General features: G+C 72.3%; 43 protein-coding genes (1 of these 43 only partly in view). 24 read left to right on the forward strand and 19 right to left on the reverse strand.

Features of this window, described 5'->3' with window-relative positions:
* Positions 1-1,018: the 3' portion of a GMC family oxidoreductase gene (locus IPQ09_12020; GenBank protein MBL0194931.1), read on the forward strand. It extends 1,481 nt beyond the left edge of the window; only the last 1,018 of its 2,499 coding nucleotides appear in the window; the start codon falls outside the window, past its left edge; it ends in the stop codon at positions 1,016-1,018.
* Here IPQ09_12020 and IPQ09_12025 read toward each other — a convergent pair whose 3' ends face one another.
* The gene (locus IPQ09_12025) at positions 1,019-1,381 is read right to left on the reverse strand and encodes a hypothetical protein (protein ID MBL0194932.1); all 363 of its coding nucleotides are present in this window, start codon (positions 1,379-1,381) and stop codon (positions 1,019-1,021) included.
* A 178-nt stretch (positions 1,382-1,559) separates the two neighbouring features.
* On the opposite strand from IPQ09_12025, the gene IPQ09_12030 reads away from it, so the two are divergent.
* Both IPQ09_12030 and IPQ09_12035 read left to right on the forward strand, forming a co-directional pair.
* Positions 1,560-4,325, forward strand: a complete 2,766-nt coding sequence (locus tag IPQ09_12030) for a serine/threonine protein kinase (GenBank protein ID MBL0194933.1) — start codon at positions 1,560-1,562, stop codon at positions 4,323-4,325.
* Between the two features lie 2 nt (positions 4,326-4,327).
* Positions 4,328-7,030, forward strand: a complete 2,703-nt coding sequence (locus IPQ09_12035) for a hypothetical protein (GenBank protein MBL0194934.1) — start codon at positions 4,328-4,330, stop codon at positions 7,028-7,030.
* A 4-nt stretch (positions 7,031-7,034) separates the two neighbouring features.
* Here the strand turns inward: IPQ09_12035 and IPQ09_12040 are convergent, their stop codons facing one another.
* Both IPQ09_12040 and IPQ09_12045 read right to left on the reverse strand, forming a co-directional pair.
* Positions 7,035-8,423 (reverse strand): hypothetical protein, encoded by a 1,389-nt coding sequence (locus IPQ09_12040; protein MBL0194935.1) that lies wholly within the window; start codon positions 8,421-8,423, stop codon positions 7,035-7,037.
* Positions 8,424-8,691: 268 nt separating this feature from the next.
* Positions 8,692-10,143 carry a Crp/Fnr family transcriptional regulator gene (locus IPQ09_12045; protein ID MBL0194936.1) on the reverse strand — a complete coding sequence of 484 codons (1,452 nt, stop codon included), beginning with the start codon at positions 10,141-10,143 and terminating at the stop codon, positions 8,692-8,694.
* Positions 10,144-10,239: 96 nt separating this feature from the next.
* Between IPQ09_12045 and IPQ09_12050 the strand changes: the two genes are divergently transcribed.
* The gene (locus tag IPQ09_12050; GenBank protein MBL0194937.1) at positions 10,240-11,808 is read left to right on the forward strand and encodes an FAD-binding protein; all 1,569 of its coding nucleotides are present in this window, start codon (positions 10,240-10,242) and stop codon (positions 11,806-11,808) included.
* On the opposite strand, the gene IPQ09_12055 is transcribed toward IPQ09_12050, so the two are convergent.
* Positions 11,809-12,579 carry an RNA methyltransferase gene (locus IPQ09_12055; protein MBL0194938.1) on the reverse strand — a complete coding sequence of 257 codons (771 nt, stop codon included), beginning with the start codon at positions 12,577-12,579 and terminating at the stop codon, positions 11,809-11,811. It lies immediately after the preceding gene.
* Entirely contained in the window at positions 12,576-13,070 is a 495-nt protein-coding gene (locus IPQ09_12060; GenBank protein MBL0194939.1) for a macro domain-containing protein, read from the reverse strand. Before IPQ09_12060 ends, IPQ09_12055 begins: the two co-directional genes overlap by 4 nt.
* A 199-nt stretch (positions 13,071-13,269) precedes the next feature.
* Between IPQ09_12060 and IPQ09_12065 the strand changes: the two genes are divergently transcribed.
* Entirely contained in the window at positions 13,270-14,157 is an 888-nt protein-coding gene (locus IPQ09_12065; GenBank protein MBL0194940.1) for a hypothetical protein, read from the forward strand.
* Between the two features lie 51 nt (positions 14,158-14,208).
* On the opposite strand, the gene IPQ09_12070 is transcribed toward IPQ09_12065, so the two are convergent.
* The 4 genes from IPQ09_12070 to IPQ09_12085 form a co-directional block, all read right to left on the reverse strand.
* Positions 14,209-15,327, reverse strand: a complete 1,119-nt coding sequence (locus IPQ09_12070) for a hypothetical protein (protein MBL0194941.1) — start codon at positions 15,325-15,327, stop codon at positions 14,209-14,211.
* A gap of 136 nt (positions 15,328-15,463) precedes the next feature.
* Positions 15,464-17,194, reverse strand: coding sequence for a hypothetical protein (locus tag IPQ09_12075; GenBank protein MBL0194942.1), 1,731 nt, complete (start codon positions 17,192-17,194; stop codon positions 15,464-15,466).
* Positions 17,195-17,208: 14 nt separating this feature from the next.
* The gene (gene cphA / locus IPQ09_12080) at positions 17,209-20,043 is read right to left on the reverse strand and encodes a cyanophycin synthetase (GenBank protein ID MBL0194943.1); all 2,835 of its coding nucleotides are present in this window, start codon (positions 20,041-20,043) and stop codon (positions 17,209-17,211) included.
* A gap of 74 nt (positions 20,044-20,117) precedes the next feature.
* Positions 20,118-20,591: a hypothetical protein gene (locus IPQ09_12085; protein MBL0194944.1), complete on the reverse strand. Its 474-nt coding sequence runs from the start codon at positions 20,589-20,591 to the stop codon at positions 20,118-20,120.
* 66 nt (positions 20,592-20,657) lie between these two features.
* Between IPQ09_12085 and IPQ09_12090 the strand changes: the two genes are divergently transcribed.
* Both IPQ09_12090 and IPQ09_12095 read left to right on the forward strand, forming a co-directional pair.
* Positions 20,658-22,571 carry a fructose-bisphosphatase class III gene (locus IPQ09_12090; GenBank protein MBL0194945.1) on the forward strand — a complete coding sequence of 638 codons (1,914 nt, stop codon included), beginning with the start codon at positions 20,658-20,660 and terminating at the stop codon, positions 22,569-22,571.
* A gap of 130 nt (positions 22,572-22,701) precedes the next feature.
* Positions 22,702-23,340 (forward strand): helix-turn-helix transcriptional regulator, encoded by a 639-nt coding sequence (locus tag IPQ09_12095; protein ID MBL0194946.1) that lies wholly within the window; start codon positions 22,702-22,704, stop codon positions 23,338-23,340.
* Positions 23,341-23,348: 8 nt separating this feature from the next.
* On the opposite strand, the gene IPQ09_12100 is transcribed toward IPQ09_12095, so the two are convergent.
* Complete coding sequence (locus IPQ09_12100; GenBank protein MBL0194947.1) at positions 23,349-24,860, reverse strand: RtcB family protein; 1,512 nt, start codon at positions 24,858-24,860, stop codon at positions 23,349-23,351.
* Positions 24,857-25,609 (reverse strand): hypothetical protein, encoded by a 753-nt coding sequence (locus IPQ09_12105; protein ID MBL0194948.1) that lies wholly within the window; start codon positions 25,607-25,609, stop codon positions 24,857-24,859. The genes IPQ09_12100 and IPQ09_12105 overlap by 4 nt, the downstream gene beginning before the upstream one ends.
* 136 nt (positions 25,610-25,745) lie before the next feature.
* Between IPQ09_12105 and IPQ09_12110 the strand changes: the two genes are divergently transcribed.
* The 5 genes from IPQ09_12110 to IPQ09_12130 are packed head-to-tail and all read left to right on the forward strand — an operon-like array spanning position 25,746 to position 30,012.
* On the forward strand, positions 25,746-26,633 hold the full coding sequence (locus tag IPQ09_12110) for a sulfite exporter TauE/SafE family protein (GenBank protein MBL0194949.1): 888 nt from the start codon (positions 25,746-25,748) through the stop codon (positions 26,631-26,633).
* Entirely contained in the window at positions 26,630-26,974 is a 345-nt protein-coding gene (locus IPQ09_12115; GenBank protein ID MBL0194950.1) for a rhodanese-like domain-containing protein, read from the forward strand. Before IPQ09_12110 ends, IPQ09_12115 begins: the two co-directional genes overlap by 4 nt.
* 10 nt (positions 26,975-26,984) lie before the next feature.
* Positions 26,985-27,587, forward strand: coding sequence for a tRNA-(ms[2]io[6]A)-hydroxylase (locus IPQ09_12120; protein MBL0194951.1), 603 nt, complete (start codon positions 26,985-26,987; stop codon positions 27,585-27,587).
* Positions 27,584-29,134 (forward strand): hypothetical protein, encoded by a 1,551-nt coding sequence (locus IPQ09_12125; GenBank protein MBL0194952.1) that lies wholly within the window; start codon positions 27,584-27,586, stop codon positions 29,132-29,134. Before IPQ09_12120 ends, IPQ09_12125 begins: the two co-directional genes overlap by 4 nt.
* Positions 29,134-30,012 (forward strand): hypothetical protein, encoded by an 879-nt coding sequence (locus IPQ09_12130; GenBank protein MBL0194953.1) that lies wholly within the window; start codon positions 29,134-29,136, stop codon positions 30,010-30,012. The genes IPQ09_12125 and IPQ09_12130 overlap by 1 nt, the downstream gene beginning before the upstream one ends.
* A gap of 57 nt (positions 30,013-30,069) precedes the next feature.
* Here the strand turns inward: IPQ09_12130 and IPQ09_12135 are convergent, their stop codons facing one another.
* Positions 30,070-30,825 carry a hypothetical protein gene (locus tag IPQ09_12135; protein MBL0194954.1) on the reverse strand — a complete coding sequence of 252 codons (756 nt, stop codon included), beginning with the start codon at positions 30,823-30,825 and terminating at the stop codon, positions 30,070-30,072.
* Between the two features lie 81 nt (positions 30,826-30,906).
* Between IPQ09_12135 and IPQ09_12140 the strand changes: the two genes are divergently transcribed.
* From IPQ09_12140 to pap, 4 genes are all read left to right on the forward strand, one after another.
* The gene (locus tag IPQ09_12140) at positions 30,907-31,569 is read left to right on the forward strand and encodes a glutathione S-transferase family protein (GenBank protein MBL0194955.1); all 663 of its coding nucleotides are present in this window, start codon (positions 30,907-30,909) and stop codon (positions 31,567-31,569) included.
* Positions 31,570-31,637: 68 nt separating this feature from the next.
* On the forward strand, positions 31,638-33,626 hold the full coding sequence (locus IPQ09_12145) for an ABC-F family ATP-binding cassette domain-containing protein (protein MBL0194956.1): 1,989 nt from the start codon (positions 31,638-31,640) through the stop codon (positions 33,624-33,626).
* 94 nt (positions 33,627-33,720) lie between these two features.
* Positions 33,721-35,712, forward strand: a complete 1,992-nt coding sequence (locus IPQ09_12150; protein MBL0194957.1) for a protein kinase — start codon at positions 33,721-33,723, stop codon at positions 35,710-35,712.
* 69 nt (positions 35,713-35,781) lie between these two features.
* Positions 35,782-37,272 (forward strand): polyphosphate:AMP phosphotransferase, encoded by a 1,491-nt coding sequence (gene pap / locus IPQ09_12155; protein MBL0194958.1) that lies wholly within the window; start codon positions 35,782-35,784, stop codon positions 37,270-37,272.
* A 46-nt stretch (positions 37,273-37,318) separates the two neighbouring features.
* Here the strand turns inward: pap and IPQ09_12160 are convergent, their stop codons facing one another.
* From IPQ09_12160 to IPQ09_12170, 3 genes are all read right to left on the reverse strand, one after another.
* Complete coding sequence (locus tag IPQ09_12160) at positions 37,319-37,912, reverse strand: hypothetical protein (protein ID MBL0194959.1); 594 nt, start codon at positions 37,910-37,912, stop codon at positions 37,319-37,321.
* Between the two features lie 95 nt (positions 37,913-38,007).
* Complete coding sequence (locus IPQ09_12165) at positions 38,008-38,886, reverse strand: hypothetical protein (GenBank protein ID MBL0194960.1); 879 nt, start codon at positions 38,884-38,886, stop codon at positions 38,008-38,010.
* Between the two features lie 97 nt (positions 38,887-38,983).
* Positions 38,984-39,838: an SDR family oxidoreductase gene (locus tag IPQ09_12170; GenBank protein MBL0194961.1), complete on the reverse strand. Its 855-nt coding sequence runs from the start codon at positions 39,836-39,838 to the stop codon at positions 38,984-38,986.
* A gap of 84 nt (positions 39,839-39,922) precedes the next feature.
* On the opposite strand from IPQ09_12170, the gene IPQ09_12175 reads away from it, so the two are divergent.
* From IPQ09_12175 to IPQ09_12190, 4 genes are all read left to right on the forward strand, one after another.
* A complete protein-coding gene (locus IPQ09_12175) occupies positions 39,923-41,362 on the forward strand; it encodes a trypsin-like peptidase domain-containing protein (protein ID MBL0194962.1) in 1,440 nt (479 codons plus the stop codon).
* A gap of 72 nt (positions 41,363-41,434) precedes the next feature.
* Complete coding sequence (locus tag IPQ09_12180) at positions 41,435-42,430, forward strand: NAD(P)-dependent oxidoreductase (GenBank protein ID MBL0194963.1); 996 nt, start codon at positions 41,435-41,437, stop codon at positions 42,428-42,430.
* Positions 42,427-43,848: a hypothetical protein gene (locus tag IPQ09_12185; protein ID MBL0194964.1), complete on the forward strand. Its 1,422-nt coding sequence runs from the start codon at positions 42,427-42,429 to the stop codon at positions 43,846-43,848. The genes IPQ09_12180 and IPQ09_12185 overlap by 4 nt, the downstream gene beginning before the upstream one ends.
* A 35-nt stretch (positions 43,849-43,883) precedes the next feature.
* Complete coding sequence (locus tag IPQ09_12190; protein MBL0194965.1) at positions 43,884-44,660, forward strand: glutathione S-transferase N-terminal domain-containing protein; 777 nt, start codon at positions 43,884-43,886, stop codon at positions 44,658-44,660.
* A 141-nt stretch (positions 44,661-44,801) separates the two neighbouring features.
* Here IPQ09_12190 and IPQ09_12195 read toward each other — a convergent pair whose 3' ends face one another.
* From IPQ09_12195 to IPQ09_12205, 3 genes are all read right to left on the reverse strand, one after another.
* Positions 44,802-46,901 carry a hypothetical protein gene (locus IPQ09_12195; protein ID MBL0194966.1) on the reverse strand — a complete coding sequence of 700 codons (2,100 nt, stop codon included), beginning with the start codon at positions 46,899-46,901 and terminating at the stop codon, positions 44,802-44,804.
* Entirely contained in the window at positions 46,898-49,474 is a 2,577-nt protein-coding gene (locus IPQ09_12200) for a hypothetical protein (protein ID MBL0194967.1), read from the reverse strand. Before IPQ09_12200 ends, IPQ09_12195 begins: the two co-directional genes overlap by 4 nt.
* A gap of 122 nt (positions 49,475-49,596) precedes the next feature.
* Complete coding sequence (locus tag IPQ09_12205) at positions 49,597-50,517, reverse strand: ArsA family ATPase (GenBank protein ID MBL0194968.1); 921 nt, start codon at positions 50,515-50,517, stop codon at positions 49,597-49,599.
* A 93-nt stretch (positions 50,518-50,610) separates the two neighbouring features.
* On the opposite strand from IPQ09_12205, the gene IPQ09_12210 reads away from it, so the two are divergent.
* From IPQ09_12210 to IPQ09_12225, 4 genes are all read left to right on the forward strand, one after another.
* Positions 50,611-52,281, forward strand: coding sequence for a hypothetical protein (locus IPQ09_12210; protein ID MBL0194969.1), 1,671 nt, complete (start codon positions 50,611-50,613; stop codon positions 52,279-52,281).
* Positions 52,275-53,816, forward strand: coding sequence for a hypothetical protein (locus IPQ09_12215; protein MBL0194970.1), 1,542 nt, complete (start codon positions 52,275-52,277; stop codon positions 53,814-53,816). The genes IPQ09_12210 and IPQ09_12215 overlap by 7 nt, the downstream gene beginning before the upstream one ends.
* 80 nt (positions 53,817-53,896) lie before the next feature.
* Entirely contained in the window at positions 53,897-55,534 is a 1,638-nt protein-coding gene (locus tag IPQ09_12220; GenBank protein ID MBL0194971.1) for a ribonuclease J, read from the forward strand.
* A 66-nt stretch (positions 55,535-55,600) separates the two neighbouring features.
* Positions 55,601-56,167, forward strand: coding sequence for a hypothetical protein (locus IPQ09_12225; GenBank protein MBL0194972.1), 567 nt, complete (start codon positions 55,601-55,603; stop codon positions 56,165-56,167).
* A 225-nt stretch (positions 56,168-56,392) separates the two neighbouring features.
* Here IPQ09_12225 and IPQ09_12230 read toward each other — a convergent pair whose 3' ends face one another.
* The gene (locus IPQ09_12230) at positions 56,393-57,166 is read right to left on the reverse strand and encodes a hypothetical protein (GenBank protein ID MBL0194973.1); all 774 of its coding nucleotides are present in this window, start codon (positions 57,164-57,166) and stop codon (positions 56,393-56,395) included.
* Positions 57,167-57,671: the final 505 nt, after the last annotated feature.

The raw sequence follows: 57,671 nt of genomic DNA on the forward strand, positions 1-57,671 counted from the left end.
CGCGGCCATCGCCATGCCGTGGGTCGGTCGGCGCTTCATGGAGGTGGTCGAGCGCTACGCGAACCTCGCGAGCTTCGGCCTGATGATCCAGGACACGAGCCGCGGGCAGGTGCGGCGTGGGCCGGGAGGCTCTCCGCTCATCACGTACGACCTGAACGAGCATGACCTCCGCCGCATGCAGCGCGGGATCGAAGTGCTGAGCGACGTGTTCCTCCGCGCGGGGGCCGAGCGCGTGCTCCCGATGGCCCATGGCTGCGAGGAGATCCGCAGCCAGGCCGATCTCGACAGGCTGCGCCGCATGCGCCTCCGCGCGGGCGACTTCGAGGTCACCGCGTACCACCCGCTCGGCACTTGCCGCATGGGCACCGATCCGCGCCGCTCGTGCGTGGGACCCGACAACGAGGCGCACGACGTCTCCGGGCTCTTCGTGACCGACGGGAGCGCCGTGCCGTCCAGCCTCGGGCGGAACCCTCAGATGACCATCATGGCGCTCGCCCTCCGCGCGGCCGAGCAGCTGGACGGCCGCCTCGATCGCCTCGGCCCCGTGTCGCCCTCGCGGGCCGCCGGTGAAGCAGGCCGGGTGCTCGCCTTCGAGGAGACCATGGCGGGCACGTTCCAGCGCGTCGGTGAGGCGACGCGCCGACCCATCTCGTTCTCGCTCCGCGCGCGCTCGGGCCCGCTCACGGAGCTCGCGCGCACGACCCGGGTCGCGATCGACGGCGAGGTCCTCGCCGAGGGCTACGGCGCGCGGTGTCCGCTCGAGGGCACGCTCGAGCTCGACCTGCTCGGCGCAGGCGAGCTGCGCTACGACTTCACGTTCGTCGCCAACGACGGGGAGCGCGCGCGTTTCCTGGGGAAGAAGACGGTCCGCGTCGCGGCGCTCGCCCACACGATGACCCACCTGCCCGCCGTGCTGCAGGACGCGCGGGGCGTCACGGTCGCCACGTGCGAGGTCGTGTTCGACCTGCGGCGCGACCTCGCGGCGTTCCTCCGCACGTTCAGGCTCACCGCCGCCTGATCACCCGCACTTCCCGGCGGCGTCGACGCCCGCGCAGTCGGCGGCGGCCTTCACGGCGGTGACGCACGCGTCGACCTTCGCGGGATCGGCGCCGTTGTCCTTGATGCTCTGGGCGCTGTTCTGCTTGCAGGGGTCGAACGAGTTGGTCTCGCACTTGGCGACCTCGCTCGCGGGGAAGCAGGAGAGGTCGGCCTTGCGCTGGCGTTGCGCCGCGAGAAGACGCCGGCAGGTCTCGTCGACCGTGATGGTCGCGGGCGGCGTGCTGGGGGTACCCCCGCCTCCGGTGGTGGTCTCCACGGTGCACCCGATGGAGGCGGTCCCGAGGGCGGCGAAGGCGATGCAGGCGAGCGGGGCGAATCTCATCGCCGCATGGTGCCAGCGCGCGCGTCGTCCCGCAAAGCTCCCGTCCGCTGGCGCTGCGGTCGCGGTGCGGTCGCGCTGGTCGCTCCGTCGACCAGCACTGCGCGCGCGGTCAGCTCCGCGGCGCTCACCGAAGGTCGTCGAAGCCAGGCATAATCGTGTGGTATTCTTCCGCTGTTCCATGTCGGTGGACCCTCCCACGTTCGATCCCGAGGCGGCGGCGCGCGCGCGGGTCGGCTCGGCGCTCAACGCGAAGTGGACCCTCGACCACCTGCTTGGCGTGGGTGGCATGGCGAGCGTCTTCGCGGCCACGCATCGAAACGGCACCCGCGCCGCGGTCAAGATCCTCGCCGCCGATCTGCTGAACGACGTGTCCATTCGCGAGCGCTTCCTCCGCGAGGGGAAGATCGCCAACCGCGTCGAGCACCCGGCGCGCGTGGCGGTCGTCGACGACGACACGAGCGATCGGGGCGAGCCGTTCCTGGTGATGGAGCTGCTCCACGGCGAGACTCTCCACGACGCGCGGGTGGCGGCGGGTGGCACGCTCCCGCCCGAGCGCGCCCTCGAGATCTTCGACACCGTGCTCGACCTGCTCGCGCAGTGCCACGACGTCGGCGTGGTGCACCGTGACATCAAGCCGGCGAACATCTTCCTCTCCACCGACGGCGCCGTGAAGGTGCTCGACTTCGGCGTGGCCCGGCTGCGCGAGGGGCAGGCCAACACCGCCGACGCGACCCGAGCCGGCACCGCGATCGGTACGCCCTCGTACACGGCGCCCGAGCAAGCGCTCGGCCTCGTCGACCAGGTCGACGGGCGCTCCGACACCTGGTCGGTCGGCGCGTGCCTCTACACGGCGCTCACGGGGCACAAGCTGAACGACGCGCGCACCGAGGCGGAGTCTTTCGTGCTGGCCGCCACCCAGGCCGCGCCGTCGATCGCGAACGTCGCGCCCAACCTCCCGGTGGAGCTCGTCGCCTTCGTCGATCGCGCGCTCGCCTACGAGCGTGAGCGGCGCTTCCAAGACGCGCGCTCCATGCTCGGCGAGCTGCGCGGGCTCCTCGCGGCCCTGCGCGCGGGCCTCATGGGCGCCTCCGCCCCCGGCAAGGAAGCCCGGGGCATGAAGGTGCGCAGCAACGTCGTGGGGGCCGACGGAGAGGAGCTCTCCGAAGAGGGCAAGAAGGCCGTACGGGAACGTCTCACCCACATCTGGAAGCTCGTGGGGGTGTGCCTGTCGGACGTGCGCCAGTACGGGTGGAACCACCCGAACTCGGCGCGGAGCCTCCGCACGGGCTTCGAGCAGGCGGTCGACTCGCTGACCGCGTTCCCCAGCGACATCCTCTGGGACGTGGCGGTCGCCGGGTTCTTCTCCCACGGCGCGAGCATCTGGGCGCCAGACCGCATGCCGTTCGATCGCATCCCCTATCAGCTCTTCGGCGACGGCGTTCGACGCATCCAGCTACTCCCAGGCATCACCGAGGACGAGTTTCGCGATCTCGTGGCCATCTTCGTGCGCGAGGTGTCTGCGCTCACCTCCTCCGCGGAGGACGACTCGGTCACCGCGCTGTGGGACCGGCGCTTCGAGCACGTCGCGTACGTCGCGATCGACTCGTTCGCCTCCGGCGAGGGAGACGCGGACTCGATGGCCGACGCGATGGAGGTCACGCGGGAGCTCGCCCGGATGGCGGAGCTCGACCGCGACGAGCAGGACGACTCCCTCGCGAACCGCGCGGCGCAGCTCAACCTCGCCGCCCAGCTGAAGGCGAGCGGGGAGTCGGCGGCGGCGCTCTCGGTGGACCCCCTCACCCGGGCGACGCTCGGCGCTCAGATGAATCTGAGCGAGGACAAGTGGCGCGACCGCTTCGCGGACGCGTTCGCGGACGGCTACCTCCTCGCGAGGAACCGCGGCGACGCGCCAAAGCTCGACGACGCCCTCCGGGAGTGGACGGTAGACCAGCTCGCGCTCCACTCGCACGCCGCGGTGTTCGAGCTCTTCGAGGCACTGACGGGCGCGCTCGGCCAGCGGCGCCCCGATGAGCGCGAGGAGCTCGAGCAGGCGATCGCTCGCGTGATGCTGCCGTTCAGCACGCTCTCCGCGGTGTTCCAGGAGCTCGCCAAGCAATCACGCGACGAGAGCCTCGAGGTCGCGATCGACTCCTCGCTGATCGTCGGCGTCGCCAAGGCGCTCGACCTGCTCGGGAACGACTCGATGCTGCTCCCGTGCTGCTCATGCTATGATGGCGTCCGCTCCGAGCCGCTCCGAGCCGTCCTGCTCAAGTACATGAGGCGCTGGGTCAACGGAAACGAGGCGAAGCTCGGCGACCTCCTCGGGACGTGCGGGCCCGACCTCGGCGTGGCGATCCTCAAGCTCGTCGGCGCGGTGAACAGCGCTGCCGCGCTCGCGGCCCTCGACCGTGGCCTCACGAGCTCCCACCTCGCCGTGCGCCTCGAGGCGCTCATGCACATGGGCGACGAGAAGAAGGAGCAAGTGCGCGTCGAGGTGAAGGGCATGCTCGACAGCGACAAGGCCGAGGTGCGCCGCGAGACGCTGCGGCTCGTCGTGGGGCGTGGACTCGCGCTCGCCGGCCCGACGCTCGTGCTCCGCATCCAGGCTCCTACGTTTCACGACCTTCCGATCGAGGAGCGGCGCCTGTGGATGCGCTCCTTGTGGGAGCTGAACGCCGCTCGAGCAGACGCCGTGTGCTCGGAAGTGTTGATGAAATACCAGTTCGTGCCGACGGAGCGCGCGGAGGCGACCCGCGCCTTGGCGGCCGACATCCTGCGCGAATCGTCGTCCTCGGCGGAGGCCATCGAGGCGGCGACGTCGGCCGCCAAGAAGCGTTGGTGGAACTCCGACGCGGTGCGCGAGGCGGCCGAGCACGCGCTCGCGGCGATCGTGGCGCGTCGCTCGGGTGCCGCCACGGCGAGCGGGTCGCGGGGGGGCCCGTGACCATGGCGTCCGCTCCGAAGCCGGGCACCCCCAAGCGCACGGCTGCGCTCCGCGAGGCCTCGGCCGCGGTCGTCCAAGGCCTCTACCGCCTCGTGAAGGGCTGCCTTCTCCACACGAGCGCCAACAACGAGAGCGTGACGGCGTCGTCGAAGGCGCTCATCGAGTCGGTGCTCGAGTGCTGCCGGCACGCCTCGAGCGAAGACGTGACGGTGCTCTTCATGGGCGACGCCGTCTTCGTCAACGGGGCCATCCTCCGCACATCGCGTGAGGCGCACGCGATCGCGGTCGAGCTTGGCACGCTGCTCGCTTCCTGCAACGTGAAGGAGATCACGCTCGCGCGCGCGCTAGGCTCGGCGGACGTCGTCCTCCTCGGCGGGCGCCTGGCCGATGTCTGGCGCGACCGCTCTCTCGGCGCGCGCTTCCGTGAGGTGGCCATCCCGGGCGTCACCGTCTCGGAGGGCAAGTTCGAGGCGGGGGCCGTCGAAGAGCTGTCGCCGTCCGAGCGCGTGACGCGCACGTACGCGGCCGCCGTGATGACCGTGCGCTCGATGCTCGCCGAGGTCCAGCGCGGCGAGGATCGGCTGCCTCGCCGGGTGAAGCGCCTCGCCCAGAAGATCGTCGCGCACGCCGACGAGGACGGTCGACTCCTGGTCTCGCTCGCGTCGCAGGGCGGCCCGGCGGTCGACCCGTCCACCATCGCCGTCGGCACGGCGATCCTCACGGTGGCGATGGCGCGGCAGCTGACGACCGAGCGCGTGTTGCTCGCGAACGCCGCGATGGCCGCGCTTCTCTTGGACGCCGGCAAGGCCCGCCTCAGCGTCGGCATGGGGGGCGTGGCGCGCAAGCTGAACGACGACGAGCTCGACCTCGTGCCCGCCAGCTCGGTGGTCGTGGGCACCGCGATGGGCAAGCTCCACCCGCCCGCGCGACTGCGCGGCGCGCTCATGTTCGAGGCCTGGTGGCTCCGCCGCGCGCACCGGATGGGGCCGCTGTACGGTGGCCGTCGCACCGCCACCGTGCTGAGCCGAATCCTGTCGATCGCGCGGGCCTTCTGCGAGCTTCGCGCGGCGGGGCCCGAGGGGACGCTCAGCGTGGACGACGCGCTGCAGGTGCTGATGAACCGCGCGACCGAAGCCACCGAGAGCGCATTCGTGCGCCTCTTGGTCGGCGCGCTCGGGGTCTATCCGGCGGGCACCATGGTGGAGCTCAGCACCGGCGAGCTCGCGGTCGTCATGGCGACGCCGGAGCTGCCGATGAACTTCGCGCGGCCGCCCGTGAAGATCATGTACGACCGCGACGCGAAGCTCCTCGCGGAGCCGTTCGACGTCGACCTCGGGGTGCCGGCTGCCGGGGGCACGAAGTTCATCCTGCGCGCCGTGCACGCCGACGACCAACAGCTGCGCGCGATGCGCTCGTTCGTCGTCGCAGCGACCGCGGCGACCCGCCGCGCGGCTGTTCGCGATCCGCTCCGTGAGGCGCCCCCACCCACAGGGCGTCCACAGGAGGCGCAGGCCCCGCGGAGCCGGCCCTCGCCGACGAGCCCGAGCGCGGCCGCTTACGCGCGCCCCGAGGCGAGCGGCGTGCACGCCAGCGGCGTCCGCCGCCCCTCGGTCGAGCTGCCGCGCACCGACGTAAGCGAGCAGCGCCTGAGCGTGCCGCCCGCGAGCACGCCCGCCAGCGCGCCGCCCTCGAGCGCACCGCGTGTGAGCGGACCGCCACCTGTGAGCGGACCGCCCGTGAGCGCGCCACCGGTGAGCGCGCCACGCGTGAGCGCACCGGTGAGCGCGCCCGCGGACTCAGCGCCACGCCGCCTGTCGCGCGATCGGATCCCGCGCATCGAAGACCCTCGCAGCGAGCCGGAGCGCCCGCCCCTTGCGCGCCTCTCCGTAGCCACGGTGACGTCGCCCCGCGATCCCCGCCTCGATCCTCGCCTCGAGCCCGACGAGGCGCCGCCGCGCTCGGTGCCCGCCGTGCGCCGCGAGACCCCACCGCCGCTCTCCCGAAACGAGCCCGCGATCTCCGCGGGCGCCGCCGAGGTGCTCGCTCGTGGGGGCACGCCCGCGCCGCGCAGCGTGAAGCCGTCCCGCATCGACGAAGCGCTGGCCCGCGCGAGCGGCAAGCAGCCCGGCTCGGAGCGCCTACCTCTCCGCGACGAGCCTCGTGGCGAGAGCGTGCGGCTCGACGTTCGCAACGAGCCGACGCCCGCGCCCGCGCCCGCGCCCGCGCCGCGAGCGGCGCCCGCGCCGCGAGCGGCGCCCGTGCAGCAGGACCGCACAAACCAGGTGAGCTGGCAGGAGTACGCCGAGCGACTCACCAAGCCCGCGGCGCCGGAGCCCACGCCGCCGCCGGCCTCTGTGCGTCCGATCGCGGAGCCCACGCCGCCGCCACAGTCGTACGGCATCGCGAAGGCGGCCGTCGCCAAGCGGCCGGTGATCTCGCGCACCGACTCGACCGTGCCGCCGCCACCGTCGGTCGAGATCGTCAACGCGCCGCGCGCACCGTCACCTCCCGCGGCGGCGCCTGTCCCCGCGCAGCCCACCCGCGCCGGTGGGGAGCGCACGAGCCAGGTCAATTGGGAGCAGTACACCGACCGCCTGGCGAAGGCCGCGCGCAGCCCCGAGGACGTGGCCCGCGAGCAGCGTGACGCCCTGCTCGCCGCCTTCCTCGAGGAGTCGCAAGGTCAGGACAAGAAAGACAAAAAGTAGCGATTCAGGCGGTCGACCTGCGCCGCCTTCGTCGCCGTCGGCGCGGCGCCTCGGCCCCGTCGGACTGCGTGGATGCGGGAGAGAGTGAGGGCGAGAGAGAGGGAGCTAGGGCGCGCGTGGGGGCTGCCGTGGGTTCGCTCGTGGGCGCCGCCAACGCGGGGCTCGGGGGGCTCGGTCGGCGCGCGAGCACGATCACCTCCGGCCCTGGGGGACGGCGAGGTCGGCCGTGCCGGACGTCGACGGGGGCGCGCGGCGGAGCGTCGGCCCCGGCCCCTCTCTCCGGGGCGCGCTCGCGGCTCGGGACCGGCGCGGGTCGCCTCCCCTGCTTGGGCGCGTGGCCCCCGCGAGACTGGCCGCCCTGACGGGCCTGGCTGGCCTGGCTGGTCTGGCTGGCCTGGCTGGTCTGGCTGGCCTGGCTGGTCTGGCTGGCCTGGCTGGCCTGGCTGGCCTGGCTGGTCTGGCCATCCCGGTGGTTTGGCTGACTCGCGTAGCCGTCGTGACTCGCGGGGCCGTGACTCGCCTGGCGCGGAGGCGACCTCGAAGGGCCGCCCGCGCCCGGCGCTCGCGGCGCCGGGCGGCCGAGCGCCGAAGTGCGTGGACTCCCCGGCGGCGCCGGTCGCGGCGCAAACGCGGGGCGCTCCGGCCATCGCGCGCCTCGCCCTGTGGGCAAGAAGTCAGGGGTGAGCTCGCGCCGGAGGTAAGCTCGCCAGATCTCGTCGACGTCGCTGTGCCGCGCGCGGAGGCTCGAATCGACGGCGGCGAAGTGGTCGAGGATGTTCCGCGCGTCGCGGCGAAAGAACGCCTCCGAGCGGCTGTTGTGGGACGCCGACACGATCTGGGGGAAGTCGATCACGGTCGGCCCCTGGCCGCTCCACAGCACGTTGTACGGCGAGAGATCGCCATGGATGAGGTCGCAGCAGAGGATCTTCACGAGCTGCGCGAGCATGTCGTGGTAGCCCGCGCGGGCCTGCGCGGCGTCGAGGTCGATGTCGACGAGGCGAGGCGCCGGCGCGCCCGCGCGGTCGAGCACGAGCTCCATCAGCAGCACGCCCTCGATGAACATCACCGGGGTGGGCACGCGCACGCCCGCCGCGTGGAGCTTGTAGAGCGCGTCGACCTCGGCGGTCTTCCAGGCGTCCTCCGCGGCCGCCCTCCCAAACTTCGAGCCACGCTCCATGGCGCGCTGCGAGCGCGTGTTGCGAACGGCGCGCCCTTCTTTGTAGTCCGCGTTGTTCTTGAAGCTGCGGTGCGCCGCGTCCTTGTAGACCTTCGCCGCGACGACCCGGCCGCCGAAGCGCACGAGGTACACGTCGGCCTCTTTGCCGCTCTTGAGTCGCGACAAGACCTCGGCGACGAGGCCCTCCTCTACCAGGTGCTCGAGGCCGTGTGTCATGCAGGTCCAGTGGTTGGCGCCAAGTTCCGCCGTCCCTTCGCGTGAGCGCGCGGCGTCGGCCGAGCATATCAGAGCTGCCGGTGCTCGTGCGGGCGCCCGCGCGCCGTTCGTGTTCGGCGTCGCCGACGCACGACTCGCGGGCCCGCGCCGTGTGTGCGACCAGGGGCGGGCCGAATGTTGTGTTGTTTTAGGTGGTTACGATCGAGGCTGGGTGGTGCGGCGGTCCTCTCGCCGCACCGCCGCGCCGGGCGGCGCGCGTGAAGGACCGCTAGCCGAGGCGCTCGAGGACGGCGATGACGTTCTCGGCGCTCCGCTCGCACAGGCGCTGCAGCCGAGCGCCCTCGAAGAAGGCGATGGTGCTCCCGGGCAGCGCGATCGCCGTCACCGCGGGCGCCATCTGGTGGATGGCGTCGCGGACGCCGTAGAACGAGTCGGCCTCCACGACCGCGAGGGGCGCGGTCTTGCCCTCCTCGAACAGCGCGATGCCGCCTCGCGCGACGAGGCAGGCCACCTTGGGCACCTCGCCCGCGGCGGAGAGCGTGACCTCGCCCTCGAACGACTCGATGCGCTGGAGGCACGAGAGGATGTCGTCGCGCACGAGCACGTCGAGCTGCCCCATGGTCTCGTGCATCGAGAAGAACGAGTCGATGCGGTGCAGCTGCTTGGTCTCCGCGATGCGCTGCGCGAACCCGGGGTCGGCCGCCATGAGCTCGCGCATGACGGGCGCTGGGCACACCCACACCTCGCTCACGCGCTCGGCGCGGAGGGTGGCGGTGCAGCGCGGGTCCACGGCTGCGAGCACGCTCGACTCGCCGAGCAGCCAACCCGGGAAGCAGCACCGCACGAGCCACGAGCCGCCGGAGGGCTTCTCGAGCCACACCCCGACGAGGCCGCTCTTCACGACGAAGACGCTCTCCGAGGGATCGCCCTCGACGACCAGGCTCTCGCCGGGCGCGAGCGTGCGGGACGTCACAGCTTGCGCGAGGCGGTCGCGGAGCGTCGCGCCGAGCTCGCGGAAGCTGCGCGTGTCGAAGATGGCGGCGATGGGCGTGAGCCGCGCGCGGCTCTGCTCGAGCAGCGTGTGCACGGCCGAGCCGGTGAAGGCGTCGGGCCCGTCGAGGGCGAGCGCGAGGGCCGCGGCCTTCTCGAGGGCGTTCAGGTCGAAGCGATCGGCGAACTCGCGCGCCGCCGCCTCGAGGTACCCCCGCGCGAGGCCGAGCTCACCGAGCTTCACCTCGAGCTCCGCCATCGTGAGGAGCGTGCCTCCGCGCTGATCGTGATCCGCGAGCATGCGCGGCAAGAGCTCGCGAGCCTCTTGGAGGGAGGCCGCGTCGCCCCGCCCGAGCGCCGCGGCGACCCGCACCTCGACCGGCTGCTCGAGATCCTCGAGGAGGTCGAGGCCGACGTCCTCCTCGGCCCCCAGCTCCGCGCCGAAGCCCGCCATCGCGTCGGGCTCGCCGGCTCCTTCGGCTGCCGCGTCGGAGCGTCGCACCGCTCCGATGACGTCGTCGCCGTCGAGCGCCGGCGACATGCCTCCCGCGTCGTCGACGGTGAGGTCCGCGACGTGGAGATCACCGGAGGGCGCGGCGAGCACGACGCTGACGGTCCACGCGTCGCCTGCCACGCGCCTCACGCGTCGCACGTCGCGTACGTCGAGCAAGCGGCCGAACTCCGCGCGGAGGGACTCGGCCACCAGCTTCCATACCTGTTCCCGGCGCACCCTCGGAGAGTAGACCCCTCGCCCCGCGCCGCACAGAAAACGGCAGAACGTCGCGCGCGCGCCGCGGGGCGCCCGGTGGTGCTACAGGTCTGACCCATGAGATCGGGTGCTCCTCGCTTGGTCGACATCGTGCTCGCCCCGCGCTCGGCGCACGACGACGCGAGCGTGAAGCTCGCCGCCGAGCGAGCCGCGGGGTGGGCGCCCGGCTCGGCGGTCTCGGCCGTCGTCGTGCGGCGCTCGATCGACGGGCGCGCGAGGCCTCCGCGAGTGAACCTCCGTGTCGAGCTGCGCGGCCCCGACGACCTCGCCGGCCCCAGGGAGGCTGAGCGCGCCCCCTCGGTGGAGCTCCCCGACGTCACCGGCCGGCCCGAGGTGGTCATCGTCGGGTGCGGCCCGGCGGGGCTCTTCGCGGCGCTCCGGTCCATCGAGCTCGGGCTCCGGCCCTTGGTGCTCGAGCGCGGTCGCGACGTGCGCGCGCGCCGCCGCGATCTCGCCGCGATCACCCAGCAGCACGTGGTCGATCCCGACAGCAACTACTGCTTCGGAGAGGGCGGCGCCGGCACCTACAGCGACGGCAAGCTCTACACGCGCAGCAAGAAGCGCGGCGACGTGCTCGCGGTGCTCCGCACGCTCGTGGCCTTCGGTGCCAGCCCCGACATCCTGGTCGACGCGCACCCGCACATCGGGACGAACAAGCTCCCGGGGGTCGTCACCGCCATGCGCGAGGCGATCGTAGGGGCCGGCGGCGAGGTCCGCTTCGGCGCGCGCGTGACCGACGTGCTCCTCCAGGCCGGCGCGGTCTCCGGCGTCGAGCTCGCGAGTGGCGAGCGCATCCCCACGACGCGCCTCGTGCTGGCCACGGGGCACTCCGCGCGGGACGTGTTCGACCTCCTGGTCGCCAAGGGCATACGTGTAGAATACAAGCCATTCGCGCTCGGTGTGCGCGTCGAGCACCCCCAGGCGCTCATCGACGGCCTGCGCTACCACGCGACCCCCCGCGATCCAGCGCTGCCGCCGGCGAGCTACTCGGTGGTCGAGCAGATCGAGGGGCTCGGGGTGTACTCGTTCTGCATGTGCCCGGGCGGCGTCATCGCCCCGTGCGCCACGGCGCCGGGCGAGATCGTGACCAACGGGTGGAGCCCGAGCAAGCGCAACAATCCCTACGCCAATAGTGGAATTGTTGTGGAAATACGAGGAGATAGTGCTGGCGATCCGCTCGCTGGCGTCGCGTACCAGCGCGCCGTCGAGCGCGCCGCGTGGGTGGCGGGGGGTCGCACCCAGGCCGCGCCGGCGCAGCGGCTCGTCGACTTCGTCGAGGGCAGGCTCTCGACCACGCTGCCTGGGTGCAGCTACTTGCCGGGAGTGGTGAGCGCGCGAGTGGACGAGGTGCTCCCCGCCGACGTGGCGCGTCGGCTGAAGCTCGGGTTCCGCGCGTTCGGGCAGAAGCTGCGCGGCTACCTCACGCGCGAGGCCGTGGTGGTCGCGGTCGAGTCGCGCACGTCGTCGCCCGTGCGCATCCCCCGCTGCCCCGAGCGCCTCGAGCACCCCGAGGTGCGCGGTCTCTTCCCGTGCGGAGAGGGCGCGGGGTACGCGGGCGGCATCGTGTCGGCGGCGATGGATGGCGCGCGCTGCGCCGAGCGCTGCGCGGCGCTCTACCCGGCCTGACTATCCGGCCTGACTCTGCCGCGCGAACTCGGTGCACAGCGCGGCGGCCGCCATGGCGACGTTGAGCGACTCGGCCTCGCCGATCCGCGGAATCGAAATGACCGTCGCGTCGGCGAGGGTCGAGCTCGCGGTGTCGGAGTGCCCGTGCGACTCGCTGCCGAGCACGAGCACCGCGGGGCGCTGAAGCTTCGCCTCGAACACCGGCGTCCCGCCCATGTCGGCGAGGTACACATGGGCCCCGGCCTGGGCGCAGGCGGCGAGCTCGGTCGCGAGGTTCGCGTAGCGCACCTCCACGCGAAAGAGCGAGCCCATGGTGGACTGAACACACTTGGGGTTCAGCACCTCCATCGAGTCGTGACTGCAGATGACGCGCTTCACGCCGAACCAGTCGGCGATGCGGAGGAGGCCACCCATGTTGCGCGGGTCGCGGACGCCGTCGAGCGCGAGCATGAGCTCGTTCGGCTCCGGGGCGCGGAACGGCGGCGCCTCGGGCGAGTGCGTGATCGCGATGAGCTCGTTGCCCTTCTCGAAGGTGCCGATCTTGTCGAGCTCGTGGGAGGCGAGGATCTGCACCGGGATCTTGCGCTCGGCCGCGAGCGGGCGCACCCACGCGGCGGTCTCCTCGGTGGCGAGCAGCGTCTCGACGCGGAACGAGGAGCCGAGCACCTCGGCGACGACCTTGCGACCCTGCACGAGGAAGCGACGCGACTCGCCGCGGAACTTCTTCTGCTGGAGCGCGCGGAGGCGCTTCAGCTCGGCCTGGCTTATCACGGGAGCTCCGTCGCCGGCGGCGCGTCGGCGGAGGCAGGCTTCGCGCGCACGAACTTCTCGAACACCACGAGCTCGACGCGGCTGTGCTCGCTCACCTTCGTGAGCACGCTCTTCACACGCAGCCACTCGAGGCCACCGAGGCCGGTGCCGACGCGTGGCAGGCCGATGCGGAGGACCCCGGCGTTTGTCGCGAGCTCCACGACGCGGGTCATCGCCCGGCTGAGCGCGGCGAGCTTCGCCTTGGCCTTCCAGTGCTCTTGGAGGGCGAGCGTGTACACCGTCGTCTCGCCGTCGACGAACGCGAACACGTCGCCGAGGTGAAACCGCCCGTCGGCGCAGCGCGCGGCGTACTCGGTCTCCAGGCGCGGCCACCGTTTCTTGAAGGCCACGGCGATGCCGGCGTCCATGTGCCCCGACGACGTGGCGCCGAAGGCGTACGCGTTCAGGTCTTTTTCCGCGAAGAGGTCGCCCTGCGTGAAGATCGTCGGCACGCGCGGACTCTAGCAGGAAGCGTGCGGCAGGGGCGCCCGCGCGGTCGAGCCATCGTGGCCTCGCCGGCGGTGGCTCCTACGAGGCGCGTCGTCCGCCGCCCCGTGGTAGAGATCGGCGCGTGCACACCCCGATCCCCCCACGGCAGCCGCGCTGGGACTCGACCCGCGAGACCCACGGGCTCGACTCCGCGTGCGCCGCGTGTCTGAGCTCACCCTCGCTCCCGAGCCGCTCCGAATGACCGACGACCCCCGGGGCGCGGCGGCGCCCGAAGAAGAACCCGACGCCGACGAGCCGGAGGAGCCCGCCTCGGAGCGCGAGCCCGAGCGCGTGGCGCCGGCCGCGTCGGAGCCCGTCCGCTTCAGCCTCACCACCATGCTCGGCATCGCGATGCTCGTGGGGGCCGGCTCGTTCGCCGCCGGTCGCTCTTTTGCGCCCGCGGCCCCGCTCCCGCCCATCGCGGAGAGCCCGCCGCAGCAGCCGCAGCCGCCGTCGGGCGGGCTCATGGGCCCGTCCGGGCCGCCTGGCGGTCCCGGAATGGGGGGCATGGGGTCTGAAGGCCTCCCGCCGGGGCACCCGCCCACCGGCGCCGGCGATCCGGCCAGTATGGGCATGGGCATGGGCCCGGGCGCGGTCGGTGACGTCGCGCCGAGCGCGCTGTCGTGGAAGGCGCCCGCGCGCTGGCAGCAGGTCCCGAACGCGAGCACCATGCGGCTCGCCACGTACCGGGTGCCGCGCGCCCCGGGCGACACCGAGGACGCGGAGCTCACCATCATGCAGGCGGGCGGCTCGGTGGAGGCCAACGCCCAGCGCTGGATTGGGCAGTTCGGGCCCGAGGGCGCGAAGACCGCGAAGCAGTCCACCCGCACCGTGGGCACGCTCGCGGTCGCCATCGTCGAGGTCGAGGGGAAGTTCGCCGGCGGCATGGGGCGCGAGGGGCGGGAAGACGAGCGCTGGGCGATGCTCGGTGCGATCATCCAAACGACCGGAATGCCTCACTTTTTCAAGCTCACGGGGCCCGTGAAGAGCGTAAAAAGTGCGCGCGCCGAGTTCGACGCGCTCGTCGCGAGCGTCTCGCTCAAGAAGTAGCCGCGGCCTCGTCGCGGGCCCGCGAGCGTGCGGCCCGCGAGCGCGGACGTGTCAGTTGGCGGCGAAGAACTGCCAGATGGCGGCCGGAGCGCCGCTCCACCCCGTGTGGCCGAGGCCGGGGATCGAGCAGTACACGAGGCGCTTGGTGCCGCCGTTCTGGCGGCGACAGGGCGAGGGCGTGGTGGCCGTGTCGCCGGCGGTGGAGCCGTTCGCGAGGCGCCAATACGCGAGGCTCTTCAGGCCCTCGGCCGGCACGACCGCCGTGTCGGCCTGGCCGTGGACGATGAGCGCGGCCATGGGACCCGTGAGCTTGAGCGAGCCGGTCGCCGGGTCGAAATCGCTCGCGCCGTTTCCGAACGGCCCTCCGCCGGACTGAGGCGCGATCGCGCGGATCGCGCTGTTTCGCCAGCGCGCGAGCTGGTTCGTGAAGTACGCGCCGCCGCTCGAACCGTGCACGTAGACCCGGGCCGCGTCGATGCAATACGTCCGCTTGATGGCGGCGGTCATCGCGTCGAAGAAGGCGACGTCGGGGTTCGCCGCCGGCGGGCTGTTGAACTGGTCGAACGAGTGGCCGCGGTGGTTGTTCGTGCCGTTCGGCCACGCGAAGATCGCGTTGGCGCCCGCCTGGGCCTCGATGGGGAACGAGGAGCGGTACCCGGCGCCGTTGCCGCCGTCACCGTGGAAGCCGACCACGAGCGGGTAGCGCCGGGTGCTCACGTAGCCGGTCGGCACGGTGAGCGAGTAGGTGCGCGCGACGCCGCCGACCGTGACCGACACCGAGGTGATGAAGCCCTTCGCCGGGTTGGCCGTGCCGCAGTTGACCACGGGCGGGCCTGAGTCGACCACGCCGCTGTCGACGGGCGGAGGCGGGGGTGGAGGCGGAGAGGCGTCGTCTTCGGGCGGCCCCGCGTCTTCCGCGACCTCGGCGTCGGGGGTCTCGCCGTCGGGGGCCTCGGCGTCGGTGGCGGTGCTGGCGTCCAAAAAAGCGCGTGCGTCCGGGCGGGCGGAGGCGTCGGAGGTGGGCGTGCCGGGCGTGCCCGTGCCCGCGGGCGTGGCGCCGGGGGTCTCGGGCGTGCCCTCGCCCTCCGTGGCGGTCTCGCCGGCGGCGCCGCACGCGACCACGAACGCGGAGGCCAAGAGCAGGAGCGAGACCGAGCGGGGCATCTTCACGGGCGAGACTCCAGGCGAAGGGCGCGAGCCGAGTGAGCGCGAGAGCGCGAAACGCGAGCGAGAGCCCCCCCGAACGACCGTTTAGGGATAGCTGAAGCCGCTGGCCCGCACCACCCCGATCGCCGTGAGTCGCGCGTCACGTAGGGCGTGAGGTCGCGAGGTACGCCTGCACGGCCTCGGTCTCCACGTGGATCAGCAGCGCCACGAGATCGCCTGGGCCAGACGTGGCGATGGCGCGGTCGAGCGCGTCGACCTCGCCCTCGGCGAGCGCGATCGAGCCCTCGTCGAGCCCGGCCTCGACCAACGCGCGGCGGAGCAGCCCCGGCACCTCGCCCGGCGCGCGCCCGCGCAGGTACCCGGCGATCTCGCGAAGGAACACTCGCGTCGCGCCGCCCTCGACGACGGCCCGCGCGATGCCCTCCACGTCGGCGTCGCGGCGGTCGCCCGCGCTGCCCGTGATCACCGTGAGCGTGTGGCCGCCGCGCTCCGCGAGCAGCGCGCGCGCCAGCGACATCACGGCGCGCACCCCCTCGGGGTTGTGGCCGAAGTCGAGCAGCACCCGGACGCCGCCGCGCTCGAGCACTTGGCCGCGCCCCGGGTTGTCCTCGTTTCGGAAGGTCGCGAGGCCCGCGCGGATCGCGTCGTCGGGCAGCCCGAGGCCCACCGCCGCGGCCACGGCGCCCAGCGCGTTCTCGACGTTGTACCGGGCGGCTCCGCCGAAGGTGATGGGCAGGTCGTTGATGTAACCAAAGGTGCGAGCGGGACCGGAGGGTTCGTGCAGGACGACGAGGCCACCCTCGGCCACCACGCTCGCGCCGCCCTCCGCGCGGTGACGTGCGAGCGCCTCGCGGGTGGCCGCCATGCCCTCGAGGCGTGGCCCGTCGAGATCGGCGAAGAGCACCACGCGCGCGCGCAGGCCTTCGGCGAACGCGACGAGGTTCGGATCGTGCGCGTTCAGCGCGGCGGTGCCCGACGCGGGGACGATCTCGGCGACCACGCCCTTCACGCGGGTCATGGCGTTCACGTCGTCGATGCCATAGCTGCCGACGTGGTCGGCGCCCACGTTGGTGAGGAGCGCGGCGTCGCAAGAGTCGACCGCGAGCCCGCGACGCAGGATGCCCCCGCGCGCGGTCTCGAGCACGGCGAGCTCCACCGAGGGATCCCGGAGCACGAGGCGCGCGGCGGCGGGGCCCGTCCAGTCGCCCTCCTCGACCGTGCGTCCGCCCACGAGGACTCCGTCGCTCGACGTGGAGCCCACGGCAAAACCCGCCTGGGTCGCCAGGTGCGCCAGCAAACGCGACGAGGTGGTCTTGCCGTTGGTGCCGGTCACGAGCGCGACGGGGATGGTGCCGAGCCTCCGCCAAGGGACCTCGCTCGGGGCCGGGATGGCGTCGTTCGCGTACGAGACCGAGCGGCAGCCGAGGCCGACGCTCGTGAGCTCGTCGTCCCACAGCACCGGGAGCCCTCGGCGCTCGGCCTCCTCGAGGAGCGCCGCGCGCGCGGGGTTCCGCTCTCTCTCGAGCGCCGCCGTGATCTCGTCGCGCTTGTCGTCCACCGAGAGGGGCTCGTCGCCCCGCGCGCGCGCGCACGCGCTCTCGGCGGCCCACTCGCTCATGTCGGCGCACGCCAGCATCTCGTCGATCGGCGCGGGGTACCCGAACACGCACCCGCCGCGGTGCTCGCGCGTCACGACGTCGACCTCGGGGGCGAGCCCCACGGCGGCGCGGAGGCGCCCGAGCTCTTCGAGGTAGAGCGCGAGGGCCCGCGCGGCGGTCTCGCCCGCGTCGAGCGCGAGCTCCACGAGCACGAGCGGCACCCCGGCGAGGTGGCTCGGGCCTGTGAGCCGGCGTGCGTCGACGAGCAGCATGGGCGCGGGCGGGCTCAGTCGTCCTGCTCGCGCGCGAGTCGGACGCCGCGCTCGTCTTCGATCACGGTGAGGCCGTCAGCGCCGAGAGTGGCTGCGTCGGGCACCTCGGTCGCGTCGGTCGCGTAGAGGCCTCCCTTCACGCCGCCGTCGGTCGTGGAGGCGGGCGCCGCGGGGGCCGGCGAGGCCACGCGCTCCAGCCACTCGGGCTTGAAGTAGATGACCTGCTTCCACGTTCGCGAGATGTTGTCGGCGAAGAGCAGCACGAGATCGCCGGGCTTGGCCGCGCGGAGGGCCGCCTCGGTGGCCTCACGCTCGTCGATCACGATCTCGACCTGCTCCTTGGGGAAGCCCGCGAGCGCGAGCTCCTCGGCGAGCAGCTGCGGCACCTCCTGCGGTCCGCGCCCTCGGGCGTCGTCGTCGCGTCGGAGGATGATGAAGTCGAACGCCTCGGCGGCGATGCGCGCGATCGCGCGGATGTCCTCGTCGCGCCGGTCGCCGGGCGCCGAGAGCACGCAGATGCGGCGCCCGCTGCAGTCGAGCCGCCGCACGAGGTCGGTCATCGCGGAGATCGCGGCGGGGTTGTGGCCGTAGTCGAGGATGACCTTGAAGGGCAGCTTGTCGAAGAGGTTCGTGCGGCCAGGCACCTGGAAATACGAGGTGTCGAAGGTGCGCAGCCCCTGGCGGATGTTCTCGACCTTCACGCCCATCGCGTAGGCCATCACGGCCGCGAACATGGCGTTCTGCACGTTGTGGAGCGCCTTGCCCTCGATGGTGGCGGGGATGAGGTGGGTCCACAAGAGCGGCAGGTGCGAGCCCTTGTCGTAGAGGGTGATCATCTGCCCGTTGATGCCGTCTTCGAGCACCGCCGCGAGCCCGCCGGCGCGCAGGTGCTTCTTCACGAGCTCGTGCCGCGGGTTCATGGTCACGTACGCGATGCGGGCCGCGCGCGTGTGGTCGGCCATGCGCAGGCAGTGGAGGTCGTCCGCGTTGACGACGGCGCAGTCGCGCGCCACCTCGACGACGATGCGCTTCACCTCGGCGAGCTGCTCGAGGGTCTCGACGCCGCGGCTCCCGAGGTGGTCGGCCGTGACGTTGAGCACCGCGCCCACGTTGCAGCTCCGGTACCCCATTCCGGCGCGCAGCAGGCCGCCGCGGGCCGTCTCGAGCACCGCGAGATCCACGGCAGGATCGCGCAGCACCATCTGCGCCGACTGGGGGCCGGTCATGTCGCCGGCGACCGTGCGCACGCCGTCGATGTAGACGCCGTCGGTGGTGGAGAGCCCCACCGTGTGGCCGTTCATCTTCTGGATGTGCGCGAGCATGCGCGCGGTGGTGGTCTTGCCGTTCGTGCCGGTGACCGCGGCGATGGGGATCTTCGCCTCCGACCCCTTGGGGAAGAGCATGTCGATCACGGGGCCCGCCACGTCGCGCGGCTTCCCCTCGGTGGGCGCCACGTGCATGCGGAACCCGGGCGCCGCGTTCACCTCGCAGATGCCGCCGCCGACCTCGCGGTAGCTCTCGGATATGTCTGCTGTAATGAAATCGACGCCGCACACGTCGAGGCCGATCGCGTTCGCCGCGCGCACGGCCATCTCGCGGTTGTCCGGGTGCACCACGTCGGTCAGATCGATCGCGGTCCCGCCGGTGGAGAGGTTCCCCGTGCCGCGCAAAAAGAGCACCTCGCCCGCCGGCAGCACGGTGTCGGGGGTGACGCCCCGCGCGGCCATGAGGCGCTCGGCCTGGCCGTCGAGCTCGAGGCGCGTGAGCACCTTCTCGTGGCCTATCCCGCGTCGTGGATCCGCGTTCACGAGGTCCACGAGCTGGGCCACCGTGTGATCGCCGTCGCCCACCACGTGCCCGGGGACGCGCTTCGCCACCGCGACGAGCTCGCCGCCCACGACGAGCATGCGGTGGTCGAACCCGCCGAGGAAGTTCTCGACCACGACGCTGCGTGAGTGCTCGCGCGCCTTCTCGAAGGCGGCGCGGACCTCGTCGCCCGTGCGAAGGTCGAGCGTCACGCCGCGCCCGTGGTTCGCGTCGAGCGGCTTCACCACCACCGGGTACCCGAGGCGCGACGCCGCCGCGGCCGCCGCCTCCGCCGAGCGCACCACGCGCTGGCGCGGCACGGGCAGGCCGAGATCGCCGAGGATGCGGTTGGTCTCCTCCTTGTCGGACGCGATGGAGACCGCGATGTGGCGGGTCTCCGAGGTGACCGTGGCCTGGATGCGCTTCTGGTGCTTGCCGTGGCCGAACTGGATGAGGCTCTGCTCGTTCAGGCGGAGCCAGGGGATGTCGCGCGCCTCGGCGGCGCGCACGAGCGCCCCCGTCGAGGGGCCGAGCTGGCGCCGCTGCGCGAAATCGATGAGCTCGACGAGCTCGGCCGCGAAGTCGAACGGCGCCTCGCCCTCCTTGGGCGCGCTCGCGCGGAGGTCTCGCGGGAGCAGGTGCTCGAGCAGGCGCAGCGCGAGGTTGCCCGCCGCCTCGCCGACCCGCTCCTCCTCGTACTCGTACACGACGTGGTAGCGGCCCGGGGCGCCCTCGCCGCGGGTCTTGCCGAACACGACCTTCGCCCCGGTGAGCTGCTGGAGCTCGATGGCGACGTGCTCGAGCACGTGGCCGAGCCAGGTGCCGCCGTCCTCTTCGAGCCTGCGCACGAAGCCGCCCGCGTCGTCGTACGAGCACGTGTGCGCACGCAGAGACGGGATGGCCGCGAGCAGCGCCTCGTTGAACCCGGGGAGCTTCGCGCTCGGCCAAGCCTCGAGCGCGCCGAGGTCGACGGTGAGCCGGATGACGGGGAAGTGCGCGTACAGGCTGGGTCCGCGGTAGACGCGGCGCTCGAGGAGTTCCATCGCGCCCCAGGGTATAGCGGGTTTGTCCTGGCGGAGCGCGCGAAGCGGCGCGGCCTACCCCGTGCCGGCGGCGCTCACCGGCACGACACCACCCACCGGCCCTCGTGGCGCACGAGCGACAGATCTCCCTGCTTCGTGAGGCCCTTCACCGACATCGGGCCGACCTTCACGGCGACGGTCTTGCCGAAGATGTCGGTCTCGGTGCGCCCCTCTTTGGCTTCGAGCGAGCCCTTCACCGTGTAGCGCACGGTGGCCGCGTCTCCGCTCCCGTCGCCCTCGCGCGTCGTGGTGATCTCCGTCACGGTCATGCGCGCGCCCATCATCTTCACCGCGTCGACCGAGCCCACGCCGGTGGTCGCGCACCGCGGGAGCACCAGCGGGCGCACCTTGGACAGATCGCCCTGCGCGCCGAGCTCGAGGTAGCGCTTCGCGACGACCTCCGGCGCCTCCCCGCGCGCGGCGCACGAGGCGAGCAGCGGCGTGGCGGCCAGCGTGGCGACGAGCGTGGCGACGACCCGTACGGCGAGGCGCGTGGTGATGGGATGCACGCGTCCAGGATAGCGCAGCCCGCTCCCCTCGAGGCGGCCGCGGTCGGGTCGTGTACGCTCGCGACGATGTCCGAACCCATCGCGCTGCCGCTCCTCCGCGCGCTCGCCCGGCGCTACCCCACGGCGGACGCCGTCGTCGCCGAGATTGGGTATCTGGAGGGCATCCTCACCCTGCCGAAGGGCACCATTCACGTGGTCAGCGACGTGCATGGCGAGGACAAGAAGCTGAAACACATCGTGAACAACGCCTCGGGCAGCCTGCGCCCGCTCGCGACGCGCCTCTTCGCCGGGCGCCTCTCCCCGGAGGAGATCCGCGATCTCCTGGCCATCATTTATTATCCGCGCGAGGCCTACGCGTGGAACGCGGCGAAGCCCGGGTTCGAGCGCCGCGCGTTCCTCCTCGCCACCCTCGCGCGCGAGGTCGAGCTGCTCCGCCACCTCATGCAGGGCTACACCCTGCGCCACGCCGAGCGCCTGTTCCCGCCGGGCCTCGCGGGGCTCTTTCGCGAGCTCATCGCGGCGCGCGGCATCGAGCAGCGAAAGGCGTTCCTCGAGGCGCTGGTCGACCCCTTCGTGCGCAAGGGCCGCGACGTGGCCCTCCTCCGCGCCGCCGCCTACGTCATCCGGAACCTCTCGGTGGCGGAGCTCATCGTCGCGGGCGATCTGGGCGATCGCGGGCCGCGGCTCGATCGCGTCGTGAGCCTCCTCATGCGCCAGCCCCACGTGAGGGTCGTGTGGGGGAACCACGACGTGAGCTGGATGGGCGCGAGCCTCGGGAGCCCCGCGCTCATCGCCACGGTGCTCCGCATCTCGATCCGCTACCGACGCCTCACGCAGATCGAGGAGGGATACGGCATCAGCGTGGCGCCGATCGAGCGGCTCGCGCGCACCGTGTACGCCGATGACCCCGCCGAGCGCTTCGACGTGAAGGGCGAGGGGCTCCGCGATCCGCGGCTCATGGCGCGCATGCAGAAGGCCATGGCGATCATTCAGCTCAAGCTCGAGGGGCAGCTCAGCCGCCGTCGCCCCGAGTACGGCATGGAGCACCGACAGCTGCTCCACCGCATCGATCCGCGCGCCGGCACGGTCACCATCGACGGCGTCACGCATCCGCTGCTCGACACCTGCCTGCCCACGGTCGACCACGACGGAGATCCGTACGCGCTTTCGGCCGACGAGCAGGCCTGCATGGATCGGCTGCAAGCCTCGTTTCTGGCCAGCCCGACCCTCCGCGCGCAAATGGGCTGGCTCGCGCGCCGCGGGTCGATGAGCCTCTGCCGTGACACCACCGTCATCTTCCACGGGTGTGTGCCTGTCGACGAGGCGGGCCTACCCCTCTCTCTCGTCGTGGACGGCGAGCCTCGGAGCGGCCGCGAGCTCTTCACCGGGCTCGAGCGGACGGTGCACCGGGCCTTCAAAGGCCGCGCCTCCGCCGACGTCGACATGCTCTGGTATCTGTGGACGGGGCCGCGCTCTCCGCTCTTCGGCAAGGACCGAATGGCCACGTTCGAGTCGCACTTCATCGCCGATCGTGCCGCCGCGAAGGAGGTAAAGAATCCTTACTTTTCACTCCTCCACGAGCCGGAGTTCTGCGCGCGCATCTGCCGCGAGCTCGGGGTCGACGAGGCGCGGGGCCTCATCGTGAACGGGCACGTCCCGGTGAAGCTGGAGGCCGGCGAGTCGCCGGTGAAGCGCGGCGGGCGCGCGGTGACCATCGACGGCGCGTTCTCCGAGGCCTACGGCGACAAGGGGTTCACGTTGGTCATCGAGGCGGGGCGCACGGCGCTCGCCCAGCACCACCACTTCGAGTCGGTCGAGGAGGCCGTGGCGTCGGGCGCGGACATCATCCCCACGGTGACCACGCTCGCGTCGCACGAGCCCCCGCGCAGGGTGGCCGACACCGAGAAGGGCGAAGAGCTGCGGCGCGAGATCGCGGTGCTCGAGGCCCTCCTCGAGGCCTACGAGGGGAACCTGGTGTGAGCCCCGAGGGGGCGAACCAAGGTCCCGAGCCGGAGGCGAGGTGTCGCCATGAAGGTGCTCCGCGGGCAGGGGTGGAGCGAGGCGGCCCCTGCGGCTGTGCTACCGTCGGGCGCCGTTCTTGGAGGGTCGCGTGACGAAGGGCAAAGGAGCGGCGCCGGAGGCGCAGAGCGTGCGGCGCGGGCGCGGGGCCGAGACCCCGGGCGACGACCTTGGGGCGGCCGAGCTCGGGCGCCGCGTGGCCGACAAGCTCCGCGACACCCGGCGCGTTCGCGGCATGTCCCTCGACGACCTCGCCCGCGCCTCCGGCGTGAGCCGCGCGGCGCTCTCGCAGATCGAGACCCACAAGACGAACCCCACGCTCGCCCTCCTCTGGAAGATCGCCGTCGGCCTCGGCCTCCCCTTCGCGGAGCTCATCGGCGGGTCGAAGAGCGGCGCCGCGGTGCTGCGGCGCGCCGACGTGCAGGTGCTCCGTTCGCCCGACGGGAAGCTCGAGAGCCGCCCGCTCGCGCCGGCCGGCTCGTCGCCGCTCGTGGAAGTGTACGAGCTGCGCCTCGCGGCCCGCTCCATTTACGCGTCGGAGGCCCACGCGCCGGGCACGCGCGAGCTCGTGGTGGTGCTCACCGGCGCGCTCCGGCTGCGGCTCGGCGCCGAGGTGCACGACCTGGCCGCGGGCGACAGCGTGTCGTTCCTCGCCGACGCGCCGCACGTGTACGAGAACCCGGGCGCCTCCGAAGCGCGCTACCACGACGTCATCGTGTACGCGCGCTAGCGAGGGCCTCAGCGTCTACGGGCTCGCCGGGCCGCGTCTCGCTCTTTGTCGCGCGCGCGCTTCTCGCCCTTGTGCTCGCGCGCCACGTCGCGCCGGCGAGCCTCGTCGTTCCCCTTCAGCGAGGCGAGCGGGAAGAGCGTCTCCTCCACCCGCGCGAGGCCCGCGTCCGCGACCGCGCGCACCACCTCTTCGCTCGACTTGTAGCAGGCGTCCGACTCGTCGAGCGGCACCTCGAGGTCGGTGTTCACCACGATGCCGTCGCGGCGGTACTGCTCGTTCACTTTCTCCTGCGACAGCACGCGCTTCGCCTCGCCGCGCGACAGCCGGCGGCCCGCGCCGTGGTTCACCGAGAAGCCGCTCTTCTCCGCGCCCGGCAGCGGTCGCAAGATGAAGCTCTTGTCGCGGTTCGAGCCGGGGATGAGCACCGGGTGTCCCTCGACCTCCCAGGGTGTTCCCACGAGCGCCGGGTGCCCGCCGGGGAAGGCCCGCGTCGCGCCCTTGCGGTGGGTCCACACGGGGCCGTGCTCGGGGTGGTCCTCTGCTTGGACCAAATTGTGGCTGATCTCGTAGACCAGCTCGAGGTCCTCGCGAAACACCTTCCGGAAGGCCGCCGAGATCTCCTCGAAGAGCACGAGGCGGTTCACGATGGCGAAGTTCGCGCCCGCCGCCACCGCGTCGAGGTAGCCCTCGAAGTGCGGCGACTCGGGGGTGAAATAGCCCAGATCGAGCTCGCCCGGCTCCGCGCCCGCGGAGCGCTGCTCCTCGCGGTACAGCTCGAAGTAGTTCGTCGCGAGGCCGTGGCCGAAGCCTCGGCTGCCCGTGTGCACCTGCACGTGGAGCGTGCCCGAAGGCTCGCCGCGCTGCAGCTCGATGAAGTGGTTGCCCCCGCCGAGCGTGCCGAGCTGCTCGAGGCCGCGCTCGGGTGTGCCCTTGCCGCCCCACGGGATGTCCCAGGTGTCGCGCACGGGGAGCCGCTGCCGCTCCGCGCGGTCGCGGGGCGCCGCGGCCTCGCCTCGCAGCCTCGAGAGCTTCGCGGCGTAGTGCTCAGCGCCGCCCCGCACGATCTCTTGGAGCTCCGCCGGCGAGAGCGAGCGCCGGGAGCTCTGGCCGCCTGCGCCGAGCGCGACCCGCTTCGTGACCTCGGCGTTGAAGGCGAGCCTGCGGTCGTAGGTGGCGCGCTCGAACGGAACCTGGCTCTTCGCGCTCATCATGCCGCAGCCGATGTCGAAGCCCACGGGCCCCATGGCGACCGCGCCGCCGTCGCGCGACGTGAGGATCACCGAGCCCACGGGCACGCCGTAGCCCTGGTGCACGTCGGGGGTCACGCAGGCGAGCTTCGTGCCGGGGAAGCGCGTCGCGTTCACGATCTGCCGGTAGAGCGTGGGCTCGGCCTCGACGAGCAGCGCGCGCGTGAGGAAGAGGCGCACCGGCACCTCGCCCGTGTCGCGCGTGGCGAGGTCGAAGTACCCGTCGCGCGGCGCGGCGAGCTGCTTCCAGTGGCTCTCGTCCTGGAGCTTCACCGCGCGGTCCGCAGCGTGGTGACGACCGCCATCGCGAGGTCTTGCTGCCACGCCTCCGGGCGGTAGCTCGAGGGCTCGACGCGCGGGCGGAGCTCCTCGCCGATCGTGTCGAAGCGGGCGATGAGCGTGCGCTTGGGCGCGAGCTCGACCAAGACGACCGTGGCGTTGAAGCCGTGGGCCATGACGCGTTGCATGTAGGCCGCATGCGACGCGACCGTGAGCTTCTGCGAGCGTCCGGTGGCTTCGACGAAGGCGTCGCGCTTTCCGCCGGGGAACATGGGCGCCACGCCCTCGGCCTTGGCGGCCTCCACCAGGTCGTGCTGCAGGAGACGGAGCCGCCCGCGGAAGACGTAGGCCGGCGGCACCGCGCCGTCGCCGCCCTTCACCTCGAGGGGCGCCGCGCTGAGCTGCGAGGTGAGGACCACTCCGTTCTTCTCCTCGTCGAGGAGGAAGAGCTCGCCCGGGTAGCGCAGCTCGAGCTTCTCGCCGGGGAGCTTGGCCACCGACCACGTCGACTGCGCGGGGAGGGCGGCGTCGGGAGCGTCGGGCATCACCATGGCCGTGGGGGGAGGCACCACGAAGCCAAACGCGCTGCTGCTCGGCGCAGGCGCCGCGTCCTTCGCCGCGGCTGCGGGCCCGCTCCGATCGCACGCCGCGACGCCGAGCGCGCCGAGCGCGGCGAGCGCGGCGAGCGCGCCGAGGCGGGCGGACGATCGTTCGAGCGAGAGGCGAGGGGAAGGCGGCTGCATGCGCCTCGCAGAATAGCGAACCGTCGCGGCCCGTCACGCGCGGCGGCGCGTGCTCGGCGCCCGTCTTGCCGCCCCGAAGGAGCCCCACGGGGGCGATCCGAACCGGTCGCGGGTCGAATAGGCTCTCACGTGGTCCATGCTCGCCGTCGCCGCGCTCCTCTCCACCCTCATCGGGATCACGCTCGGCCTCCTCGGGGGAGGCGGGTCGATCCTCACGCTCCCCATGCTCGTCTACGTGGTGAAGCTCGACGCGCGCGAGTCCATCGCGAGCTCGCTCTTCGTGGTGGGCGTGACGAGCCTCGTGGGCGTGGTAGCGCACGCGCGCGCCGGAAACGTCGTGGGGCGCGTGGGCGCGGTCTTCGGCGTCGCGGGCATGGCGGGGGCCTACCTCGGCGGGCGGCTCGCGCACTTCGTCCCGGCGGCGGTCTTGCTCGGGGCGTTTGCGCTCATGATGCTCCTGACCTCTGCGGCGATGCTGCGGGGCAGGCGCACGGGTCACACCACGGAGCGCGAGCTCGCGGTCGCCAAGGCGCTCGGGCTCGGGTTCTCGGTCGGGGTCGTCGCCGGGCTCGTGGGCGCCGGGGGCGGCTTCTTGGTGGTGCCGGCGCTGTCGCTCATAGGCGGCCTCCCCATGCCCCGCGCGGTCGGCACGTCCCTGATGGTCATCGCGATGCAGTCGCTCGCCGGGTTCGCGGGGCACGTCGCGCACGTCTCCCTCCACCTGCCGCTCCTCGCGGTCGTCACCGCCGCGTGCGTCGCCGGCAGCCTGGTGGGCGCGCGCTTCGCGAGCCGCGTGAGGCCCGAGCTGCTCCGCAAGGGGTTCGGCTGGCTCGTGCTGGCGATGGGCGTGTTCCTCCTTGGAAAACAGCTCCCAGGGGCGCTCCGCGACGTGGGCATGCCGATCGCCTTGGCCCTTGTCCTGGTGGTGGCCGCCGTGTCGCTCGCGCGCGGGAGGGCGGCTGCGCCGGGCCATGCTACACCCCTGCTACACCCCCCGGAACCCGCGGAGAATAAACCTGTATGATACACGAGTCTGCCACCCCGAACGCCCTGGGCTACCGCGACATCACGCCGGCCGCCGTCGTCGCCGCTGCAGGCAAGGTTCGCGTCGTCGACGTGCGCGAGGCCCACGAGTTCGTGGGCGATCTTGGCCACCTCGACGGGGCCGAGTCCGTCCCGCTCGCGACTGTGGAGGCCGCGGCGGCGGGTTGGGACAAGGCCGCCGAGCTCGTGCTCGTGTGCCGCTCGGGCGGTCGCTCGGGCCGGGCCGCGACGGTCCTCGCCCAGCTCGGCTTCACCAAGGCCATGAACATGGTCGGCGGCATGCTCGCCGTCAACGAGGCGAAGCTCCCCGTCGTGCGGTAGAACGCGCCCGATGTTGTGCCTCACGATTGCTACCGATCCGGGGTGGGTGCGCGCCGCCGCGGCGGATCTCGAGGGCGTCCTCGTGGACCACGCCCACTGCGAGCTGAAGGCCGCGACCCACGCGCTCTCGCTCGTCGCGAGGCACCCCGGCAACCTCCCTCTCGTGCGCGCGCTCACGGCGCTCGCCCGCGAGGAGCTCGATCATTTCGAGAGGGTCGTGGGGTTCCTCCAGCAGCGCGGTGTGCCCCTCAGCCATCCCCCGGTGGACGCGTACGCGGCCGCGCTCCGCGCGGAGTGCAAGGCCTTGCCTCGCGACGGCACGCCGCTCCTCGTCGATCGCCTGCTCGCGGCGGCGCTCATCGAGGCGCGCTCGTGCGAGCGCTTCAAGCTGCTCCGTGACGTCGTCGAGGGCGACGACGAGCTGCGCTCCTTCTACGACGAGCTCTTCGTGTGCGAAGCGCGCCACTTCGCGACTTACCGAGAGCTGGCCGTGCGCGCGGCGCTCGGCGACGAGGCCTTGGTGGCGCGGCGCCTGGGGCTGCTCGCGGCCGCGGAGGGCGACATCGTCGAGCGCCTCGCCGAGAACGAGGCGCGGAGCACCGTGCACGGATGAGCGACGCGCAAGATCCCCTGGTCGTCGCCGCGCGCGACGTCGAGCGCGGCGCTCGCGCGCTCGAGCGCGGTCGCCTGGGCCTCGTGGCGTACGCGTCCGGCGGCGCCGGGGCGATCGAGGCCGAGCTCCCCGCGTGCCCGCTCGAGCCGCTCCGCCGCGTGTCCGGGCGGCGCGCGTACGACGCTTTGGTCCTCGCGGCGCCCGGCCACGGCGCGTCGGCGCTCCCGGCGTCCCTCGCCCGGTGGGTCGCACATCTCACGCTGGCGCGGGTCGGGTGGGACCTCGAGGCCGACGAGGCGAAGGCGCTCCGACCCCCGCCGGGCGCGGAGGAGCCCGCGGCCGAGCTGCCCGGGCCCGCGCTGCTCGAGCGGCTCGCCCTCGACTCGTCCGGCGGGCTCACTGGGCTCACCGAGCGCGCCGCGCGGATCGCGCCGCGGGTGCACGCGGCCCGCGAAGCGCGGCGCGAGAGGCTCGAGGAGACCGCCCGCCGGCTCGGGCTGCCCGGGAGGTTCGGGCGCGCCATCCTCCAGCGGGAGCTCGTGCCGGGCGCCGCGGGCCCGACGCCTCCCGGCGGGACCGACGCGCCATCGTCACTCGTCGTCGGCGTGTCCGCCGACCTCATCGCCGTGCTCGCCGCGGAGCTCTCCCTCGCGCCGCGAGCCGCCCCCGACTCCAACCTGCCCGGCGTGACGGAAGCCGACCTCCGCGCCGCGGCAGAGCGCCTCCTGCAGGCGACCGACGGCCTCGCGCGCGCCGTGGTCGGCCGCGCGCACAAGGCGCGCACCGGGGGCGCGGGGCTCTCCGCGTTCGACGCCCTCCGCGCGTCCCTCGGGCGCGACGCCGCCGGGGTCGACTGGCCCGCGCGGCTCACGCTCGAGTGGCTCCACGCGCGCTTCGCCGCGCTCGGCGGGCGGGCGCGCCCCTCCGCGCGCGTCCCCCGTCCCCTCGGCGCCGGGAGCTTCCTCCTCGCGGCCGCGCGGTACGGTGAGGCGCTGCACCGCGAGGAGAGCCTCCGGTACGCGCCCTTCGCGCTGGCCCACGATCCCTATTTCGTCGACGCCCACCGAACCGGCGCGCTGCTCGCGCTGTGCATCGCTTCGCGGCCGTTCCTCGCGCGCGAGCTCGGCGCCGGGCGGGGCCCGGCCATCGACGCGTCGAGGGTGCTCGCGGTGAGCCTGCTGTTCGCGCTTCGCGATCGCGCGACCGCGATGCTCGTCGCCCTCGACGGGCCGCGCTCCCCGGCGGCGCGCAGCTCGGACGACGCCGTTGGCGGCCCCCACGCGGCCGCCGCCTATCTCAGCCCGCGCGTGTCCGACGACGAGCCCGCGCGCTTCGTCGCGGCCCTCACCTCGCGCGAGCACCACGACGCGCTCGTCTCGGCCTTCGACGACGACTACTACCGCAACCCCCGCGCGGCGCGCGCGCTCCGCGCCCGCTTCGCGCTGCCTGCGCTCGCGACCACCTTCGTCGGCGTGCCGCTCGACGGCGCCGCGCTCGCCGAGCGCGCGTCGACCGTCGCGTCCTCCCTTGAGCGGGAGCTCGGCTGATGGCACATCGCGTTCGCCTCGCCAGCGTCGGCGCCCTCCTCGCGCTCGCGGCCGCGCTGGGCTCCTCGAGCGGGCACGCGGCCTCGCAGCGAGAGGTCGGCCCGCTGCCGTTTCTCCCGAGCGTCGCGCGCGTCCGCGTCGGGGTGACCAAGGATCGGGTGGTCGTCACCCACTCCCTCACGTTGCCACGCGGCGACTGGAAGGGCGGCGACCTCGACCTCTACTTCGCCTTCGGAGGTCCGGGCGCCCCGCTCGCGCTCGACGCGCACCTGCACCACGTCGCCGACGGAGAGCTGGAGGCCCACGCCGCCGCGGGCGGGCCGGTGACCTATACGCGCGTCCCGCGTCGCCCGCCCACCGCGCACCCGCTCATCGGTCGTCCGCACATGGCCGGGGTCGTTCTTCACGTGAAGGACGACGCCTTCCGGGCCGCCGCGGCCGACGGCATGGCCGAGCTCCGCGTGCGTGCGCTTTACATGCTTCCGGTGGAGAGCGAAGACCACGGGCACGAGCTGCGCGTGCGCCTCGGCGCCTCGGGCGGAGCCCCGCTCACGCTGGCGCGCGTCCAGGTGGGCTCGCTCGAGCGGGACCTCACGGTGGCGCGCGCCGAGGCGCGGATGTGCGGGCCCGACGCCGAGGGGCGCCCCTTGGCCGTGCTCGGCGCTCCGAAGGTCCCCGCGGCGGCGACCACCGCGACCTCAGGCGCGGCGCTCGCCGGCAACGTCCCATCGCCGCTCGCCGTGCCCGTCCCGCCGATCGCGCCAATCGCACCGTCGCTCGCCGTGCGGCACGTCTCCGACGACGTCTGCGTGCGGGTGTGGACCGCCGCGAGCGCGGAGGCCGTTCGCGCCGCGGAGCCCGCCCAGAAGGACCGATAGGGCCGGGAGGGCCGTGCCGCGTCCCGTGCGACACGTCGCCTGGGTCCCCCGAGGATCTCAGGGGACCTTCGTCCACTCCTCTTGCGCGCCCGGCGAGCGCGGGAACGTGAGGGTGAACACGGGCGTGCCGCCCACCACCGTGGACTGCAGCGAGCCGAGGTCGGTCTCGCCGATGCGGCCCGGGTCGCACATTTCGACGCGCGAGAACGAGGTGCCGCCGCCCCGGAGCCACGCCGTGCCTTGGACCTTGACGCCGACGTCGCCGGGGGCCGCCCGCTTGAACACGAGGCTGCGCATCATGAGGTCGCCGCCTGGGGTCGTGAACACCTCGGCTGATCCGATGATGTAGGTCTGCGTGCAGTAGAGCCCGCGGGTGGCGCCGGTGAGGTTGTAGATGCCGGGGACGATCGTTCCGCCCGGGCTCACGGCCGAGGGGTTCGCCTGGCACCTGGTGACGAAGGCGGTGGAGGACAGCGCGCCCGGGACGCAGGCGATGTTCGGCGCCGCGTCGCCCCCCGCGTCGCCCCCCGCGTCGACCGTCGCGTCGGGGGGCGCGGCGGCGTCGGGCGGAGCGGCGGCGTCGGGGGGCGCGGCGGCGTCGGGAGGCGGAGCGGCGCCGTCGGTGGGAGGCGGGGTCGCGCCGTCGGTGGGCGCCGTCGCGGTCGTGGTGCCCGTCGCGGTCGTCGTGCCGGTCGGCGTCGTCGCCGCGTCGCCGGCGGACTGCGGATCGTCGCCTACGCAGGCCGCGGCCCCGCCCGCGAGGAGCACTCCGACAGCCGCGAGTGTGAGGACGAGCGTCTTCCGGGTGTACATGCCGAACAACCTACCAGACCGCTGGCCTCGATCAATCCGCGCACTGTTGTCGCTTCGGGGCACGCCGCGTAGCGTGTCGAAATGCTCCTCTATTCGCTGCCGCTCTCTCCGTACTCCGCGCGTGTGCGAGCGGCGATTTACTCGAAGGGGTTGAACGTCGACATCCAGCTCCCACCGCCCGACTGGCGCACGTCGCCCGAGTTCCGCGACATCAGCCCGTTCGCGCGCATTCCCGTGTTGCTCCTCGACGACGGGACGCCTCTCGCCGAGTCCGGCGTGATCGTCGAGTATCTGGAGGAGGCGTTCCCGGAGACCCCGCTGCTCCCGGTGGGACCCGCGGCGCGTGCGCGCGTGCGCTTCGTCACGGAGGCCATCGACGCCTACGTCATGGCGCCGATCATGTCGCTCTTCTTTCTCCTCGACGCCCCTGCTCGCGACGAGGCCGCGCTCCAGAAGGGCTTCTTGAAGCTCGAAGACGGGCTCACGCGGCTCGACGCCCTGATGGCGCATGGTCACCGCTTCGTCTGCGGCGAGCGTGTCACGCTCGCCGACGTCTGGCTCACACCGGTCCGCTTCTCGCTGGACGGCCTGATGGACTTCGCGCAGCGCACCGATCTCCTCAAGGGCCACCCCCACGTCCGGGGTTACGTCGCGGCGATCCGGTCGGACGGGGCGCTCGGGCGCGTGTGGCAAGAGATGGTGGACGGGTTGGCCGCTTTCTACGCGGCGCGCGCGGCGACCTGACGCCGGGGTCCGGCGCCGGCCCGGATCTGCGCGCGCGGCCCGGGCAAGCAGGCTAGGTTCTGCGCGCCATGATTGGGATCTCGCAGCTCGGCAAGTCGTTCGGTGGTCGCACCCTCTTCGAGGGCGTCACGCTCCAGCTCAACGCGGGCTCGCGCTACGGGCTGGTGGGCGCCAACGGCTCGGGGAAGACCACCCTCCTGCGTGTCGTGTCGGGCGACGAGCCGGCCAGTGAGGGCAGCGTCACGCTCCCGAGCGGCGCGAGCATCGGCGTGCTCCGCCAGGACCACTTCCTCGACGACGCGGAGCCCATCCTGAGCGTCGCGATGCGAGGGGACGCCCAGGTGTGGGCGCTCCTCGAGGAGCGCACGCGCATCATCGATCACGGGGAGGGCGAGCCCGAGCGCCTCGCCGACATCGAGATTGGGCTCGGCAGCCGCGACGGCTACACGCTGGAGGCGCGCGCGACCGCCATCCTCGTGGGGCTCGGAATCCCCGCCTCGTCGCACCCGCTGCCGCTCGCCACGCTCTCGGGCGGCTTCAAGCTTCGCGTGCTGCTCGCGCAGGTGCTCGTCGGCGGGCCCGACGCCCTCCTGCTCGACGAGCCGACGAACCACCTCGACATTCTGTCGATCCGCTGGCTCGAGAAGTTCCTCGCCGCCTACCGCGGGGCGGCGCTGGTCATCTCCCACGATCAACGCTTCCTCGACAACGTGGCCACGCACATCCTCGATGTCGACTACCAGACCGTCACCTCCTACACCGGCAACTACAGCGCCTTCGTCGTCGAGAAGGCCGCCGCGCGTGCGCGCAAGGAAGACGAGATCGCGCGCGCCGAGAAGATCATCGCGGAGAAGCGAGCCTTCGTGGAGCGTTTCGGCGCCAAGGCGACCAAGGCGAAGCAGGCGCAGAGCCGCCTCAAGCAGATCGAGCGCATCGAGGTGGAAGAGCTCGCCCAGACCTCGCGCCGGGCGCCGGTGTTTCGCTTCACCCCCGAGCGGCCGAGCGGGCGCGACGTTCTCGAGGTCGAGGCCGTCTCGAAGAGCTATGGCGAGAAGCGTGTGCTCACGGACGTCTCGCTCACGCTCCGCCGCGGCGAGCGCATCGCCGTGATCGGTCCCAACGGGCTCGGCAAGTCGACCCTGCTCAAGATCATCATGCGCGAGCTCGAGGCCGACGCGGGAAAGGTGCGCTTCGGTCACGAGGTGCGCGCGGGCTACTTCGCCCAGGACCACCACGACGTGCTCCGCAACGGCTCGATGACCCCCCTCGACTTCATGTGGGAGGCGTGTCCGGCCGAGGCGACGAGCTACGTCCGAGGACAGCTCGGGCGGGTCTTGTTCTCGGGTGACGACGCGAAGAAGCCCATCGGGTCGCTCTCGGGAGGCGAGGCCGCGCGGCTCGTGTTCGGGCGTATCGCGGTCGAACGACCCAACCTCCTCGTGCTCGACGAGCCGACGAACCACCTCGACCTCGAGGCCATCGCCGCGCTCGTCGAGGCGCTGCGCGCCTACGAGGGCACGCTGCTGTTCGTCTCGCACGACCGGTGGTTCGTCTCGCAGGTCGCGACGCGCATCTTCGAGCTCACTCCGGAGGGACCGCGTGACTTTCCGGGCACGTACGACGAGTACCTCGAGCGCTGCGGCGACGATCACCTCGACGCCGACGCGGTCGTCTTGAAGGCCAAGGCCGCACCCCGTGAACCCCGCGACAGCACACCGCCCCGTCGCGGCGCGGTCGAGGCGCCGAGCGCCGAGCCCACGCTCTCCTGGGAAGAGCAGAAGCGACGGCGAAACCAGCGAAACGCGCTGCCCGCGCGCCGCGACAAGGTGCTCGCCGCCATCGAGCAGGCCGAGGCCCGTCGTCGCGCGATAGCCGAGCTCTACTCCACGCCCTCGTTCTTCGAGGTGACGCTGGACGCAGGGAGCGGGCGCGAGGTGCAGCGGCTCGAGCGCGAAGACGCGGAGCTGGCCGCCAAGATCGATGCCTGGATGACCGAGTGGGAGGCGATCGAGGCGGAGCTCAGCCAACTCGGGGGCGAGGCCAGCCCAACGTCCTGAAGCGCTCGCCCCGCGCCAGGTCTGGCCAGATGGCCAGCGACCGTCGAGACCTCTTGCCCTGTCCGTGGTGCCGTCGCGTGCTATCCCTGAGGGGATGACCTCCGGCGCCCCCCCCTCCCTCGTGGGCCGCACCATCGGTGGCAAGTACTCGATCGTAAAGCGAATTGCGGTGGGTAGTATGGGCGAGGTCTACGGGGGAGTGGGCCCCGACGGCGCGGCGGTCGCGGTGAAGCTCATGTCGGCCTCGGCCAGCGATCTGATGGGCAAAGAGGCCCAGGTCCGCTTCAACCGCGAGTGCTCCATCACCGCGGGCCTTCGCCACCGTCACGTGGTGTCGGTCCTGGACGGAGGCGTCGACGACGCCCTCGGCGTCGGCTACCTCGCGATGGAGCTCATGCGCGGCGAGGACCTCGAGAAGACCCTCGCGCGCACGGGCCCGCTGCCGGCCCCCGTGGCCGCGCGCATCGTCGCCGATGCGGCCCGCGGCATGGCGGCGGCGCACGCCCTCGGGATCGTGCACCGCGACCTCAAGCCCGCGAACATCTTCCTCGACGTGGAGGGCAACGCCGTCGTCGTGAAGGTCTGCGATTTTGGCATCTCGAAGCTCGTCGACTCCGGCGTTTCGGAGGTCACCTCCACCCGATCGGCGCTCGGCTCGCCCCTCTACATGTCTCCAGAACAGCTCCTGTCGCCGAAGCTCGTGGACCACAGGGCCGACGTGTGGGGGCTCGGCATGGTGCTCTACTACGCGCTGAACGGGGCTCCCGCCTTCCCTCGGAACGTCAGCCTCCCCGCCCTGGCGATCGCGCTCACGAGCAACGGCGTCCCTGCGCTCCGCGACACGGCGCCGTGGGTGTCCGAGGCGCTGGCCGCGGTGGTCCACAGGGCGCTCGCGCGCGATCTTGGGACCCGCTTCGCAGACGCCGCTCAGTTGGCCGCCGAGCTCGAGCCGCTCGCGGGCCCGCCCATCCTCAGGTCGGACCAGCTCGTGGCCCTCTCTGTCCACACACGCGCGGCCGTGGCGCGCGTCGACGAGGCGCCGTCGAGCGAGCACGCGCCGCTCTCCGTGGGGTACACGGGCCGAACCGTCGGCGGTCGCTACGACCTCGGGGCGGAGCTCCGCGCGCTGCCTCACGGCACGCTGTACGCCGCGCGGCGCGGCCGCACCCCGTGCGAGGTCGCCCTCTTCGATGGCGCGACCGGCCCCCGCGCGGAGGCGCGCAGGGCGCGCGCGCGCGCCCTGCGGGAGGTGCAGAGCTCACTGTCGCTCGGCGTGCTCGACGTCGGCGTCGACGGCGATCAGACCTTCGTCGCCACCGAGGCGAGCGCTGACGTGACCCTCGCCGCGCGCCTCGCGCAGGGGCCGCTCGAGCTCGCCGCCGCGTACAAGGTCTTCTCCGCGGTCGCCGCTGCGCTCGCGCCGCTCCACGCCCGCGGGCTCGTGCATGGCCACGTGAGCCCCGAGGTCGTCTACCTCGGGGCAGGGGCGACGGCGCGCCTCGGTGGGCTCTTCCACGCCGAGCCGGCCGTCATCGCGGGAGACGAGGCCGAGGGCGTGCAGCTCGCGGACGCGCCGCCGGAGCCCGCGGCCCGCTGCATGTCGCCCGAGCAGGCGCGGCGGGCCGTCGTGCTCACCCCCGCCACCGACGTGTGGAGCTTCTCGGTGACGCTGCTCGAGGCGCTGTCGGGGAAGAACCCGTACGCCAACGCCCCCACGTTGGGCACGCTCATCCTGATGCTCTGCACGCAGACTCTCCCCTCCACGGCGAGGCTCAAGCACGCGCCGGCCGCGCTCCGCGAGGCGCTCGATCGGGGCCTCGCGCGGACGCCCGCCGAGCGGGCCCCCGACCTCCGCGGGCTGACGCAGGTCCTCGAGCAGCTCGGCGCGGACGACGACGACCCCTCCGACATGGTCAGGGGCCCATCCACCGTCCGCGCTCTGCGCGTCGAGGTCGCCCCATCGCCGGAGTCCGCGCCGGTCGCGCCGTCCGCCGTCCCTTCGGGCAAGGCGGCCCCGATCGGGCTGGCGCTCGGGATCGCCGCCCTCTTCCTCCTTGTCGCGATCGGGTGGCTGCTCGCGCGGTGAGCCGCAGAGGCGCAGTTTCTGCGCACTTGAACCGCGGTCGTGGCCCGCGAAAGTGGCTATCCTCGGCTTATGTTCGAATCAGCCGAGCTCGGTCACGCCATCGACGACGCCACCTTCAAGAAGCGCGCGGCCACCCTCCGCGCCGACCTCCTCGACGCCCAGTACGACCTCATCGAGAAGCACACCTTCCCGGTGATTATCCTCATCAATGGGGTCGACGGTGCGGGCAAGGGCGAGACCGTGAACCTGCTGAACGAGTGGATGGACACACGGCACATTCAGAACCACGCCTTCGGGCCGCCCACCGAAGAAGAGAGCGCGCGGCCGCTCATGTGGCGCTACTGGCGCGCGCTCCCGCCCAAAGGCAAGATCGGCGTGCTGTTTGGCAATTGGTACACCCAGCCCATCGTGGGGCGCGCCACCTCCAGACTCTCGAGCGAGGCGCTCGACGTCGAGATCGGTCGCATCAACCGCTTCGAGCGCATGCTCTGCGACGAGGGCGCCCTCGTCCTCAAGTTCTGGTTTCACCTCTCGAAGGATGCACAGAAGAAGCGACTCAAGGCCCTCGCCAAGAGCAAGGCCACGCGCTGGCGCGTGACCAAGACCGACTGGAAGAACCTCGCGCGCTACGACCGGTTCGCGAAGGTCTCGGAGCGCGTTCTCCGCCAGACCAGCACCGGCGATGCGCCGTGGATCGTGCTCGAGGGCGCCGACGCGAACTACCGAACGCTCACCGTGGCGACGCAGATCTTGAAGAGCCTGAGGGAGCGGCTCGGCGCGACCGTCCCGAAGGGCAAGGCCCAGCCCCATGCGGCGAACGTCCCGCCGCTCCTGCCCTCGGTCGACGGAGTGCGCATTCTCCAGACCTTGGATTACCAAGGCACGCGTCTCGGCAAGGCGCGCTTCGAGAAGGGGCTCCCGAAGATGCTCGGTCGCCTGAACGCGCTGAGCCGCCGTCTCGGCGATCGCTCGGTCGTCCTGGTCTTCGAGGGCAACGACGCCGCCGGGAAGGGCGGCACCATCCGCCGCATCACCTCGGCGCTCGACGCCCGGCAATACTCGGTGATCCAGGTCGCGGCCCCCACACAAGAGGAGCGCGCGCAGCCCTACCTCTGGCGCTTCTGGCGGCACTTGCCCGGGCGCGGCCGCTTCACCATCTACGACCGCTCGTGGTACGGCCGTGTGCTCGTCGAGCGGGTCGAGGGCTTCTGCGCGCAGGGCGCGTGGAGCCGCGCCTACAGCGAGATCAACGACTTCGAGCTGCAGCTCTCGACCCACGGCGTGGTGGTCGTGAAGTTCTGGCTCGCGGTCACCAACGACGAGCAGCTCCGTCGCTTCAAGGAGCGCGAGACCACCCGGTTCAAGCGCTTCAAGATCACAGACGAAGACTGGCGCAACCGCGACAAATGGGACGCCTACGAGATCGCGGCGTGCGACATGATCGATCGCACGAGCACCTCGTACGCGCCGTGGACCCTCATCGAGGCCAACGACAAGCACTACGCCCGGCAGAAGGCTCTGGAGACTTTGTGCACGCGCCTCGAAGGTTCGCTCGGGTGAGCTCCACGGGCCTGCCTGCCGGCGAGCGCCGTCGGCCCGCGCGCGCCTACTGACCGCCGCAGGTCAGGAAGGGGCGACCGCTCTGCTCGACGCACCTGGCGGGAGACGCCGCGCAGCGCGCCGGCCCGTTCGCCTGGACGCACGCGCAGGTCCACTGTCGCTCGCACGCCTTGGGGTAGTCCATGCACGCGTACGAGGTGCCGCCGCCGTCGACGCCTGAGGCCTGCGCTTGGCAGTACTGCGTGCCCGGGCACGTGCTCGAGCCGCACGGCACGGTCTGGCAGGGGCACCGCAGCTGCAACAGCTCCCAGGTGCCCTTCGTAGCGTCGCACACGACCTGGGGCAGGCAGCAGCCGTCGATCTTGTCGCAGCTCTTCTGGCCGCTCGTGCACGGCGTCCCTACCGTGGGCGCTTGGACGCACGTGCTCGCGTCGCCACCCTCGGGCGAGCCGTCGACCGGGCTGGCGTCGACGGGAGGCGGCGCCGTGTCGGGTGCGTCGGTCGCGGAGGTCGCGTCGGTGCTGGCGTCCGCCGGCGTGGTGCCGCCGTCGTCCGCGACGCTCGTGGTGCCCCCGCACGCGGCGAGGGCCGTGGCGATGGAGGCGGCGAGGGCGATGGCGAGCGCGTAGCGAGTCTTCATGGGCGTCCAATGGCAAGAAGCGAGCGGCGCGAAAAGTCCGCGAAATAGGTAGGATGTAATGTCAAAGTGCGCCAGGCGCGATCTCGGCGTCGCGCTCACGGCTTGAAGTCGTACACCTTGCTGCCGATGGTGACGCGCTCGACGGTCACCTTGCGTGCGGCGAGGTTGTTCGAGTCCCCGAGCACCAGCAAGATCGCGGGCATCACGGCACCCCGCGGCATCCCGTTGTCGCCGGTGTCGCCGTTCCAGAGTCGCGCCGCCGCCGGCGCGCTCGTGAGCGGGAGCGGCGTGCTGCTCAGGTGCGAGAACAGGCCGCACTTCAGCGGTCCCGGCGGCGTGCCCGCGCCAACGATCTTGAAGACCGGATCGGCCGGGTTGATCGCGACGTCGGTCATCGCGCCGGTGTCCAAAGCCAGGCCGGGGAGCGCCTCGGGATCGACCACCACGATGCCGTCGACGGCGTCGTTCCAGGTCCCGTCGCCGTCGCAGTCGACCTGGAGGTTCAGGTAAAAGAACGGCGTGCCCTGGTCACGGCGTGCCCGCACCACGATCGGCCCGAGCGCGCTGAGCGGCGTGCCGTCGTGGCCCGCGAAGCCGAGGAACGCCTTGTTGCCGGCGCCCGGTCCGTTGAAGGCGCCCGGCGGGTTCGCGGCGCTCGGCAGCGTCTCGAACGCCAGGCCCTCGGGCGTGAGCGTGTGGGCCGCCGAGTTCACGTCCACGGCGGCCGTGCCCGGCGGGAGCCCCCCCGAGTCGGTGCTCGCGTCGACGATCACGGGCCCGTCGACCCTCGCGTCGGCGCTCGCGTCGGCGCTCGCGTCGACCGAGGGCGTCACGGGTGGGACCGAGCCGCTCGGCGGGGGCGCGGGCAGCTGCGTGGGCGCCGGCGAGGGGGTGTCGGAGGCGACCTTTCCGCCGCACGCCCCGGCGAGTGTCAGCCCGGAGGAGACGGCGATCCAGCGGACGAGCTTACGCATCCCAACTTCCTCTCTTGGTAGCCTAGACTCTCAGAGTGCCAGTGAGGACGAGAATGTCAACGAATCCGCTGCACGCCAGGCCGCCGAGCGGAGCTCGTCAGCGGGCGAGCGCCCCCGCGATGAGCTCGCTCGAGCGCGCGAAGAGCTCCTCGCCCACGCCGGGGACCTCCGCGGCCCGGTTCACGCGGGCCTCCCGCTCCGACTTGTAGTACTTGCCCGAAGACCCCGCGAGGGCCGGATCGGTCGCGCAACGCACCTGTGTCCGCGCGCCTTCCTCGTTGGTGAGCATGAAGAGCTTCATGATCGACCGCACCGGCCACGGCACCTCGCGCCACACGTCGGACGCGACCACCCCGGGGTGCAGCGAGTAGGTCGTGATGCCAGTGCCCTCGAGGCGCTTCGCGAGCTCCCTCGCGTGGACCACGTTCATGAGCTTCGATTCACTGTAGAGTGCAAGTACCTTCCGCGGCGACGACAGCGGCTGGGTCACGTGGGACCAGTCGATGCCCTTGGCGCTGAGGTGTGAGTCGCTGGCCACGTTGACGACGCGCGCCGCGCCCGCCTCGCGCAGCCGCGGCAACAGCAACTCGGTGAGGTAGAAGGGGCCGATGTGGTTCGTGCCCGTCGTGATCTCGAAGCCGTCCTCCGTGGCGCCCGTGCTGCCGGCGAGGCCCGCGTTGTTGACGAGCACGTCGAGCTTCTTGCCCGAGTCGAGGAAGGTCTTCGCGCACCGCTCGACCGAGCGGAGCGACGCGAGGTCCAGCGACGCGAGCGAGACCTGCGCCTCCGGCAGCTCGGCGCGCAGCTCGGCGAGCACGGCCGCGGCCTTCTCATGGGACCGCGAGGCGAGCACGACCTCACCGCCGCGCCGCGCGAGCGCGAACACCGTGGCCTTGCCGAGGCCCGTGTTGCCACCCGTCACGAAGTAGGTCTTGCCTTCGAGGTCTCGCATCGCGCCACGGTACCCGCGCGCCCGTCGCGTAGCTAGCCGGCGCTAAACTGGCGAACTCGCGCGCGCTGCGGGACAATCGCGCCCATGGCCCTCCGACACCTCGCCGTCCACGCGTCGACCGCGCTGTGCGCGCTCTTGCTCGCGGCGTCGCCCGCCCACGCGCAGCCGCGCGCACCGGCCCCGCCCGCGGCCCCGCCCGTGCATGCCCCGCAGGTGCCGCAGGCGCAGAGGGCCGCACAGCAGCCGCAGACCCCGGCGGAGGCGCGCAAGCTCTCCGACGCGTTCGTGCAGGTCGCCGATCGCGTGAGCCCGAGCGTGGTGCAGATCGACGTCACCGCGAGGGAAGAGCCCGACGCGGTGATGAAGCTGTTCGGCCGCGGCGGCGACTCGCCCATCGCGCGGGGCACGGGCTCCGGCGTGGTCTTCACGCCCGACGGCGCCATCCTCACGAACAACCACGTCATCGAGAGCGCGCTGTCGATCGGCGTGCGCCTGCGCGACGGGCGCTTCCTCCCAGCGACGCTCGTCGGACGCGATCCGGGAACCGACCTCGCGGTCATTCGGGTCGACGCGAAGGGCTTGCCCGCCGCGCGCTTCGCCGACTCCGACGCCGCGCGCGTGGGCGAGTGGGTCGTGGCGATCGGTTCGCCCTTTGGCCTCGGCTACTCCGTCACGACGGGCGTGCTCAGCGCGAAGGGGCGGGGCGGCCTCGGCATGAACGTCATCGAGGACTACCTCCAGACCGACGCGAGCATCAACCCGGGCAACTCGGGCGGTCCGCTGTGCGATCTCGAGGGGCGCGTCCTCGGCGTCAACACGATGATCGTCGGCCGCGGCAGCGGAATCGGCTTCGCGGTGCCGTCGAACATGGCGCGGCGCGTGGCCGAGCAGCTCCTCCGCACCGGCAAGGTCGAGCGCGCGTGGATCGGCGTGGGCATTCAAGACCTCACCCCGGAGCTCGCGGCCGCGATGCGTCTCGACGCGGGCGCGGGCGCACTCGTCAACTCCGTCAACCCCGACGGCCCCGCGCAGCGCTCGAACCTGAAGCCCGGCGACGTCATCGCCGCCGTCGACGGCAAGGCGGTGCACGACGGGCGTGAGCTCATCCGCGAGGTCATCGCGCGCGAGGTCGGTAAGGTGGTGCCCCTCGAGGTGCTCCGCGAGGGCAAGCGCTACACGAGCCAGATCACCCTCGCGGCGCGCCCGGAGCCGCGCGCCGACGCGCTCCCCATGCAGCGGCCCGCCACGCCACCCTCAGGCCTCGGCCTCACCGTGCGCGATCTCACCGCCGAGCAGGCCGCGGCCGCCGGGCTTCGCCCCAAGCCCATCGCGGCCGTGGCCGCCCTCGTGCCGGGCTCGGCCGCCGATCGCGCCGGCCTGAAGGCGGGCGACGTCATCGTCGAGGTCGACGGCCACGCCGACCCCACGGCGGTTCACGTGCAGGAGGCCGCGCGCGACGGACAGATCCTCGTGCGCCTCAAGCGCAAGACCGCCTCGTTCTACGCGGTGGTGAAGCGACAGTAAGCTTGATTGACTAATGTCACGTGGACGGCCGCTCGGGGCGCCGCGAGCGCGGAAGTTTGCTAGAGAGGCGCCATGAAGGTCCTGGTCACCGGAGCGAGCGGGTTTCTCGGGAGCCACGTCGCGGAGCGCCTCGCGACGGCGGGCCACGACGTGCGCGTGCTCGTGCGCCGCACGTCGAACCGCAAATTCCTGGAGACCCTGCCTCGTGCGCGCATCGAGTTCGCCGAGGGCAGCGTGGAAGACGCGGCGCGGGTGGAAGAAGCGGTCGTCGGCGTCGACGCCATCGTCCACTCCGCCGGGGTCGTCAAGGCGCTCACCGCGGCCGACTTCCACACCACGAACGTGCAGGGCACCCAGAACCTGCTCGAGGCGGCGCGCAAGCTCGTTCGCGCGGGCGGCGCGCTGCGGCGGTTCGTGCAGGTCTCGAGCCTCGAGGCCTCGGGCCCCTCGCGCGATGGCGAGCCTGTGTCGCTCGCGCAAGAAGAGCCCTGCACCGAGTACGGGCGCTCCAAGCTCGCCGCCGAGAAGGCCTGCCTCGCGCTGAAGGACGAGCTGCCCATCACCATCCTGCGGCCCACCGCCATCTACGGTCCTCGCGACAACGAGCTGCTCGAGGCGTTCCGCGCGGTGAAACGTCGGGTGCTCCCGCTCACCGGCGACGGCACCACGAAGTACACCTTCGTGTACGGGCCGGACTGCGCGGAGGCGTGCATTCGCGCGCTCGACGCCGAGGTGCCCAGCGGATCCATCTACTTCGTCGCGGACGGCGACGTGTGGGAGCAGCGCGCCTCGATGATGAAGATCGAAGACGCCCTCGACCAGCGCGCGCTCATGCGAGCCGGCGTCCCCTTCGGCGTGATGCGCGCGGCGGCGTTCTTCGTGGAGGCCTACGGGAAGGCCGCGAAGAAGCCGGTGATGCTCACGCGGGAGAAGGTCGCCATGCTCGAGAACCACTTCGTGTGCGACGCCGCGGCCACGCGCGCTGCGCTCGGATGGGAGCCCGAAGTGCGTTGGCCCGAGGGCACTCGCCTCACCGCCAAGTGGTACCTCGAGCACGGCTGGCTTTGAGCGCGTCGCGGGGGCGCGCGCGGCCGTGGGCTCGCCCCGCGGGCCTCGTCGCGCTCGTCGCGCTCGTCGCGCTCGCGCTCGGCCTCCCGGGGTGCCGCGGCTGCTCTCCCCTCGGTCGCCGCAACGTTCGGTTCGACGGTGGGGCGGGCGACCCCGTCGCCGTCGATCCGGGCGCGCTCTCGCCCGAGCTCCGCTTCGAGGCCACCCCCGACACCGCGACGCCGCCCACCACGCCGAAGGCGAGCGAGCAAAGGCGGCCGAGCTTCGCCCCCGCGAGCGAGGGCTACGGGCCCTCCCTCACCGAGGCGCGCGCAGAGCGCCTCTACGAAGAGCTCCTCGGCGCCCCGCGGCCACTCGGGGAGGGCGCCGTCGGCATGCTCGTCTGCCACTTCGAGACGGCCGCTCGCGTGCGGCAGGGGCTCAGCGGCCTCATCGGCGCATACACCACCCCCACGGTGACTCTCGACGTCGACCTCGGCGACGCGCACCTCGCGCGCGCCGGGGCGTCCGGCACGGCGCACGTGGGGTTCACCGTCCCGCTCGTGACCCTCGGCCCGAAGAGCGTGTTCGTCGTCTCGGCCCTCGGCGCGAAGGTGCCCGTGGCGCTGTCGCCGCGCGGGCTCTTCGAGGGCCGTCGCGAGGAGCACAAGGTCGCGTGTGCGCTGCTGCCCCACGCCGAGGTCGAGGCGCGCCTCGGCGCCGAGCTGCCGGCCGCGACTCGCGCGCTCCGCAACGCCGCGCTCGACGCGCACCTCGTCGACGCGAACGTGCGCGGGTTCGGGCAGGCGAAGCTCACGGGTGAGCTCACGAGGCAGACGAGCTCGCTCGCCGCCCTCGTGGGCTGGGCCGATCCGCGCGTCGCGCGACGCACCGAGTGGGGCGAGCGGATCCTCCGGCACCACCGCGCCCAGGTGCTCACGGAGCTGGCCAAGTGGCCCGCGGCGAGCACCACGCTCGAGGGTGTGGGCACACTGGCCCCGGCCGCCAACCACCCCCCTTGCAGCAAGAAGGAGCTCGACGCCGCCAGCGCGATGGTCGCCGAGATCTTCCGGCCGCGCGACGCGTGTGCGTTTCGTGTCTCGATCACGGCCGCGCCCGACACCACGCTCGTGGCCGACGTGTTCTTCAAGAACACCAAGCCCGAGGTCGTCGCGGACGTGGTGCTCGACGACGGCGAGGTGCTCGAGAGCGCATGGACTCTCCCCGAGGGCGCGGCGTTCCGCCAGTCCCCCGAGGGCCACAACGCGCGCACGCTCGCGCCGGGCGCCGCGGGCTACCTCCACTTTGGCGTCGATCTCGCGCGTCGCGTATCGCTTGGCCGCGCGCGTGCGCTCGTGGTGCGCGCGGGCGAACATGCTTCGCTCGTGCCCGTCGGCTCGGGCGCGGCGGACGCGGGCGGGGCTCCAGACGCCCGGTAGCCGGCGCCCGCGCTGCGGGGTGATACAACCACCGCATGGTCGAACTGCTCGGGCTCGTCTACTCACCCTGGACGGAGAAGGCGCGGTTCGCGCTCGACGCGCGGCGCGTCCGGTTCCGCTTCCGCGGCTACACGCCGCTCCTTGGGGAGCCCGCGCTGCGCCTCAAGACGCGGCGGTTCACCGGCGCGGTGACGGTGCCCGTGCTCACGCGAGACGACGGCGTCGTGCTCACCGACTCGCTCGCCATCGCGCGCTGGGCCGACACGCAGGGCGCGGGCCCTCGCCTCTTCCCGCCCGAGCGAGAGGCTGAAATGATCAATCTTGTTGATCTTTCGGAGCGCGCGCTCGCCGCGGGCCGAGGCCTCTCGCTGCTGCGCATGCTGGACGACAGCGAGGCGCTGAGGGAGATGGTCCCGAGGGCCGTGCGGCGCCCGCTCGGCCCGCTCGCGGGCGCGCTCGGCCGCGCAGGGGTGAAGCGCACCCTCGCGAAGTACGGCGTGTGTGGCGCGGCCCGCGAGCCGCACGCGTCCGAGCTCGCGCGCTGCCTCGACGCCCTCCGCGAGGCGCTCGCGGCGGCGCCGCCCCCCGAGGCCTCACCGACCGCACCGAAGGCGCCCCGCACCCTGCTCGGCGAGCTCACCTTCGCCGACATCGCGATGGCGCAGGCGCTCGCGTTCGTCGAGCCGCCGGCGTTCGGGCTCCGCCTCGGCCACGCCAGCCGGCGCAGCTTCACCGACCCCGGGCTCTCGGCGCGGTACGCCGATCTGGTGACGTGGCGCGACGCGCTCTACGAGACTCACCGGCCTCGGTGACGGGCTCGCCCCTCGCGCGAGCCTCGACGCGGGCGTGCGGGAACGCAGGACGCCCGCCTCGAGCCTGCGCCGCAGCGAGGCGACGAGGCGACGAGGCGCGTCGCGACAGACGAGACGGGACGGGAGCAAATCAACGGGCTGTTAGAACACGCCGACGAGTTGGAGCCGCGGCCCGTGGAAGAGATCCGTGCCTCCGAGCTCGACCTTCTTGTCCACGGTGTAGGTCGTGCCCTTGTCGCTCTCGGTGGCGCGCAGCCCCGAGATCACCGTCTGGTAGAAGATCTCGGCGTGGTATTGCAGCTCGAGCAGCACGCGCAGGCGGCTGCGACGCGGCGTGAGGCGGAGTCGCCCGCCGAGCCCGGCCGAGCCGTCGAGCACGATCACCGTGGGCTTCTCGACGTTCAGGTTCGCGAAGAAATACCGCGACGGCCCAGCGCCCCCGTAGAAGCCGAGATCGCCGAACAGCGACACCATGCGCCCCTCGCCCTGGCCAAAGCGGAACGTGCCGCCGCCCATGTAGTACTGGGTCGTGAGCTGTTGGGCGGGGCTCTCGCGATCGAACTTGAAGTTTTGGCCCTCCGAGCCCGGCGGCGCCACGTCCTTCAGCTCGTAGAGTATGCGCGGCAGCCGGTAGCTCATGTAGCGAAAGCCGAGGACCGTCTCCTCGATCCACAGTCGCCCCACGGCCTCCGGCGGCAGGTGACCGGCGATGTCATAGCCGATGTCGAGCTGCGTGAACGAGAGGCGTAGCGGCGCGCGGCTCACCTCGCCGGTGTCCTGCCCGGTCGTAGGATCGACCGCAATTTCACGGACTTGTCCTGCGGTAAACGTGGCGTTCTTCAGCCGTGTACGAATGCCCACGAGCCCGGCGCCGATGTCGAGGATGTCGCTCGCGAAGCCGGTGAGGCCGAGCCGCTCGCCGAGGGACCCCGAGCTCTGGATCGTGCCGTTGGCGCCGAAGAGGCGATCGGTGGTGAACGCCCCGTTCAAGCTGGCGGCGTTCTGCAGATGGAGCCAATCGAAGGCGACGATGAGGCGCGCGCCCACCATCGCCACGGGCGCCACGTCGTACTGCAAGCGGCGCGTTCGCCCGGTGTAGTCACCCGCTACGCCGTTGGTGCTGATCTGGTTGTAGAAGAGCACCTCGCCGTCGAGCTTCGCGTGGGCGCGGATCGAGTCCCACTGCACGCCCACGACCTGGTCGACGATGCTCTGCCGGTAGCGGAAGCCGGCCGTGGCCTCGCGCTCGGTGTGGAGCTCCGTCGCGAGCGCGGAGACGGCGCGGCTGAGGACTCGCTCGTCGGCCGCGCTGCTCGCCTCGAAGCGCTGCGCGCGCCCCGGCACCTCGGAGAGGCCGAGCCGTTCTTCGTGCTCGGCCGCGCTCCCTCCGCCCGTGAAAATGTCCCGCTGCGCGGACTGTATCGCGCGCGCCGCTTGCCCCCGCAGCACCGGCACGAGCGCCTGGCCCTCCAGCGTGACGCGGAGCGCGACGGAGAAGACCGCGAGCCCGTCGCGGGCGACGCGGTCCTTCACCGGATCGGACGTGTCGGCGCGGGCGAGCGAGTCGAGCGCGGCGACGAGCGGCGCCTCTGCGGCCGCCGCCTGCGTGGTCGCGACGGCGAGCACGCGCCGGGCCTCGACGAGCTCGCTGGGCACGGGGAGGGGCGCGCCATCCCGCGGCCGCGGCTGTCGCGCGAAGGCCTCGGCGAGGCGGCTCTCGACGACGAGCGCGTCGCCGTGGGCGTTGACGGCGAGCGCGTAGCGGGCCCACAGGCCCTTCAGGTTCTTCGCCTCGGGCGTGAGCGTGGCCACCGCGTCGAGCACGCTGGGGTACGTCGCCGCTCGCGGGGTCGCGGCGGACCGCGCGACCCGCTCCAGGTGCGCGCGGTAGATCTTTACGGTCGGGATTTCGTGCTCGTGGCTCTCGTACGGGGGCTTCGACGCGAGCTCCGACTTCAGCCGATCGCCCACGGTGCCGTCCAGCCCGAGCATGGCTACCCAGCCCCCGGCGCCGTCGGACGGAGAGTAGGGGGTCGCGGCGAGCAGCTGCCCGACGAGCGCGCGCGCCGCCGCGAGGTCGCGCGCGCGATCGATGACCACCTCCGGCACCGCCTCTTCGTTGGCGAACGCGCGCGCCGCCCGCACGTTGAACGTGGCGGGAGCGCACCCCCCTAACGTCGGCGCGGCGAGCGCGGCGAGTAGCAGGCCGAGCCCTCCGCGCGCGAGACGAGCGAGGCTCACTGCCCGGCGATCACCCGGTCGAGGTCGAACATGCCGGCGCTGATGATCGAAGACTCCGACCCCTGCGCGGCGAGCGCGACGCTGCGGAAGCTCGCCTTCTGGAAGCGCTCGCGGTTCTGCCAAAAGGTCGACTTGGTGTCGGTCTTGATGTCGAGGCCGAGCTGCACGTTCTTCGGAGGGACGAGGGCCAACAGCGGGAAGGCCGCGGTGTGCTCGTCGAACAGCGCCGCGTTGATACGATCCGACTCCTTGTAGAGTGCATCAAACAGACTCGCGGCTGCCCGGGCGCGGTCGCCGCTCGTCGACTCGAGCACGGCCGACTCGTACGACTTGGCGAGATCGCCGTCGACCGAGAAGCGCACGCCGAGCGGGTACGTGGAGTAGCGCTTGCCCGCGAGCACCTGCGGGACAAGGCGCTCTGCCTCCTGGATGAGGCGGTAGGCCTTCACCTGTTTGTCGAATACGCCGGCGAGGGCGTCGAGGTCGCGACTCCACTTCGCGTCGACGTCGCGCCGCGCCGCCTCCTTCGTGGTCTTGCCGCGCGCGTTGTCGATGCGGTCCATCTGCACCGTGGCGAGGTACTCGCGCAGCGCGGCCCGGTACTGCTCCTTCGTACGCGCGGTGAGGACCTCCAGGGCCTTGTCGTCGAGCCGGTAGTCGACGGTGATGGATGCGTTCGGTCCGTTGAACGCGTCCGGGTTGTCAGAGCCGACCGACTGGAGCGCGAGGCGGGTGAACGCGACCTCGTGGAGGAGCTTCTTGTAGTCCTCGGCGAGGCCGGCGATCTCCTTGTCGAACGCGGCGAGCCCCTCGGTTCGGAGGCGCACGTGCGCGGGGTCGTCGAGCAGCGCGACCACGCACTTCTCGTCGAGCTGCGCGGCGGTGTGGTGGCCGTTCTTGCCGGCGGCCGGCTTGGCCGCGATGAAGCACTTGGTCTTCACGGCGGCGTCGAGCGCGTTGCCGAAGCTGTCGAGGGTCTCGAGGGCCTTCGCGCCGGCGACGGAGAGGATGAGGGCGTCGCCCGCGTCGATGAGCAGATCGTCGTCGAGGTGGCTGTCGCTCGCGACGGTCTGGATGAAGAGGTTCGCCTCGCTGCGGAAGTTGTCGGGGTTCTTCGCGTCGAGGGTCTGCGCGGCGACGCCGACGCGCGTGAACCCGTGGTCGGTCTGGAACCAGCCGCCGTGTTTGTTCAATGAATCGAAGAGGATAGCGCGGGTTCCCTCGGGCGTCTGGACGACGAAGGTGCCCTCCTTCTCGACCACCGCGCGGTGGTAGACGTTCATCCCGAGCAGCTCGAACCCGAAGTTTCGCGTCGAGGTGGTGGACGCGCGGACCGCGTCGAAGTCGACCCGCACGGCGGGGTCTTTCTGGTCGAGATCGCGGTTGTACATCGCCTGCGCCAGGCGGAGATCGAGGTGCAGCGCCTGCTCCAGCGCGCGGTCGACCTCTTCCTTGTTGCCGCCGTCGAGGTGCACGCGGATGCGCGACATGCTGATGCGCCCGGACGAGCTCGAGGCGCCCGCGTCGACGCTGAAGGTCAGGTACTGGTTCAGGCGCTTCTCGACGGCCTTCTCGACGAGCTTCGCCAGATCGACGCTGCGGCCGCCGAGGGTCACCGGCCGCAGGCAGCGCTCGCGGTCCTCGCAGACGCCCTTGATGCCGAACCCGTCGCTGATGCCCGCGCGCACCGAGAGGCCGCGCCCGTTCTCCACGCCCACGTCGATGGCCACCTCGTCGCCGGCGAGGCGCACGAGCTGCACGTCGACCTGGCCGCCCACGACCGTGGACACGCCGGCGGAGGCTACGACGCGATAGAGCACGCCGCCCGTCGGCTCGGCGACGAGCAGGGGCATGCCAAGTCCCACGTTCGCGCCGAGCTTGCCCTGGCCGCGGAGCGCGAACGACTCGCCCACCTTCATCTTGCGGATCTCGGCGGAGCTGCGCGGATAGACGAAGCCGCGGGTCTCCTTCAGCGCCTTCAGCGGCGCGTTCAGGAGCGAGACCAGCCCCGAGTCGGGCGTGGCGATGATGACGCGCGACGAGAGCTCGGTGTTCGCGTCGAAGCCAAGGCTGGTCTGCACCGGGAAGCCTGGGGCGTCGAACGACCACGAGTGCCCGATGCCGGCGCGCATGAGGAAGCCCGACTCGACGTAGTACTCGTCGCCGCCGGCGCGCAGCCGCTCGAGGCGGAGCTTGTTCACCTCGGTGCCGATCTCGTTCTCGCCGAAGCGCGCGCCGAGCCCCGTGACCACCTCCCCGAGCCCCTTCACGCGGGCCGAGGCGGGCAGGACCTTGTTCGGCTCGGCGGCGACGCCGAACACCTGCGGCGGCTCGAAGCGCAGCGCGAAGTTGCCGGTGGAGAGGCCGTCGTTCAGACCGTCGGTCGCGAAGCCCACCGCGACGCGGGAGAGATCGCCCAGGTCGAGCTTCTTCGCGTCGGCCCAGTAGGACTTGAGCTCGGTGACGTGCTCCTCGGCCTCGCCGGCGGCCGCGTCTTCGGGCAGCTCGCTCGAGCAGGCGACGCTCGTGAACAGGGCGAGGGTGAGGACCGGGACGATTCCAAGACGGCGCATGGGCGAGACCTCCGAAGATCCCACGTTATGCGCACAGCGGGGGAGAACTGCACGGAAATTCCGCCAGAAACCCGCGGTGCCCGCTCGCGCGTTCAGCTCGGCGGAGCCGCCGTAGCGGGCCGCTAGGTCAGGCGGCGCGAGAGCCGCAGGATGGCGTCAGGGCGGGCGGCGTCTTCGAAGAGCTGCGGCAAGAAGGAGGGCCGCACCGGCAGCTCCTTCGCGAGCCGCGCGAGGCACGCTGCCTGGACGCGCTCGCGGGCGGACCGCGCCTTGCCGACGCTCACCGCCGCGTCGGCCGGGGAGCGGTCGCCGTCCGTCGTGGTGGCCTCGAGCGCGGCGCGCTCCTCCCGCGAGAAGAGCGGCGGGAGCACGCAGTTGACGACGATCTTGCCGATGGGCAGGCCGAGCTCGTCGCGGAGCGAGCGCGACAGCTCGATCGTCTCTTGGGTGGGCATCTCCTCCGGCAGCGTCACGAGCACGATCGCGCACGTCGCGGGGTCTTGGAAGAGCGCCCACGCCTTCTCGGCTTCGCGCCTCAGCAGGCCCGCGGGCGCCACGTCGAGGATGACCTTCGGCACCCGCAGCATGTCGAGCCCGTGGCCCGTCGCCGGCGCGTCGAGGATCACGACGTCGTACTTGTTTCGCCCGTCCGCCAGGGTCTCCGTCGTGTGCCACCACGCCTTGCCCAGCATGGCCCACTCGTGCATGCCCGGCACAGCCGCGAAGAACGCGCGCACGTAGTCGTTGTCGAACAGAAGCGTGTAGAGTGCACGGGAGTTCAGGGTCATCATCCCGTACTCCTCCATGGCCACCTCGGGCTCCATGTTCACGGCCCACACGTTGGGCGCGACCGCCATCACCTCGGTGCTGATGAGGTCGGACCCGAACATGGTGGAGAGGCGCTCCTTCGCGTTGCACATCGCGACGAGGACGCGTTTGCCCTTGTGGGCCAGCGCCAGCGCCTCGGCGGCGGCCACGGTGGTCTTGCCGACGCCGCCCTTGCCAGTGACGATGAGGAAGCGCCGCGTCTCGAGCCCAGACATCCCGCCGGTGATAGCTTCTTTTGCGCCCCGAGGACAGACGCTCCCGCGGGGGAGGCTTCAACGCCGCGTGGTTTGCGTGTAGAACCCGCCGCCGTGCCGCCAGAGACCCCCGCCGTCGTCGCGAGCCCGCCGGGCTCCCCGGTGGGCCTCACGCGCCTCCGCGCGGTGCTCGACGTGGTCACGCGGTTCGACCTCGCGCTCGCGCTCTGCGGGATCGCCTTCGGCGCCCAGTCGCTCCTCTACCCCTTCGGCCGCGACCAGGCCACGCACGGCTACATCGGCCGCGAGTGGCTCGCCGGACGCCTGCCGTTCGTCTCGACCTTCGACATCAAGACCCCGGGCATCTTCTTCGCCCACATGACCGCCTTCTTTCTGTTTGGCGATCACATGTGGGGCATTCGAGTCCTCGACCTCTTCGGCTGCGTGCTGCCCGTCGGCGTGCTCGCCGCGTACGCCGTCACGCCGCGCGGCGAGCGCCCGCGCCCCGGCCTCATCGGCTTCGGCGTGCTCGCGGCGAACCTGCTCACTTTCGGCCCGTTCGACTTCTGGAACACCGCGCAGTGCGAGAGCTTCTGCAGCGTCTTCGCGCTGGCCGCCATGACGAGCTCCGTCCGCGGCTCGTCGCGCGCGGCGCTCGCGTCGGGCGTCCGCGTGGGGCTCTTCGCCACGCTCGCGGTTTTGTTCAAGCCGCCCACGGCGTTCTCGGCGCTGGCCGCCTACGGCGTGCTCCTCTGGGCGCTCGCGCGCCAGCAGGACGACCGGCGGGCCACGCTCCGCAGCGCGCTGCTCGCCACGGCGGGCTGCGCTGTCGGCGCGGCCCTGCCCCTCGCCCTCATGTTCGGCTACTTCGGCGCGAAGGGCGCGCTGCCCGCCATGCACGAGGTGCTCGTGGTCATCGCCCGGCAGTACGTCGTCGGGGGGAGCTACGTGAACGGCGTGCTCCAGGGCCTCCAGTCCACCACCTGGGGCATCACCAATTTCAACGCGACGTTCATCGTGGTGGCGAACGCGCTCCCGGTCCTCGCGTACCGCGCCCGCGCGCGCGGCGACCGGCACACGGTGCTCCTCTGTGGGGCGGCGGCGGCGGGCCTCGTGGCGGGCGTGCTCACCGTCGTGATCCAGCTGAAATTCTTCACCTACCACTGGGTGGCGATGGTGGGCCTCCTCGTCTTCGCCGTCACGGCGCTGGCGCGGGAACTCGACGACCGCCTCCGCGCGTCCGGTGGCGTGGTCGCCATGAAGGGGCCGCTCGCGGTCCTCGTGCTGCTCCAGCTCGTGGGCGCCGCGCAGGGCGCGCGAGGCCTCCAGGTCGCCAAGCGCGCGCTCTACCTCGCGCGCACTGGAGATCGCGCACCCCTCGATCAAATGTGGACCCTCCCGAATTTCTACGCGTGGACCGACTCGCGCGCCGTCGGGATGTGGGTGCGAGACCACGCGGCACCCGACGATCGCCTCGCGGTGCGCGGCTTCGAGCCTCAGATCTACTTCGCCGCGAACAAGCGCTACGACGGGCGCTTCTTCTGGAGCACGTTCCTCACGGAGAAGCGCTTCTCGGCCGGGCGAGACCGCCTCTCGCAGGAGGACTTTGCCTCCTTCAAGGCGGCGCCGCCGCGCTGGGTCGTCGCGCTCACCTACGAGCACACGGGCGTGAACGCCGCGGAGACCTACGAGCGCCTCGGCTACGTACGTCGCGAAGAGACGGACTCCTTCACGGTGCTCGAGCGCCCGGCGGCGCCCACCTTCAGAGACCAGACGTCGTGGTGAAGCCGCGACTCGCCAGGGTCGACGCTGCGCTGTTCGCCTTCGCGGCGCTCATCGGCGCCGTCCACCTCACGACACCGTTCGGCCGCGAGCACGCGCTGACCGCGTACGTGGCCCGCGCGTGGCTCCATGGCGCCACTCCATACCGCGCGACCCTCTCGTTCGACGCCCCCGGGCTCGTGGGGCTCCACGCGTTCCTCGCGCTGCTGGGGAACCACGGCGCCGTGCCGCTGCGGGTCGCGGCGCTCCTCGCCGTCCTCGCAGTGGGGGCCCTCGCGCCCTTGGTGGCGCTCCCGCGCGGCACGACCCTCGCGCCCGGGGTGCGCGGGCTCGCCGCCTGCGGCGCGAGCTTGTTCGCGCACGGGTACTTCGACTTCTGGACCTCCGGGCGCGGCGGGGTCTTCGTGGCCGCCGCGCTCCTCGGGGCCGCCGCGGCGCTGCTCCGCGATCGCCACGCGCTCCGCGGGCCCTTGGTCGCCGGCGCGCTCCTCGGCGTCGCGCTGACCCTGCGGACCGCCGCGTTCCCGTTCGTGCCGCTGCTGCTCGGCGTGGCGTTCACGGACCCCGCCGGAGGTGCCCAGCGCGCCCGTCGAGTGGGCCTCGTGCTCGCGGGGGGCGGTGTCGCCATCGCCTTCGCGCTGCTCCCGATCGCCGCCGGCGGTGGCCTGTCCGACGCCCACGATCTCTTGTGGTCCGCGCGCTGCGTCTTCCTCGGCGAACCGCGCTGGGAGACCTTCGGCGCCGCCCTTTTCTCGGCGCGGCTCTGGGCCACCTATGAGCCGGTCACGAGCCCGCTCGCCTTCGTGTTCCTCGCGGGCGCGCTCCGCGCCGCGCTCCAGCGCGATGCAGCCGCGTTCGGCCGCGCGGTGTTCGTCGCGGGCTTCGCGCTCGCCTCCGTCGTGAGCCTCGCCGTCGTGGGCTCGAGCGATCTGTCGGAGCCCGAGCTGCTCGTTGGGCTCGTCGCGCTCGTCGTGGCCTCCGTCGCCCACGAGATTGCGCGCATGTTCCCCCAGGCGGTGAAGCGCGCTCACGCCCTGTTTCTTGCACAGTGCATCTTTTTCTATGCCATCTCCTGCTGGGAGATCTGGACGCCGCCCGCCGTCTACGGGCTCCGCTGGCGGGCCCTCGCGCGCCGTGTCACGGGCCGCTACGACCAGCGCGCCTACCTCGCGACCTTCGACGCGCGGGCGCTCGGGTTCTTCCCCGCGGAGCAGTGGGAGCTCGCGGCGTGGCTCCGCGCGAACACGGGACCGGGCGACAACATCCTCGTGCGCGGCTACGAGCCCGGCCTTTATCTCTTCGCGGGGCGCCGGTACGAGGGGCGCTTCTTCACGACGGCCCAGCTCACCTGGCCGAACTGCGCCTACAAGCGCGGCGCGTGGCTCGCCCAGGACCGCGACGATCTCGCGCGCACCCGGCCGCGCGTGGTGATCGCCATCGCCGGCGCCCCTGGCCTCGACGGGGAGGAGAGCGTCCGCTCGGAGGGGTATGAAGTGCGGTTCCGCACCGCCCATTTCGTCGCGCTCGCGCCAAGGTAACGCGCCGGCGTCCGGCCGGGCGCCACCAAGGGCCCGCCCCCACGGGACCGAAGGCGAGCCGACTGTGCTACGGGTGCGCGATGTCGGACGCACGTGTGCGCATCGTGCCGCTGGGCGGGCTCGGCGAGGTGGGCATGAACTGCCTCGCGGTGGTCGCTGGAAAGCGCGCCGTGGTCATCGACTGCGGCGTCACCTTCGCAGACGCGCACCTCGGGGTCGACGTCACGCACGCCGATCTCTCGTTCCTCGATCACGTGCAGCTTGCAGGGGTCGTGCTCACCCACGGCCACGAAGACCACATCGGCGCCCTGCCGTACCTCTTGCGGCGCCACGACGTGCCGGTGTTCGGCCCGCCCTACGCCCTCGAGCTCGTGCGCGAGCGCCTGCGTGAGCACGAGGTGCTCGCCCACGCGCGGCTCATCGAGCGCCGCGTGCGCGAGCCCTACGACGTGGGCCCGCTTCGGGTAGAGCACGTGCGGGTCACCCACTCGATCGCCGACGCCACGGCCCTCGCGCTGCGTACCTCAGCCGGGCTCGTGGTCCACTCCGGCGACTTCAAGTTCGACGAGTCGCCGCCCGACGGCGAGGCCTTCGACGAGGAGCGCCTGCGGGCCCTCGGCGACGAGGGCGTGGCGCTGCTCCTCAGCGACTCCACGAACATCGAGTCCGAGGGCAGCGCGGGGAGCGAGGCCGGCGTGGGCGACGCGCTCCTACGGGTCACCCAGGCCACCCGCGGCGCGGTGGTGGTGGGCATGTTCGCGTCCAACGTGCATCGGCTCCGGCTCCTCGGCGAGGTCGCGCGGAAGACGGGCCGCAAGCTCGTGCTCCTCGGCCGAAGCGTGCGCACCCACGCGAAGGTGGCCCACGCCACGGGGTACCTCGAGTGGGCGAGCGACGCCACGTTCCGAGACTCTCGCGTCGGCGAGCTGCCGCGGAGCGCCATCCTCGCCGTCGCCACGGGCACGCAGGCGGAGGAGCAGGCGGCCCTCGCGAAGCTGGCTCGCGGCGAGCACCCCACCCTCACGCTCGGGCCGGGCGACGCGGTGGTGATGTCGAGCCGGGTCATCCCGGGGCGCGAGCCCGAGGCCTACGCCATGCTGAGCGCTCTCGTGCGCCGCGGCGTCACGCTCCACACGCGCAGCACCGACCGAGGACTCCACGTGAGCGGCCACGCCCACCGGGACGAGCAGCGCCGGCTCCTCGAGCTCGTTCGGCCGCGAGCGTTCATGCCCGTGCATGGTACACGTGTTCACCTGGAGCGCCACGCGGAGCTCGCGCGCCAGGTGGGCGTGGCAGACGTCGCGGTGATCGAGAACGGTCAGTCCCTCTGGCTCGACGCCGACGGCCTGTCGCGGGGCGACGATGTGCCGGCCGGGCGGGTGGCGATCTACGCGAAGCGCGCGATCACGCCCGAGGTGCTCGAAGAGCGCCGCGCCCTCGCGAGCTCCGGGCTCGCGTCCTGCGTGCTCTTCGTGGGGCCACGCGGCGAGCCCTCGGCCGCGCCGCGCGTCAGCTTCACGGGCGTGGTGGAGGCCGCGGGTGAGGCGCAGATCGCGCGCGACGCCCGCGAGGAGATCACGCGCGCGGTCGAGGCGCTCGGCCCGCCGCTCACTGACGAGCGCCTCTCCGAGTGCGCCAGCATGGCGGTGAGGCGCGTGGCTGGGAAGGCGCTCGGGAAGCGCCCGCTCACGGCGGTGCACGTCGTGCGGACACCGTAGTCTGCACGAGGGGGGTGCGGGGCGCGCGGGGGTGCGGGGGTGCGGGGGCGCGGGGGTGGGGCGCGCGTGGCGCGCGTGAGAGAGAGAGAGAGAGAGAGAGGGAGAGAGAGAGAGAGAGAGAGAGAGAGAGGGAGAGAGAGAGAGAGAGAGAGAGAGAGAGAGAGAGAGAGAGAGAGAGAGAGAGAGAGAGAGAGAGAGGAGAGAGAGAGAGAGAGAGAGAGAGAGAGAGAGAGGGAGAGAGAGAGAGAGAGAGAGAGAGAGAGAGGAGAGAGAGGAGAGAGAGAGAGAGAGAGAGAGAGAGAGAGAGAGAGAGAGAGAGGAGAGAGAGAGAGAGAGAGAGAGAGAGAGAGAGGAGAGAGAGAGAGAGAGAGAGAGAGAGAGAGAGAATCGCGCGGGTGGATGTTGGTGCATCCTGCACAGATGCGCTCCCCGCTGCTCGCCCGCGTCGTGCTTCCCCTTCTCGCCACCCTCGCGCTCTCCGCGAGCGCTCCGGCGGCGTGGGCGGACATCCCTCCGAACAAGCCTGGGTGCAAATGCAGCGCCCCCGGGGGGTCGACCGGGGGCGCGTGGCCTGCGCTGCTCGGTGTGGCGGCCGGCGCGCTCGTGCTCGGGCTGCGGAAGCGACGAGACTAGAGCGCCGAACCGCTTGATTCGGTCGGCTTCTCGCCGATTTACGTCGCCGTACTTCGTTGCTCCTCCTCGCCCAGCAGCAGTAGGACTCGTCGTCGCGCCTCGCACGGCTCGCAACTCGGCGAAAATCCTCGGTCATCAAGCGGTTCGGCGCTCTAGCCGCGCTCCTCGGCGTGGCGGCCGGCGCCCTCGTGCTCGGGCTGCGGAAGCGACGGAGCGAGCGCTAGCTCACTCAGGCGCGGCGTCTCCGGGGCCTGCGTCGGCTCCGGGGCCCGCGCCGCAGAAGAAGTCAGCGACCTTCGCGTACGATTCGTCGAAGTTGCCCCCCTCGCACACGGGCTTCCAGCGCTCCGCACCGGCCGCCAGCGCTGCCTCGCAGGCGGAGTCCACCGTGTCGCGGCAGACGCCCCCGGTCGCCCGGGCTTGGCAGTCGCTGTGCTCCGCTGCCCCGCACGAGGCGCAGCTCGACGCGACGCACACCGCCCGCTGCGCGACCTTCACCGCGCACGCGGGCAGCGCGAGCACGAGCGCGGCGCACGACCACACGTTGGGCCTCACGGTGCTCTCGGTCGTTTGCACGAGCGCGCCGATCGGGGTCGTGTCGACGGGATCGCCCGGCAGCGGCCCGATGAGGCATCGCGCACATAGCTTGTTTTTCTCGATCACCGCGGTGCACGCCTCGTAAGCAGCCGAGCTGCTCAGGCACGCCGCGCGAAACTCCCGCGCCTCTGGCTCGCTGCACCGCATGGTGCCCGCCGAAGGAGCCACTCCAGGCAGGATCAGCGCCGCCGAGTCGTCGTAGCAGTCGCGGGGCTCGGTGCGGCCCGAGTCCACACGGGGAGGCGGCGCGGCCTCCGGGAGCGGCGTGGCTGGCGCGCCGTCCCACTCGGGGCCACCTGGAGCGCCGTAGGTTAGGACGGAGCAAGAGAGGCTCGCCTCCCCCGCTACCACCACCATCGCGCCCGCGCCGAAGAGCACTCCCGCGCGCGTGGCGCGCGCCACCCCGTTCGGCGGAGCCGGGACCGCGCGCGACTCGTGCGCGCCGCAATACGGACACGCCGCGCCGTCTCGAGCGTGTCGGTCGCACCGCGCAGAGTCGGAGAGCCATGGTGCAGTGTGCGCGCAGTGGCCCGAGTGGCTATGAGAGATGGCGGCAAATCCCGGCTTGTAGGCAGTCCAAGCGCGAGCCACCCAGGAATCACGGGTAGGTTTAGCGCCGCGGTGCGGGGGGACGCGCGATATCCGCCCGCGGGGCGCGGCTCGCCGTGGATGTCGCATGGACATCCGAACAGCCCGCCGCTGCGGCGCGCTTCGCGCACCGTCACCGTGAGCTCTCACTGCCCCGGGCTTCAGCCCGGGCAGCTGCGAGGCGGGACTTGCACGCTGAGAGATCGCGAGCGCCGAGCGCCTTGGACCGGCGAATGGGGCTGTTCGTCCCGCCCGTCACGTGGTGTCGTTCGTTCATGGTTCCTCGCACGCCGCTCCGCGCCCTCATGGTCGCCTCGTC

The sequence above is a fragment of the Myxococcales bacterium genome, from assembly GCA_016720545.1.
Lineage (GTDB): Bacteria > Myxococcota_A > Polyangia > Polyangiales > Polyangiaceae > JAAFHV01.

What these genes read in the sequence shown, in the direction of transcription:
- IPQ09_12025 (MBL0194932.1), bottom strand. Translation starts at nt 1,381, where the DNA reads ATGAGATTCGCCCCGCTCGCCTGCATCGCCTTCGCCGCCCTCGGGACC.
- IPQ09_12030 (MBL0194933.1), top strand. Translation starts at nt 1,560, where the DNA reads ATGTCGGTGGACCCTCCCACGTTCGATCCCGAGGCGGCGGCGCGCGCG.
- IPQ09_12035 (MBL0194934.1), top strand. Translation starts at nt 4,328, where the DNA reads ATGGCGTCCGCTCCGAAGCCGGGCACCCCCAAGCGCACGGCTGCGCTC.
- IPQ09_12040 (MBL0194935.1), bottom strand. Translation starts at nt 8,423, where the DNA reads ATGACACACGGCCTCGAGCACCTGGTAGAGGAGGGCCTCGTCGCCGAG.
- IPQ09_12050 (MBL0194937.1), top strand. Translation starts at nt 10,240, where the DNA reads ATGAGATCGGGTGCTCCTCGCTTGGTCGACATCGTGCTCGCCCCGCGC.
- IPQ09_12075 (MBL0194942.1), bottom strand. Translation starts at nt 17,194, where the DNA reads ATGCTGCTCGTCGACGCACGCCGGCTCACAGGCCCGAGCCACCTCGCC.
- cphA (MBL0194943.1), bottom strand. Translation starts at nt 20,043, where the DNA reads ATGGAACTCCTCGAGCGCCGCGTCTACCGCGGACCCAGCCTGTACGCG.
- IPQ09_12090 (MBL0194945.1), top strand. Translation starts at nt 20,658, where the DNA reads ATGTCCGAACCCATCGCGCTGCCGCTCCTCCGCGCGCTCGCCCGGCGC.
- IPQ09_12105 (MBL0194948.1), bottom strand. Translation starts at nt 25,609, where the DNA reads ATGCAGCCGCCTTCCCCTCGCCTCTCGCTCGAACGATCGTCCGCCCGC.
- IPQ09_12110 (MBL0194949.1), top strand. Translation starts at nt 25,746, where the DNA reads ATGCTCGCCGTCGCCGCGCTCCTCTCCACCCTCATCGGGATCACGCTC.
- IPQ09_12115 (MBL0194950.1), top strand. Translation starts at nt 26,630, where the DNA reads ATGATACACGAGTCTGCCACCCCGAACGCCCTGGGCTACCGCGACATC.
- IPQ09_12120 (MBL0194951.1), top strand. Translation starts at nt 26,985, where the DNA reads ATGTTGTGCCTCACGATTGCTACCGATCCGGGGTGGGTGCGCGCCGCC.
- IPQ09_12125 (MBL0194952.1), top strand. Translation starts at nt 27,584, where the DNA reads ATGAGCGACGCGCAAGATCCCCTGGTCGTCGCCGCGCGCGACGTCGAG.
- IPQ09_12130 (MBL0194953.1), top strand. Translation starts at nt 29,134, where the DNA reads ATGGCACATCGCGTTCGCCTCGCCAGCGTCGGCGCCCTCCTCGCGCTC.
- IPQ09_12135 (MBL0194954.1), bottom strand. Translation starts at nt 30,825, where the DNA reads ATGTACACCCGGAAGACGCTCGTCCTCACACTCGCGGCTGTCGGAGTG.
- IPQ09_12140 (MBL0194955.1), top strand. Translation starts at nt 30,907, where the DNA reads ATGCTCCTCTATTCGCTGCCGCTCTCTCCGTACTCCGCGCGTGTGCGA.
- IPQ09_12145 (MBL0194956.1), top strand. Translation starts at nt 31,638, where the DNA reads ATGATTGGGATCTCGCAGCTCGGCAAGTCGTTCGGTGGTCGCACCCTC.
- IPQ09_12150 (MBL0194957.1), top strand. Translation starts at nt 33,721, where the DNA reads ATGACCTCCGGCGCCCCCCCCTCCCTCGTGGGCCGCACCATCGGTGGC.
- pap (MBL0194958.1), top strand. Translation starts at nt 35,782, where the DNA reads ATGTTCGAATCAGCCGAGCTCGGTCACGCCATCGACGACGCCACCTTC.
- IPQ09_12160 (MBL0194959.1), bottom strand. Translation starts at nt 37,912, where the DNA reads ATGAAGACTCGCTACGCGCTCGCCATCGCCCTCGCCGCCTCCATCGCC.
- IPQ09_12165 (MBL0194960.1), bottom strand. Translation starts at nt 38,886, where the DNA reads ATGCGTAAGCTCGTCCGCTGGATCGCCGTCTCCTCCGGGCTGACACTC.
- IPQ09_12170 (MBL0194961.1), bottom strand. Translation starts at nt 39,838, where the DNA reads ATGCGAGACCTCGAAGGCAAGACCTACTTCGTGACGGGTGGCAACACG.
- IPQ09_12175 (MBL0194962.1), top strand. Translation starts at nt 39,923, where the DNA reads ATGGCCCTCCGACACCTCGCCGTCCACGCGTCGACCGCGCTGTGCGCG.
- IPQ09_12180 (MBL0194963.1), top strand. Translation starts at nt 41,435, where the DNA reads ATGAAGGTCCTGGTCACCGGAGCGAGCGGGTTTCTCGGGAGCCACGTC.
- IPQ09_12190 (MBL0194965.1), top strand. Translation starts at nt 43,884, where the DNA reads ATGGTCGAACTGCTCGGGCTCGTCTACTCACCCTGGACGGAGAAGGCG.
- IPQ09_12200 (MBL0194967.1), bottom strand. Translation starts at nt 49,474, where the DNA reads ATGCGCCGTCTTGGAATCGTCCCGGTCCTCACCCTCGCCCTGTTCACG.
- IPQ09_12205 (MBL0194968.1), bottom strand. Translation starts at nt 50,517, where the DNA reads ATGTCTGGGCTCGAGACGCGGCGCTTCCTCATCGTCACTGGCAAGGGC.
- IPQ09_12220 (MBL0194971.1), top strand. Translation starts at nt 53,897, where the DNA reads ATGTCGGACGCACGTGTGCGCATCGTGCCGCTGGGCGGGCTCGGCGAG.